We start from the raw sequence: 54,690 nt of genomic DNA, 5'->3' as shown, positions 1-54,690 counted from the left end.
GATAAATCGCGCTCATCTTCAGTACACGAACCAAAAATGATTAATACTAGTAATATCTTGACTATTTTCTTCATAATCCTTATTATTTTTTAATACCCCGGGTTTTGTGACCATCTATTACCTGATAACTCTATTTCTATCCTTGGTAATGGAAATAACTCATTCTTATTTGGTGTAAATCCAGGAATTGAAGATGTTTGACCTGTACGAACTTGATCGAAAAAACGATGCCCTTCACCAGCTAACTCTAATCTTCTTTCTTGTAAAATATTATTTAATGTGGCTGGTATACGATTGCTCGTATTACCAAATGCTCTGTCACGAATCATATCTAAGTAGTTTTGAGCTAAACCAGCACTTCCGCCTTGAACATGAGCTTCAGCGGCCATTAACAACACATCCGCATAACGAATAGCTCTATAATTATTACTATGAGTTAAACGTTGATCCAATGCGTTTCCTTCAGCATAAGGAATATATTTAAAGTTAAAATATCCATTATGATCATGGCCTTCGCTAAAGGTTACATCAGGTCGAGTTGCAACGAAATCATTAATATTAAAATAAGTCGCATCTCTTCTTAAATCTCCAGTTTCAAAAGCATTTACAATAGCTAACGAAGGAATATTAAAACTAAAACCATCTGCATAAGGAGTATAATTTCCTGTTCTAAATCTTGGTCCCATAAAACCAACAGCTATATTTCCCTCTACACATTGAAAGCAATCGAAGCTTGCACCTTCTTGTCCAAAATATTGAACCTCAAAAACAGATTCTGAGTTGTTCTCATTTTGATTTGAAAAAATGCTCGAGAAATTTGAAACTAAACTATATTGACCTGAATTAATGACTTGATCTAACGTTTGGGATGCTTCTGTAAATTTATTCTGGTATAAATATATTTTTCCTAATAACGCTAAAGCAGCACCTTTGGTTGCTCTTCCTTCTTGCCCTTGCTGCCATGGCAAAACATTTGCGGCATCTTCTAAATCTCTTTCTAACTGTGCATAAATCACCGCTGTGGTTGACTTATCTATACTTTGGGTTTCTTCAATGGTAATTCGCTTATCCAAATACATTGGAACACTTCCAAAGAATTTTACCAATTCAAAATAATAATAAGACCTTAAAAATTTAGTTTCCGCTATTACCTGCTCTTTTCTTGCAAATGGTGTTTTGTCTTTGAACTCCATGATATAGTTTGCACGACTTATTCCTGCATACATCCATTGAAAAATGTTTCGTAATGCACCATTATCTGGATTATGTGTCATGTCATCAATCTGTTGCCAATCTAATACATCGGTAGGATTCTCGCCTCCACACAAACTATTGTCCGAAGCTATCTCACCTAAAATCTGATTTAAATAGGTAGTTGATAATAAATCATATACACCTATTAAAGCATTTTCATAATCTTCTGCTGTATTGAAATAGTTCTCTGTATTTTCTTGTCCGTTTGGCAAAACCTCTAAATAATTATCACAACTAATAGTGATTGTAAATAGTAGTATTGCTATTATTTGTATACTTTTTTTCATCTTTCTATTAATTAAAATGATACTTTAACTCCTGTGATAAACATTCTTGCCTGTGGATATTGTCCTAAATCTACTCCAGCTCCTATAGCACTAGCATTGGAAATATCTGGATCATAACCTCGATACTTTGTAAACGTGTAAAGATTATTTACAGAAAAGTATAGTCGAAGAAAATCAATTCCTTTGATGTCTTGCGTATTTAAAGTGTAACCCAATTGAACATTTTGAATTCTTAAAAACGAACCGTCTTCAACATAAAAAGACGAGAACAATTGATTGTTAGCTGCATTTGTTGAAGCTCTTGGAACTTCATTGGAAGTTCCTGGACCTTTCCATCTACCATTATATAACGACAACTTATTACTATAAGTTAAAAAACGCTCGTAACTTCTAACAATTTCATTACCTATTGAAGCATAAAATGAAGCACCAAAATCGAAATTATGAACCTTTAAATTAAAACCTCCTCCCATGGTAAAATCTGGAATTGGACTTCCTAAAACAGTTAAATCGTTTTCACTACCAAACTCAATATAACCATTACCATCAACATCTACATATTTTAAATCTCCTGGAGCAGCTCCAGGCTGATATTCGTCTAAAGTACCATCGCCATCTCTATCAACAGCCAATGCATCAATCTCCGCTTGTGTTTGAAAAATTCCATCCGTTTGTAATCCGTAAAAAACACCTATTGGTAATCCGTTTTGCATTCTAGACGGTTGCTGATTCAAACTAAATAATCCCCCAGGAATAAATCCTGCTGCATTATTAACATCAATTACTTCATTGTCAATTGTGGTAAGATTGTAGTTTACAGCCAAAGAAACATCATCAGAAAAATAATGCGTATAGTTAATTCCAAATTCAATACCCTTATTTTCAATAATTCCTGCATTTACAAAAGGGGCTCCACTTCCAGGTGCTCCGACACCCAACAAAGCAGAAATTTCAGGAACTACTAATAAATTATCGGTACGTTTTTTATAATAATCGAATGTGAAATTTAAATTATTGTCGTAGAATCCTAAATCAAAACCAATATTTGTTTGTGTAGTTGTTTCCCATTGTAAATCTGGATTTGATAAAATTCCAACTGCATTACCAAAAGACAAAACATCACCGAAAGGATAGGTAGCATCTCCATTAATTCCTTGTAAGAAACCTAACCATCTGTAAGAACCTATTTTATCATTTCCTACTTGTCCCCAACTTCCTCTTATCTTAAAATTTGTAATTCCGGTTTCGCCCAAAAAATCTTCATTATGAAGTACCCAACCTGCTGAAAAGGAAGGTAAATACGCCACTCGATTATTAGGTCCAAAACGAGTTGAAGCATCACGACGTAAAATAGCAGAAAATAAATATTTTTCATTGTAATCGTATTGCAGTCTTCCGAAAACAGATGTGTAACGTTCTTCAACCGAAAAAGAATCAGAATTTATAGTTTCCCTGATATCATTAGTTCCGTTATCATCATCATCTATAATAAAAGACTGAGTATTAAATAGGAAAGCGTTATTCCAAGAATCATTACCCGTTAAAAATCCAGCACCAAATATTCCTTGACTTTGTTCTTTAGTAAGAGAGAAACCAAGTGTTGTTTGAAAATTATGAGACTCTCCTAGGGTAAAATTGTAATTGATAAAATTTTCTGTAATAAAAGTAAAATAGCTTTGTGTATTCTCATTTACTCTGCTAAAAACATCTCTGTCTCCGTCTCCGTTTCTATCCAAATCAAATTGCCCCGTAGAAGAATCTAATCGAACAGTATTTACAACTTTATTTTCTCCATAATACTGCAATGGAAAATAAGCTCTAGAATTTACATTAGAATAATTAAAACTATTTCTAGAAGTCACTTCAAAATTCTTTAGAATGTTGTAGATAAATTCAATCTTTCCTGTAAACCTATTAACTCTAGTTTCATTGTACGTATTGTTAATAACCGCAAAAGGGTTTACAATTTCATTTCCTTGTTCAATTCCGATATACGAAAATCCTCTGGAAGGACCTGTTCCGTCTGTTCCATCATAAATTGGAGTTAATGGAGAAGCATTGTTTGCGTAATATAAAATAGAACCTCTGCTACCTTCTGGAATAGTTCTTCTAACATTATTAGTGTATAAAACAAGCGTATTTAATTTTAACTTATCTGTAAGATCTAATCCTAAGCTACTTTTTAATGTTGCTCTAGCAAAGTTTGATCTCCCTGGAGCAATAATTCCTTTTTGATCTAATAAGCTTCCACTTACATTAAAATTATATTTTTCACCTCCACCTATAGCTCCAATATGATGAGTAATCATAGGAGTAGCTTCAAATAAAGCATCTTGCCAATCGGTATCTGTACTAATATTTTGTAATTGATATGGAGCAACACCGCCATCTGCAACTACCGTTTCATTTACTAATGCAGCATACTCAACACCTTTTAACAAATCAAGTTTTTTGGTTGTTTCTTGAACAGAAACTGATGTATTATAGGTAAATTTTGTTTTTGTATTCTTTTTACCAGACTTTGTAGTGATTAGTATTACACCGTTTGCTCCACGAACTCCATAAATTGCGGTACTTGCATCTTTAATTACGTCTATTTTTTCAATATCGTTAGGGTCAATAATACTTAAATCGGGTCCAATTTGTATTCCATCTACAAGAACCAAAGGCGAATTATCTCCATTTGTAGTAATCCCTCTGATTCTAATATTATATGCAGAACCTGGTGATCCTGAATTAGCACTTACTTGAACTCCCGCGGTTCTTCCCTGTAAAGCTTGTTCTATACGTTGAGGATTATTACGTTCAATCTCTTCAGGCTTAACAGTACTGTAAGATCCTGAAACAAGTTCTTTTCGTTGTGCCCCATATCCAATAATGATAACTTCATTTAAAAAGCTAGACTCATTATCTATATCTAGTTCAACATCAATTAATGCGCTAGTTACGATTACTACTTTTTTTGTATAACCTGGATAACTAAACTCTAAAATTTTTCCAATTCCGGCGTTAATAACATAGCTTCCATCGAATTCGGTTTCTGCTACTACAGATGTTTCTTTTAGTAAAATAAATGCACCTGGAATCGGTTCTTTTGTTACTGCATCTAACACTTTACCTTTTACCTCAATGTTTTGTGCAAAGGATAGAAATGAAAGACAGAATAGATTAAATAATATAATTATTCGTTTCATATAGAATGGTATAATTGGTTGTAAACTAAATTTTTGGTTTAGGGGTAGGTCTTATGACTCTAAATGGTATCAGAAAAGACACCATTTAGAGAAAAGTTTATTTTAATATGTTTATTAATTCAATGTAAAGTTGATAGGAAAAGAGTATGAAGTATTAACTGATTTACCTTCTATTTCACCTGCTTTAAGATTTGGTAATTTTTCTATAAATCGTATTGTCGCTAATTCAAGAATTTCTGAATTTTCAGGTCCTTTTGCTGTAATATCTACAACATCACCTTTTTTATCGATAATAAAATTTACCACAACTTCGCCTTCAATATTTTTCATTTTTGCTTCTTCAGGATAGGCAAAATAACTTTGAATGTGCTCTATTAAACTCGTATTGAAACAACTTATAGAATCGTCTTTCGATTTTTTACATGAATCAAATTGTGGAATTTTATCTAATGAAGAAAAACTGTAGATAGTTTCTTCTATTTTAGATGTATTTACTTTTTTGATATTTGTTGGTTTTCTACCAGGTATTTTAAAAGTAATTGGCAAACCATACTTAACATCTACAGGACTACCATTATGCTCTCCTGGTTTAAACTTTGGAAGTTCATTTATAATTCTTTTAGCTTCCTTTCCTAACAAATCTCCTTTGTAAGGTGATACAATTTTCAAATCTTTAATACTTCCATCTCTAGCTATAGAAAAATGTGCATATACCTTTCCTTGAATACCTCTGTCATAAGCACTAACAGGATATTTAAGATTTTTTCTAATGTGATTTCTTAAATTAATTTTAAAACAACGATTTTGTTCAAAAATCGGAACTGACTCGCAATTCTTAAAAAGAGGAATTTGATCTACATAGTCGAAAGGTAAAATATCTGGAATCTCTTCCTTTTTTACATCTACAATAGAGTTTACCATATCTACCTTCTTTTTTAATGAAGTTAGCTTATGAGAATAACCATCAGATGCTAATCCTGTTGCTTTATCTCTCTTCCTAACTATTCTTCTTCTAGAAGTAACTTGAACGGTAACTTTTTGTACTTTACTGTCTTCTGACTTTTTCTCAATAGAACATTTGGTAATACTATTAAGATCTAATACTGGGTCGTCTACAGAGTTAGAACAAGTGTTTGACGACTGAGAATTTACATTTGCTATTAAAAATAGAAATAGCAATGCTGAAAACCTTAGTTTTTTATTCATGATTCGGGGGGGTTAAAATGTTTAAATGAAACTAGTTTTTCTTGTGTATTTACAATAAATATTAAGAACGTTGATTTTTTATTACTTGAATGAAAAGTGACAAATAATCTTTACCAAGATACTGATAAACAAAATAATATAAAAGAGAAAAAATGAAAAATGTTAAAATTTATTTCAAAATAATAAATTTTTTCAAGCTTTTATAAAAACAAAAAACCGAGTATTTTACTCGGTTTTTGCTATTTAAATAGCTATATAAATTTGTTAAAAAAATTTACTGAAATTTAAGATATTCATCAGTAATTTAGACTAAAAACTCAAATAAGTTTGGTTTATCATTCAAATATTCACCAAAAAAATTAAGTGATTTCATTCGTTTAATTAACGGATTTAAATCTTCACTATTTTCTAATTCGATACCAACCACTGCTGGTCCATTTTCTCTCGTAGTTTTCTTAGAGTATTCAAAAAATGTAATATCATCATGCTCGCCTAATACATTCATTACAAACTCTTTCAAGGCTCCTGCTCTTTGAGGAAATCTAATAATAAAATAATGCTTCAATCCATTATATAACAGCGCTCTCTCTTTAATTTCAGCAGTTCTTGTAATATCATTATTACTTCCACTTATTACACAAACCACATTTTTACCCTTAATTTCGTCTTTATAGAAATCTAAAGCACTTACTGTTAATGCTCCTGCTGGCTCCACCACAATAGCCTCTTTATTATACATTTCTAGAATTGTTTGACACACTTTACCTTCTGGTACAGTAATCATAGTTTCTAGGTTCTCGGCGCAAATTTTATGAGTCAATTCACCAACCTTTTGAACTGCTGCTCCATCTACAAATTTATCTATTGAAGATAAGGTAACTGCTTTTTGATGTTCTATAGCCAGTTGCATTGAAGGTGCTCCCAAAGGTTCTACTCCAATAATTTTGGTTTTAGGTGAAATATATTTAAAAACAGAGGAAAGTCCAGATGCCAAACCTCCACCCCCTACAGGAACAAAAACATAGTCAATATCACAATTTGCTTGTTCCAAAATTTCTAATCCGACTGTAGCCTGACCTTCAATTACCTTTTCATCATCAAAAGGATGTACAAAAGTTTTATTTTCTAATTCTGCTGTTTTAATGGCTTCATTGTAAGAATCATCAAAAGTATCTCCAATTAATTTTATTGTAACATAAGTACCTCCAAACATTTTTACTTGTTCAACCTTTTGTTTAGGTGTTGGTGCTGGCATGTAAATCAACCCATTAATTTTTTTCTTATTACAAGCTAACGCTACACCTTGCGCATGATTACCAGCACTGGCACATACAATTCCGTTTTTTACTTCTGCTTCTGATAACGAATTAATTTTATTAAAAGCACCACGAATTTTATACGATCGCACTTGCTGTAAATCTTCTCTTTTTAAAAGAATATTTGCATGAAACTTATTAGATAAATTAAAGTTTTGTTGCAAAGGAGTTACAGCCGCAACATCTTTTAATGTTGCGGCTGCTTCCTTAACAGCTTTTAATTCTGGAAAATATATTTTACTTACAACTGATTCCATGGATTATGATAACACTAATTCTTCTGCTACTTTTTCTTCTTTTATGGCTTTCATTGAAGTCATAGCTTCTCTTAATCGCGCTCCTACTTTTTCAATTGGATGATTTCTAATCGATTTATTAACCTTAATCAATTGTGCATTATCTACATGGTTTGAACTTGAAAATTCTTTACCAACGACATCTGTAGTAACCGTTTTCATAAAATCGGTTAATAATGGTTTAGCCGCATGATCAAATAAATAACATCCATATTCTGCAGTATCAGAAATGATTCTATTCATTTCATATAACTTCTTTCTTGCTACTGTATTAGCAATTAAAGGCAATTCGTGTAAGGATTCGTAATATGCTGACTCTTCTATAATTCCTGAAGCAACCATAGTTTCAAAAGCTAATTCTACACCTGACTTTACAAATGCAACTAATAATGTTCCTTTATCAAAATATTCTTGTTCAGAAATTGCCACCTCAGTTGCTTCTGTTTTTTCAAAACCTGTTTCGGCTGTAGCAGCTCTCCAAGTAAGTAAATCTTTATCATCATTTGCCCAATCTGCCATCATTGTAGAAGAAAAATGCCCTGACATAATATCTGACATATGCTTATCAAATAAAGGTTCTAAAATCACTTTTAATTCTTCTGACAATTCATATGCTTTTAACTTTGCTGGATTTGAAAGACGATCCATCATGTTTGTAATTCCGCCATGCTTTAATGCTTCGGTAATGGTTTCCCAACCATATTGTACCAATTTACTTGCAAAATGAGGCTCAATTCCTTCTGCAACCATTTTATCAAAACACAAAATAGAAGCTGTTTGTAATACTCCACAAAGTATGGTTTGTTCTCCCATTAAATCTGACTTTACCTCAGCTACAAAAGAAGATTCCAAAACTCCCGCTCTATGTCCACCTGTTGCATATGCATATGCTTTCGCCTGAGCCAACCCTTTTCCTTCTGGATCGTTAGCAGGATGTACTGCAATTAACGTTGGAACTCCAAATCCTCTTTTGTACTCTTCTCTTACTTCACTTCCCGGACATTTTGGCGCCACCATAATTACCGTTAAATCTTCGCGAACTTGCGTTCCTTCCTCAACAATGTTAAACCCATGAGAATAAGATAAAGTGGCTCCTTTTTTCATTAGTGGCATAACCGCTTTTACTACATTACTATGTTGTTTATCTGGTGTTAGATTACATACTAAATCTGCATTTGGAATTAACTCTTCGTAAGTACCTACAACAAAATTATTTTCTGTTGCGTTTTTATATGATTGGCGTTGCTCTTGGATAGCAGATGCTCTTAGTGCATACGATACATCTAAACCAGAGTCTCTCATATTTAATCCTTGATTTAAACCTTGTGCACCACAACCTACAATTACTACTTTTTTATCTTTTAATGCTTCAATTCCATCAGAAAATTCCTCAGATTCCATAAATCTACATTTTCCTAATTGTGCTATTTTTTCTCTTAATGATAACTGGTTAAAATAATTTCCCATGATTTTGTTTTTATTAATTCTGTTTTTCCAACAGATAAAAATTTTCATTTAAAATATCTGTTGCGTTTGTATTTATTGTATTGTCTAACTCTTTAGAATAATCGAAATAATCCTTATTTTCTATTACTGAATAGGAGGTTCTGTTTTTATAAAAATCATTATTCAGTGTTAAATAATCACCCTTAGTTGTAGTAAGATTTTTACTTAAAAAGAAATTTTGCAGCCTAGCAAAAGCTTTTTTCTTTTGTATAGAATCGTCAAAAGAAACACTTCCAATGAAGTCTCCTTTCTTTTGAATTTTATTAAAAAAATCAAAAATTCTATTCGCTTGACTTTTATTTAAGAAAAAGAGAACTCCTTCTAATAAAATAAATGTGTGCCTCTTACTTTTAAAAGCTTTCAATTCAGATAAAATATATTCTTCATAATCTTTACTGAAATCAGCACCAATGAAATGTATATCTCTAAGAGGTAGTTTACCCTTACTTATCCAATCGGAAATTTTATCTTTTTTATAATCAATAACTTCAGGTTTATCAATTTCTATGTGCTGAATTGATTTGTTTAATAAAAAAGGATACATGCTAAAGCCCGAACCAAAATTAATCACTCTATCAACTTGTTTTTCGTGATATAGTTGACTTATTCTTTCTAAAAAAAATCTGTTCCTAACACAATGTGTTTTAGCTTCTTCTGAAGAAACCTCATTTAAATAAGCATCAACCCAAACTTTGGTTTTCTGATTATTCCATAGTTTAGAAAAAACATCCTTACTTAAGGTTTCATCCATTGCTCTAAACATTGATGTCATAAAAGCTGTTTCATGTACTTTCATAATTTCAATTGCCTTTTAATAATTCAGACACTCTCATTTCATCTCTAGTAATTGCAATTCTTCCTGATCTTATAAACTGTTTGATTCCATATTTATCTAGTAAATGATATAACTCTTCAACTTCTTCTTTTGTTCCGGACTTCTCTAGCACAAAAAAATCTTTATTTATATTGATTACTCTTGATTTACTACTATTAATCACTTTTTGTATTTCGTCATTTTCTGTAAGTAAATCTGTACTTAATTTAAACAAGCAAGATTCTTGATAAATAGTAGCTTCATCTGTGTGATAATAAGCTTTTATCACTTCCACTTGTTTTTCTAGTTGACCGATAATTTTTTTAATTTGATCTTCAGTAACCTGAACTAAAAGTGTAATTCGAGAAACACTTTTTATTTCAGATTTTGAAACATTGACACTCTCTAGGTTGATATGTCTACGTTGAAAAATTGCCGAGATTCTGTTTAAAACTCCGATGTTATTTTCAGTATAAATTGATACTGTGTATGTTTGTTTTTCGTCCATAACTTTTAACTTAATCTAACTTCTGAAACTGATGAACCTGTAGGAATCATAGGGAATACATTGTCTTCTTTCTCTACACATACTTCTAAGAAAAATGCTTCTTCAGACTGCATCATTTCCGAAACTGCACTTGCTAATTCTTCTCTTTTAGTAACTCTTTTAGCTGGAATATGATATCCTTGCGCAATAGTTACAAAATCTGGATTTGTCATTACTGTAGATGCATATCGCTTATCAAAAAACAGTTGTTGCCATTGACGAACCATTCCTAAGAACTCATTGTTTAACACCACTATTTTTACTGCTGCTTTTGTTTGTAAAATGGTTCCTAATTCTTGAATTGTCATTTGATAACCTCCGTCTCCAATTACCGCTACAACTTCTCTTTCTGGAGTACCCATTTTTGCGCCGATAGCAGCAGGCAAAGCAAACCCCATGGTTCCTAGACCTCCAGAAGTAATATTACTTTTTGACTGATTGAAATCTGCATAACGACAAGCGATCATTTGATGTTGACCAACATCTGTTACAACAATAGCTTTTCCTTTAGAAGCATTGTTTATTTCTTTAATAACTTCTCCCATTGTTAATCCTTCTTTCAGTGGATATAAATCTCTTTTTATAACCTTATCAAATTCAACAGCATCATGATTTCTAAATTCTTGTAACCAATCTGTGTGCTCTTTCTCATCTACAAATGGCAGTATCTCTTTCAAACTCTCTTTTACATCACCTAAAACTGGAACATCTGCAAAGACATTTTTATTTACCTCAGCAGGATCTATCTCAAAATGAACAACCTTAGCTTGTTTTGCATAACGACTTAAATCACCTGTAACACGATCATCAAAACGCATTCCTATAGCGATTAATACATCACATTCGTTTGTAAGTTTATTAGGACCGTAATTTCCATGCATTCCTACCAGACCTACATGTAATTTATGCTTTGTTGGTAATGCAGATAAGCCCAAAAGTGTGCTCGCAGAAGGAATTCCTGTTTTTTCGATAAAGGTTTTAAATTCCTCTTCCGCTTTACCAAGAATAACCCCTTGTCCCCAGATAATGAATGGTTTTTTAGCTTCATTAATAAGTTCAGCAGCTTTTTTTACCGCATCCAATTCTAATTTAGGAACTGCTTTATAACTTCTAACTGAAGTACAGGGTTCATATGAAAATTCAAACTTTTCAAACTGAGCATTTTTGGTTATGTCAATTAATACTGGCCCTGGTCTTCCAGAACGAGCAATGTAAAATGCCTTTGCTAATACTTCTGGTATTTCGGAAGCTTTTGTAATCTGATAATTCCATTTTGTTACGGGTGTAGAAATACCTACTATATCTGTTTCTTGAAACGCATCAGTTCCTAATAAATGTTCTGCAACCTGACCAGTGATACAAACCATTGGTGTTGAATCTATTTGAGCATCAGCAATTCCCGTAATTAAATTCGTTGCTCCAGGTCCAGAAGTAGCAATAGCAACTCCAACTTTTCCTGTAGCTCTAGCATAACCTTGTGCAGCATGTGTAGCACCTTGCTCATGACGTGTAAGTACGTGATGTAACTCTTTCTGATACTTATATAATTCATCATAAACAGGCATAATAGCACCGCCCGGATAACCATATAAAATATCGACTCCTTCTGCTAATAAACATTTAATGACTGCTTCAGCACCTGAAATTGTCACATTAGTTTTTACACCTTTAACTGTACTTGTTGTTGTTTTAGTTTCCATGATGTCGTAGTTTTAAAATTCATCGGTTACACATCCATTAGATGCAGATGCTACTGTTTTTGCATATTTATATAACACTCCTCTTTTTACTTTTAACGGTGGAGCTTTCCATTCTTTTTTTCTTTGAGCTAGTTCTTCTTCTGAAACCTCTAGGTTTATTGTGTTGGTTTGTGCATTAATAGAAATAATATCTCCATCTTTTACCAATGCAATTACACCTCCTTCTTGAGCTTCAGGCGTAATATGACCAACGACAAAACCATGAGTTCCACCAGAAAATCGACCATCTGTAATTAATGCTACTTCTTTTCCTAAACCAGCTCCCATTATCGCAGCTGTTGGTTTTAACATTTCCGGCATTCCTGGTCCTCCTTTTGGTCCTTCATAACGGATTACGACAACATCACCTTTTGCTACTTCTCCTTTTTTAATTCCATCATTAGCAGCATATTCACCTTCAAAAACCTTTGCTTTTCCGGAGAAGTACAATCCTTCTTTTCCTGTAATTTTCGCTACAGAACCTTCTTTAGCTAAGTTTCCGTACAACATTCTTAAATGTCCAGTTTCTTTTATTGGGTTATTAATTGGCTTGATAACTTCTTGTCCTTCTGTTAAACTTGGAACATCAGCTAAATTTTCAGCTAAAGTCTTTCCGGTAACTGTTAAGCAATCGCCGTGAACCAAACCTTTTTCTAGAAGATATTTAAGTACAGCCGGTGTTCCTCCAACTTTATGCACATCTTCCATTAAGTATTTTCCACTAGGTTTTAAATCGGCTAAAAATGGCGTTTCATCAGATATACGTTGAAAATCTTCCAGAGTAAACTGTACATCAGCAGCTTTCGCTATCGCTAAGAAATGTAACACTGCATTTGTAGAACCTCCCATTACAGTTACTAAACGAACTGCGTTCTCTAGAGATTTTTTCGTAACAATATCAGAAGGTTTAATATCCTTTTCTAATAATACACGTAATGCCTCTCCTGCTTTTACTGATTCGTTTTCTTTATCATCACTAATAGCTGGATTCGAAGAATTATAAGGTAAACTCATACCTAAAGCTTCTATAGCCGAAGCCATTGTATTTGCAGTATACATACCTCCGCAGGCACCTGCACCCGGACAAGCTTTTTCAATAACACTTTGATATTGTTGTTGCGTAATTGTTCCTGCAACTTTACTTCCCCAGGCTTCAAAAGCAGATACAACATCTAATTTTTGACCTTCATGACATCCGGAAGCGATTGTTCCTCCATACACCAAAACTGAAGGTCTATTTAATCGTAGCATTGCCATTAAAGCACCTGGCATGTTTTTATCGCAACCAACTACAGTAACCAAACCGTCATAAGACATGGCTTGAACTACAGTTTCCATAGAATCTGCAATTACATCTCGAGAAGGTAGCGAATAACGCATACCAGGTGTTCCCATTGAAATTCCGTCTGAAACTCCGATGGTATTAAATATTAATCCAACTAAATTGACATTTTCGGTTCCCTTTTTCACCAATTTTGCCAAATCATTTAAATGCATATTACAAGGATTTCCTTCGTATCCTGTACTTGCAATTCCTACAAATGGCTTTTGTAAATCTTCTTTTGATAACCCAATAGCATGCAACATTGCTTGTGCCGCAGGTTGTGTATCATCTTGTGTTACTTGTTTACTAAACTTATTCAGTTCCATTTTATAATGCGTTTTCTTTAACTCGTTGCCCTAAAACTTCTGCTTGGTATAATTTCATCAATTCAAATCCATGAGTTTCTTCCCATTTCATTGGAAATTCATACTCATCTAAGGATTGTAAACCAACCACTTCTGCAGCCGTACCTGTGAAAAAACAAGCATCTGCTGATTTTAATTCGTCAAGTGTAAAGAACTTCTCCTCTACAGGAATTCCTTCTTCTTGACAGATTTCTATAATTGTTGCTCTTGTAATCCCAGCCATTATATGCCCTCTTGGTGGTGTATATAACTTTCCATCTTTTTGCATAAAAACATTTGCTCCAGAACATTCGGCTACTTTACCATTCATGTCTAATAACAATGCCTCATCATAACCTTCGCTTTTTGCTTCATTAGTAGAAAGAATTGAGTTTACGTAATGACCTGTTACTTTTGCTTCTACAAAACAAGACTTAGGGTTTGGTCTTTGAAATTTTGATGTTTTTACTCTCAACAATTTATCTCCCATGTATTTTCCCCATTCCCAACATTGAATAATTACATTGGTTTCCTCTGAAGTAAGCAAACTCATATTTGCTCCTGTAGTAATTAACGGTCGGATATAAGCATCTTCTAAATTATTTAACTCTAATAATTTGTAAGTGATTTCTGTTAATTCATCCTCGGAATAATTGAGGTTAATATTCATTACTTCAGCTCCAAATTTTAATCTTTTGTAGTGCTCGTGAGACTTAAAAATTCTAGCACCATTATCTGTTTTATAAGATCTAATTCCTTCAAAGACACCATTTCCATAGTGTAAACTTTGGCTATACAAATCTGAAGAAGCTTCTTTAGCTTTTATAAATTTCCCGTTATAAAAAACTACACTTTGATCGTTGAAATACATTGTTAATTAATTAGTTATTCGAATTTATTTTATACTTTTTTTATACAATCTCTCTATTCTTTACATCTATGATTTTTAAGTTTAATTGTAAATTATTAAAAACCTTATTATCAGCTACTTAAATTAAATTACATATGATATTCATTGTAACAAAAAAAGCCTGTATCTAGAGTAGATACAGGCTTCTTTTAGAACAATAACCATCTGTATCAACTCGGTGGTGAGCTAATAATGACAATAATGATAATTACGATGTTCTGAATTAAGTTCATAAGTTTAAACTAAAAAAGGCTTCCTAAAATTTAGGAAGCCTTTTCGATTTTATGTTTTAAAATTTACATATACACTTCCGTTATCCTTGTGAAATAATAATCACAACGACAATAATAGAAATGATATTTAAAATCTGTTTATTCATCTGTTTGCACAAATATTGTTAATTATTTTTGATATATCCTAATCATTTTTTAAAAAATGTTACGCACTTAGCAAATCATTAGCATCTTTTAAAGGTAAACTAGAGCTTCCCATTAGGTAAGCATCAACATGATGTGCTACTTGTCTTCCTTCTGAAATTGCCCAGACAATTAACGACTGACCTCTTCTCATATCTCCCGCTGTAAAAATACCTTGAACATTCGTTTGATAATTATGAATACTGGCTTTAATATTAGAGCGAGCATCTTGAACTATTCCTAATTTTTGAGGTAAGTTTTTTTCAGGGCCTGTAAATCCTAATGCTAAAAACACCAAATCACAAGGCCACGTTTTTTCAGTTCCTTCTTTTTCAATTAACTGTGGGCGTTCTCCTGGAATTAACTTCCATTCTACCTCAACGATTTTTAATGCAACTAATTCACCTTTGTCATTTTTGATAAACTCTTTCGTATTAATCAGCCAATTACGATTACAACCTTCTTCATGAGAAGAACTAGTTTTTAAGTGTAAAGGCCAAAAAGGCCATGGTGTTTTTTCACTTCGAGCTTCAGGTGGTTTTGGCATAATTTCGAAATTTGTAACCGATGCAGCTCCATGCCTATTAGAAGTACCAATACAATCAGATCCTGTATCTCCACCACCAATAACAATAACATTTTTACCTTTTGCGCTAATAATTTCACTTTCTAACTTAGGATTCAACAATGCTTTTGTTTGACGTGTTAAGAAATCCATAGCTTGGTGTATTCCTTTAGCATCTGCACCTGGAATTGGTAAATGCCTTGCTTGAGTTGCGCCACCACAAAGAACAGTTGCGTCAAAATCTTTTAATTCTTCCTCAGAAACATTCACACCAATATTTGCATTTGTTTTGAAAATAATACCTTCCTCTTCCAATATATTGATACGGCGATCAATAATTTCTTTTTCTAATTTGAAATTTGGAATTCCATAACGCAGCAATCCTCCCAATTTATCTTCACGTTCAAAAACAGTAACCAAATGTCCGGCTCTATTTAATTGCTGAGCAGCAGCCAAACCAGCTGGTCCAGAACCTACAACGGCTACCGTTTTTCCTGAACGGTAACTCGGGCGTTTAGCTTTAATCCAGCCTTTTTCAAAACCTTTTTCAACGATATATTTTTCGATATTCTCTATAGCAACGGGTTCATCTATAATTCCTAAAACGCACGCTTTTTCGCAAGGTGCAGGACATAACCTACCTGTAAATTCAGGAAAATTATTGGTAGCATGTAAAATTTCCAATGCTTTTCTCCATTCACCTTTATGAACCATATCATTAAAATCTGGAATGAAATTTCCTAATGGACAACCACTATGACAAAAAGGAATACCACAATCCATACATCGAGAACCTTGCTTTTGTTGCTCTTCTTCAGATAATGGACTTGTAAATTCTTTGAAATTCTGAACTCTATCTTCTACAGCATTATTATACTCTTGCTTTCTTTCGTATTTTTTAAATCCGCCTAATTCTCCCATAATACTAAGCTGTTATTTTTGTTAATTCTTCTTTCGCTATTCTCTCTAAAGCCAATCTATAATCAGTTGGATACACTTTAATAAAATCCATTTTATTTATTTCCCAATCTTCTAAAATTGAAGTTCCTAAATCACTTTTAGTATAACTCACATGCTTAGAGATCAATTCCTTTAATTCATACTGATCTTCAGTTTCTAAATGAACAAGTTCAACCATTTCAAGGTTGCATAGTTCATTTCTGAATTGATGAGAAGGATCATACACATAAGCTATTCCTCCGCTCATTCCAGCAGCGAAATTTCTACCTGTTTTTCCTAAAACAACCACTGTACCACCTGTCATATACTCACAACCATGATCCCCGATTCCTTCTACAACAGCCGTGATTCCAGAATTACGAACACAAAAACGCTCTCCTGCAATTCCGTTTATATAAGCTTCCCCTTTTACGGCACCGTAAAAACAAACATTCCCAACAATGATATTATCTTTTGCGACAAAATCAGCCTCTTTAGGTTTCTTCACAATTACTTTTGCGCCAGATAATCCTTTCCCTAAATAATCATTGGTTTCACCATCGACAATCATTGTTAAACCATGTGTTGCAAACGCTCCGAAACTTTGTCCAGCAGAACCTTTAAATCGTAATGTTAATGTATCTTCAGGCAACCCTTTCTCACCATGAAGCTTCGAAATTTCATTACTCATTAAAGCGCCTACTGAACGATTTGTATTTTGAATTTCATAGGAAAACTCAGACTTAATTTTATTCTTGATGGCACCTTTAGCATCATCTACAATTTTAAAGTCCAATACTTTTTCTAAACTATGATCTTGCTTTTCTGTATTGAATAAAACCGGATCAACATCCGTTATTGGTTTATGAAGTATTGCTGATACATCAACTCCTTTTGCTTTGTAGTGATTAATCGCATTATTCACATTTAGTTTCTCAACTTGACCAACCATTTCTTTGATAGATCTAAAACCAAGAGATGCCATAATTTGACGAAGTTCTTCTGCAACGAAATACATAAAGTTAATTACATGCTCAGGTGTACCTTTAAAGTTTTTCCTTAACTCAGGATCTTGTGTTGCAATTCCAACTGGGCAGGTATTTAAATGACATTGACGCATCATTATACAACCTGAAGCCACCAAAGGAGCCGTAGCAAACCCGAACTCTTCCGCTCCTAACAAACAAGCAATAGCTACATCACGTCCCGTTTTTAATTGTCCGTCACATTCAAGTACAACTCTACCTCTTAAATTATTCATTACCAAAGTTTGTTGTGCTTCTGCAATTCCTAATTCCCATGGTAATCCAGCATGTCGTAAAGACGTTAAAGGAGAAGCTCCAGTTCCTCCGTCAAATCCTGAAATTAAAATGACATCGGCTTTCGCTTTTGCGACTCCAGCAGCAATGGTTCCAACCCCAACTTTAGAGACTAGTTTTACATTGATTCTTGCTTCTCTATTCGCATTCTTTAAATCGAAAATTAACTGAGCTAAATCCTCAATAGAATAAATATCATGATGAGGTGGTGGTGAAATTAACCCAACATAAGGAGTTGAATTTCTGACTTCTGCAATCCACGGCAATACTTTTTTTCCTGGAAGTTGACCACCTTCACCAGGTTTAGCTCCTTGAGCCATTTTTATTTGAATTTCTTTAGCGTTTGTTAAATAGTTACTAGTTACTCCGAATCTACCAGAAGCAACTTGTTTAATAGCACTATTTTTTGAATCACCATTAGATAATTTTTTAAACCGTTCTTTATTTTCTCCTCCTTCACCTGAGTTTGATTTCCCTCCAATTCTATTCATCGCAATGGCTAAGTTTTCATGTGCTTCTTGACTAATAGAACCGTACGACATAGCTCCTGTTTTGAAGCGTTTAACAATTTCTGTCCAAGGCTCTACTTCCTCTATCGGAATAGGATCTAAATTCACAAATTCAAACAGACCTCTAATAGTCATTAACTCTTCAGATTGTTTGTTGATTTTGTCTGCGTAAACTTTATAACTCTCTTTACTTTTAGAACGAACAGCTTGTTGTAATTTAGAAACAGTTGTTGGATTGAACATATGACGCTCTCCATTACGCCTCCAACGATAATCTCCACCTACTTCTAAATTCAGAAGTGCATCAATATTTTTATCTCTAAATGACTCTGTGCATCGTTTATAAATATCTTTCTGCAAAACATATAATCCTATTCCTCCTATTCTAGACGGAGTTCCAGGGAAATATTTATCGGTAAAAGCTTTTTTTAAACCAAGTATTTCAAAAATTTGAGAAGCACGATAGGAATGTAATGTTGAAATCCCGATTTTATTCATAATCTTCAACAATCCTTTACCAATAGCCTTATTGAAATTTTTCACCGCTTTGCCAACTTCAATATCTTTAATAACACCGCTATTTACTTGCTTGGCTATAATTTCATTTACCATATACGGATTGATAGCGCTTGCTCCGTAACCAAATAATGTTGCAAAATGATGCGGCTCTCTAGGCTCTGCACTTTCAATGATGATCCCGATTTTAGAACGTGTTTTCTTTCTGTACATTGAATTGTGTAAATACGAACACGCTAATAATGCTGGAATTGGAGCCCATTCCTTATTAACTCCTCTATCGGATAAAATAATAACATTAGCTCCTTCATCTTCAACAGCAACTGTAGCCTTATATAAGATACCCTCTAAAGCATTTTCAATTCCGTTTACACCTTTTTCTAAAGGAAATAACATTGGAATTGTTACCGCTTTAAAATCTTCATGATCTAAATTTTTGATCTTATCTAAATCTTCGTTGGAAATTACCGGATTTTGAATTCTAAGTTTTTTTGCCTGTTCTGGAACGATATCAAAAATATTTCTATCCGAACCAATTGCCAAACTGATATCGGTGATGATTTCCTCTCGAATTCCATCTAATGGTGGGTTTGTTACTTGAGCAAATAATTGCTTAAAATAATTATACAGTAACTGCGGTTTATCAGATAAAACAGCCAATGGAGTGTCAGTTCCCATAGAACCAATTCCTTCCTTACCTTCCGCAGCCATCGGCGCAATAATATGATCTATCTCTTCAGTGGTATAACCAAATAAACGTAAGCGTGTATAATAATCGGTTTTCTCTTGAACAATTTCATTTTGAGTATAAGGAATATCTGCCAACGGAAGTGTATGCTCTTTTACCCATTTTTTATACGGATATTTAGATACTATTTCTCTCTTAATTTCTTCATCCTCGATAATTCTACCAGCATTCATATCTACCAAAAACATTTTACCAGGCTCTAATCGTCCGTGTTTTACAACATTTTCTGGTTTTATATTTAACACTCCGATTTCAGAAGACATTACAACATTTCCTCTTTTTGTTACGGTATATCTCGAAGGACGTAAACCATTTCTATCTAGAACAGCTCCGATAAAATTACCATCGGTAAAAGGAACAGAAGCTGGACCATCCCATGGCTCCATAATACACGAGTTATACTCATAAAAAGCCTTTTTATCTTCATCCATGGTTTCATCTCTCTCCCAAGCTTCAGGAACTAACATCATCATTACTTCAGGTAAAGATCTACCTGTCATTAACAACAATTCCACAGCCATATCCATAGAAGCTGAATCAGATTTACCACTAGTGATAATAGGATACAGTTTATCAATATCATCACCGAATAAATCAGACTTCATTAATTCCTCTCTCGCCATCATTCTTTTTACGTTTCCTTTCAACGTGTTAATTTCTCCATTATGGCACATGAATCTGAATGGTTGCGCCAAATCCCAAGATGGAAATGTATTCGTTGAAAAACGTTGATGCACTAAAGCAAGTCGAGTAACTAAATCAGGTTGTTTTAAATCGGTATAAAATCGTCCGATATCTTCGGGCATTAGTAAGCCTTTGTATATTAAAGTTGTTGTAGATAAACTTGATAGATAGAAATAACTACTTTCAGATATTTTTGAGTTAGCAATGGTATGTTCACTAATTTTTCTTGCAGCAAAAAGCTTTGCATTAAATTGTAAATCGGTTAGTTCTTTTTCTCCTTTAGCTACAAAAATTTGTTTGATTTTAGGTTGCGTTTTAGCTGCAATTGCTCCTAAATTTGAAGTATCAACTGGAACATCTCTCCAGCCTAAAATATGTAATCCTTGTTTTTTTAATTCAGTTTCTAATACTTTTTCACAATAGCTACTTTGATTAAATTTCTTTGGAAGAAATACCTGTCCAACTGCATAATCTTTAGATTCAGGTAATGTAAAGTTACAGACACGGTTAAAAAAATCATGCGGAATATCAATTAAAATTCCTGCTCCGTCTCCAGTTCTACCATCAGAACTAACAGCACCTCTGTGTTCTAATTTTATTAAAATTTCAAGTGCGTCGTGAATTATTTGGTTTGATTTTTTTCCTTTTAGATTGCATATAAATCCAGCTCCACAATTATCTCTTTCAAATTCATTTAAATATAAGCCTTGATCTTCCATTGTAAGTTGATTGTTTATTAATGAGGTTATTTAAGAGTATGATGAGAAATGCGTATAAAACACATTTCTCATCTAAGTAAGCTTGCTTCAATTAAGTGTTAATTTCCTACATGTCGATTTATAAAATACTAAGCAATACTTACTTTATTGGTTATTAGAATTCTTCTTTTTAAAAAGTTAAACTCCACTACCAGCTAGTTCTAATTCTTCTTCTTTATACGTTTCAATTTCCTCTTGACTTCCTCTATTTCTTTTTCCTGGATATGCTAAAGCTCCATGCTCAGATAAATCCAATCCTTCTATTTCTTCTTCTTCTGTAACACGTAAACCTATTGTTTTCTTTAGTATATATAAGAAAATAAGTGAAGTTGATAACGCCCAAACAGCATACGCTACTGTTCCTGTAAGTTGCGTTAAAAATTGAGCAGCTCCGCCTCCGTTTAATAAACCGATAGCAGTTTCACCGTTAACTCCCCATAAACCAATTACTAAAGTTCCCCAAGCACCAACAACACCATGAACAGATACAGCTCCAACAGCATCATCAATTTTTAATTTTTGCTCGATAAACTCCATAGAGAACACAACGATAACACCTCCAATTAAACCTGCCAATACAGCTCCACCTTCAGACATATTTCCACAACCAGCAGTTATACTAACTAAACCAGCTAAAGCACCATTTAATGTCATATCTAAATTTGGTTTCTTGTATTTTATCCATGAAATGATAAGTGCTCCTAAGGTTCCTGCAGCAGCAGCTAGATTTGTTAACAACACCACTTTAGATGCTCCTACTGCATCATCTCCACCCCAAGCTAATTGAGATCCACCATTAAACCCGAACCATCCAAACCAAAGAATGAATACTCCTAAAGTTGCTAAAAGTTTATTATGACCTGGAATAGTAACTGCTTTACCATCTTCTGTATATTTCCCTAATCTAGGACCCACTAAAATAGCTGCAATTAACGCTGCCCATCCTCCAACAGAATGTACAATAGATGAACCAGCAAAATCAATAAATCCTTCTTTTGCTAACCAACCATCTCCATTCCATTGCCATCCTCCAGCGATTGGATATATAAAAGCCGTCATTACCACAGAAAAAACTATATAAGTTGTATATTTTGTTCTACCTGCAATAGCTCCTGAAACAATAGTAGCCGCAGTAGCACAGAAAACCGTTTGGAAAAATAAATCTGAAGGATCTAATTTATTGTAAAAAGCAAAACCGCTCCAACCAATCCAACCATTGGTATCTCCGTACATTAAAGAATATCCTACAAACCAAAACACTAATGATCCTACCGCAATATCCAATGCATTCTTCATAGCAATATTAACCACGTTTTTAGACCTTGTCATTCCTGATTCTACCAATGTAAATCCAGCCTGCATTAAAAACACTAGAATACCCGAAATTAAAATCCACAACATTGTCATGTCTCCTTTAATAGCCTCTACTTGTTTTGCTAAATCTTCAGCCACTTGAGGCTCTGTAATAGTTAATAAAAAATTAGTTATCATATTCTTGTAAATTATTGTTGATTCTTTTTTGATTAAAAGCTATAGATTGCTCCGATTGTAAATGCTGCTAAGCTCTTTGTTGGTGTTCCATCATTGTCTAGAAAAACTTCTTCAGAGTTGCTATCTAATCGTAACTCAGGTTTAATTGTGAAATTTTCAACCTTATAACTTCCTGTAAGCGTTACTCCAAAAACACTATCATCATCAGATGCAGCAAACAACCCATTATTTCCTAGTTCTGCGAAATACTCTCCTCTTAACCCTAATGTAAAATCATCTGTTATTCCTAATTGTGGATATAAAGCTGCTCCATAAAATCCGTTACCTTCGTTATCGGCATATGCAGCATTGATTCCTAAGTAAAGCTTTTCAATTAGGTCAAAACCTCCTGTGTAATCAATTTCGAAACCTAAACCAGCTCCTCCATCATAATAAAAATTAAGATACTGACTTGCATATCCTAACTGAGCACCAACAGAATAAACACCTGTTAAATTTGTATTCACATCAGTAACATTCATTACTGCTACCATTAAACTAACATCATCCGAAAGAGAGAAATCAGCTTTTACTCCTACATGAGAAAAAGGTCCATTTGAAAATAAATGAGAAGTACTGTAGTTAAAATTACCAGTCGGTGAAATTACTTCATACCCTAAATAGGTATTAAAGCGACCAAAAGTTAGTGTAGTTTTTTCTGAAACATTCCAATACACATACAATTGGTTTACGAAAAAGTTATTATCGCCAATTGTTCCATCTCCACCAACAGCTCCTACACCTCTGTCTCCAAAAGCTAAATCTGCAACTGCTCCCGTTTTCCCCATATTGTAACTCGCAATTACATTTGCCATACCCAAAGCAAATCCAGAGTTTTCAGCAAAGGATGAACCAAAAGACTGTCCTGATGTATCTGAAGTTGTTAGATACGTTTGGTAGTAAGCATCTACACTACCTGTGAATGAAATTTTGCTCTTTTTTGCTTCTTCTTGAGCAAACGCCATGATTTGCAATAAACATGCTAAAATCGTTAGTCTAAGTTTTCTTGAGTTTGACATAAATTATAAGATTTTATATTAGTTAACTGCTTCCCAAATCTATAGTGTTCAAACTAAAAAACAAAACCTAAACCCCTGTGAAACAAGCGAAAACGATGTAAATAAAAATCAAGTCGTCAAAAAAAAGGTGCTTAAAATTATAATATGTTAATTTGCTATTTCAAAAACATATGAGATTTATTATATGCTTAATTATTGACCGAGAAATTACGATTTAAATAAAAATACATTATTTTGAAAAAAAATCACATTTTAACATTTTTATTTAAATTAAAAGTGTTTTAAATGTTCTTTTTGTTGAATTATTTTTAATAATTAAGTGTTTTTATTGAATATAATTCAAAATAAAAAACACCCTAAAAAGGGTGTTTTTACTTCAAATACAAAATCAACTAAATTATTGTACTTTGTCCCATATGGACATTCATAAAATTAATATTACTATCCTCTTGATTATGGATATAATCCACAATAAAATCTCCAACTTTTGAGGTGCTGAAACTATTCTCATAGTTGATATCTTGTGTAGTAATACCTAATTCTAATGATTTTTGAACCGCTTTTTCTATTACAAACGATTCTTTATGCAAACCTAAATGTTTTAATAGCATAGCCGCAGAAAGAATTGATGCTAACGGATTGGCTATATCTTTTCCTTTTGCTTGTGGGTACGAACCATGAATTGGTTCAAATAGTGCATTTCTATCTCCAATAGATGCAGACGCCAATAAACCTATTGAGCCTCCAATTACACTTGCTTCATCTGATAAAATATCTCCAAACAAGTTTTCAGTAAGTATAACATCAAATTGTTTTGGATTTAAAATTAACTGCATTGCAGCATTATCAACAAACATAGTATCTACCTCTACATCTTTATATTGCTCGGCGAGTTTGGTAATTGTTTTCCTCCATAATCTAGAAGTTTCCAATACATTAGCTTTATCCACCAACGTTAACTTCTTTCTTCTATTTTGAGCTGCTTTAAATGCTAAATGTCCCATTCGTTCAATTTCTTCCACTGAATATGAGCATCCATCAAAAGCTATTTGTCCATCATCACTTAACTCTTTTATTCCGAAATAAATTCCTCCAGTTAGTTCTCTGTAAATAGTGATATCAGTATCTTTAATAATCTCCTCTTTTAACGGAGAATTTTTCAATAATGAATTATAAGCGGTAACTGGCCTTACATTGCAGAACAACCCTAACTCTTTTCGTAATTTTAAAAGACCTTGTTCTGGTCTTACTTTGGCTGTTGGATCATTATCGTATTTAGGATCACCAATAGCTCCAAAAAGTATAGCATCGCTTTTTTTACAAGACGCTAAAGTTTCATTTGGCAATGGATTTCCTGTTTTATCAATTGCACAGGCTCCCATCATAACTTTTTCATAAACAAATGTGTGATCATACATTTCTGAAATGGCTTCTAACACTTTGATAGATTGCTCCGTTACTTCTGGTCCAATTCCATCTCCGGGAATTACAGTTATATTAAATTTCATAATTTATATTATAAAGAGGCTTCGTACTTTTTTATTTTATCTTTTTTACTTAATAAGAAGTCGATATCGTCATAACCATTTAATAAGCATACTTTTTTATAAGGATCTATTTCAAATTTTTCTGAACAATGACTTCCTTGAACTCTGATTTCTTGTTCTTCTAAGCAAATTTCAATTGCTGTATGCGGATTCTCTTCTACCTCTTTCAACAAGAAGTTTAAATACTTTTCCGAAACTTGCACAGGAAGTAATCCATTGTTTAAGGCATTTCCTTTAAAAATATCAGCAAAAAAACTACTGATTACTACTTTAAAACCATATCCAACTAACGCCCAAGCGGCATGCTCTCTACTAGATCCACAACCAAAATTATCTCCCGCAATTAAAATTGTGCCTTTATACTCTGGATGGTTCAGAACAAATTTTTGATTTACAGAGCCATCTTTTTCAAAACGCCAATCTCTGAATAAGTTCTCTCCAAATCCTTTTTTATCTGTTGCTTTTAAAAAACGTGCTGGTATAATTTGGTCTGTATCTACATTTGAAATAGATAAGGGAATTGCTGTATCTATTAATCTTACAAACTTTTCCATTAGCTTACATATTTAGTTACATCAATAATTTGCCCTTCGATTGCGGTTGCTGCCGCCACAAGTGGACTTGCTAAAATTGTTCTCGCACCTTGTCCTTGTCTTCCTTCAAAATTTCTGTTTGAAGTAGAAACACAATATTCGCCTTCCGGAATTTTATCATCATTCATTGCTAAACAAGCTGAACAACCTGGTTGGCGTAATTCAAAACCAGCACTTTCAAATATTTCTTGTAGACCTTCTTCTTTAATTTGCTTTGCTACTTGTTGTGATCCTGGAACTAACCAAGCATTTACATTAGAAGCCTTTTGTTTTCCTTTTACAAAATTCGCAGCTACTTTAAAATCTTCAATTCGTGAGTTGGTGCAACTTCCAATAAATACATAATTAATTGGTTTTCCTATTAAGCTTTCACCTTTAGAAAAATTCATGTATGCTAATGATTTTTCAAACGATTTATCGTTACTCTCAGGAATTTTTTCAGTTATTTTTATTCCCATCCCTGGATTTGTTCCGTAAGTAACCATTGGTTCTATATCTTCAGCGTCAAAAGAATACTCTTGATCAAAAACAGCATCTTCATCTGTTGCTAAGGTTTTCCAGTAAGCAATCTTCTCTTGTAACTTTTCGCCTGTTGGTGAAAATTTTCTTCCTTTTACGTACTCAAAAGTTGTCTGATCTGGTGCAATCATTCCTCCTCTTGCTCCCATTTCAATACTCATATTACAAACGGTCATTCTACCTTCCATCGACATTTCTTCAAAAACATTTCCGGCATATTCACAGAAATAACCTGTTCCTGAATTTGTACCCAACTTCGAGATGATGTATAAAATCACATCTTTAGGAAGTACACCTTTTTTCAATTTTCCATTTACATTTACACGCAAACTTTTTGGTTTTTGCATCAATAAACATTGACTCGCAAATACCTGTGCTACTTGACTTGTACCTATTCCAAAGGCAATTGCTCCAAATGCTCCATGAGTTGATGTATGACTATCTCCGCAAACCATTGTCATGCCTGGCTGTGTAATTCCCAATTCAGGAGCCATTACGTGCACAATTCCGTTGTATTTATGTCCTAAACCATATAAGGTTATATTATTTTCTTTACAGTTTCTTTCTAATTGTTTAAGTTGATTTCTAGACAACTCATCTTTTACAGGTAAATGTTGATTTACCGTTGGTGTATTATGATCTGCAGTTGCCACAATTTTATCAGGACGAGCAATTGGTATCCCTCTTTCTTTAAGCTCGTTAAAAGCTTGAGGGCTTGTTACCTCGTGAATTAAATGCTTGTCGATATATAAAACATCTGGTCCATTTTCTATAGTGTCAACCACATGCGCATCCCAAACTTTATCAAATAATGTTTTTCCCATTATGCGATCGCTATTTTTGAAATTTTATTGATTTGTTTCATAATCACATGAATATCTTCATCGATTACCTCTTTTTGTCGATCAGCAAACTGTAAAAAAGTTTGATATGCTTTGTCTAGTTGAACCTTAGTCAACTCATAACCAATTTTCTTTGCTCTGTATGCTAACGCTGCTCTACCACTTCTTGCTGTTAAAACAATAGCACTTTCTGTAACACCAACCTCTTCTGGATTGATAATCTCATAAGTACTTCTATTTTTAATTACTCCATCTTGATGAATTCCAGAACTATGTGCAAAAGCATTAGCACCTACAATGGCTTTGTTTGGTTGAACTGGCATACCCATTTTTTCACGAACCATTAAACTTGTATCGTATAATAATTGTGTGTTGATATTGGTATGTAAATCTAAATACGGATGTTGTTTTAAAATCATGACGACTTCCTCTAAAGCAGTATTTCCAGCACGTTCTCCAATTCCGTTAATAGTACATTCTATTTGTCTTGCACCATTTACAACACCAGCAATTGAATTCGCAGTAGCCAATCCTAAATCGTTATGACAATGACAAGAAAGAATTACGTTTTCTATTCCTCTTACATTATCTTTTAAATATTTAATTTTTTCACCATACTCACTAGGTAAACAATACCCAGTTGTATCAGGAATGTTTAAAACCGTTGCTCCAGATTTTATAACTTCTTCACATACTTTAGCCAAAAAAGCGTTATCGGTTCTTCCAGCATCTTCGGCATAAAACTCTACATCATCAACATAGTTTTTAGCATAAGCTACAGCTTGTTTTGCTCTTTCAATTACTTCATCTCTTGAACTATTGAATTTATATTTGATATGAGAATCACTGGTACCTATACCCGTGTGAATTCTTGGTTTTACTGCATGTTTTAAAGCATCAGCAGCAACTTCAATATCTTTTTGAACTGCACGAGTTAGTCCACAAACAGTGGCGTTTTTTACTAGTTTCGCAATTTCAGATACTGAAGTAAAATCACCAGGACTTGAAACAGGAAAACCAGCTTCAATTATATCTACACCTAATGTATCTAATCGAGCAGCTATTTCTAGCTTTTGTTGAGTATCTAATTTACAACCTGGCACCTGTTCACCATCTCTTAAAGTTGTATCAAAAATTTGGACTTTATTGTCTTTCATTTTTTAAATAGTTGTTGTTATCTCTATCAAATGTATATATTGGGGCTGTAGAAGTCTTAAATCTAAACTTTGTATTTACGATATCTAAACCCGATAAAACTATTTTTAACAAACTGTTTTACAAGTACTTAAAATGAATAATTTTACAAGAGCTAATCAATATCAAGATACTTTATTCGAACTCATCCAGTCCTTAACTAAATCTGAAAAGAGACAATTTAACTTGTATGTTGGCCGCCTAGTTGGAAATAATGAAGCTAAATTTTATGCGCTTTTTAAATTCTTAGAGAAACAGAAAAAATATGATGAAAAAGCAATTATTGATAGTGGAATTGTTAGCAAGCAACAATTATCAAATTTAAAGGCTCATTTGTACAAGCAAATTCTAACAAGTCTTAGAATGAATCCGGCACATAAAAACATAAGAGTTCAAATACGTGAGCAATTGGATTTTGCGACTGTTTTATATCAAAAAGGACTTTATAAGCAAAGTCTAAAGTTATTAGACAAAGCCAAAACTATGGCTATTGAAAATGAAGAAAAGAATATTGCTTATGAAATAGTTGAACTGGAAAAAATAATTGAAAGTCAATACATCACTAGAAGTATAGATACTAGAGCAGATGAATTAACAGTACAAGCAAAGGAGTTAAGTCAGCAAAACGTTATTACCAGTAAGTTGTCTAATCTATCATTACAACTGTACGGAATCCTATTAAAAACTGGATACTCAAGAAACGATGATGAACTACAGAAAATTAACGATTACTTTAATGCCAGACTCCCTGAATTTGACTACAATACTTTAGGATTTAGAGAAAAATTATGGCTTTACAAGGCACATTTATGGCGTTGTTTTTTAACACAAGACTTTTTAAACGGATATAAATATGCTAAGAAGTGGACTATGCTATTCTATGAATATCCAAAAATGATTCAACTGAATCCTGTGTTTTATTTAAAAGGAAAAAACTACTTCTTGGAATCGCTCTTTTTTACTCGACAAAAAGAAGAATTTATAAAAGAGCTAGATTTCTTCGAATCAGAAATTTTAAATAGTGAAATTACTTTAAATAGTAACACTGAAATTTTGATGTTTCAGTACCTATATACCAATAAATTGCACAAGCATTTTATTGAAGGATCTTTTAAAGATGGTGAATATTTAATTGATGAAATCAATGAAAAAATAGTGGAATATCAGAGTAGAATTGATCAACATCATATTGTTCAGTTTTATTACAAAATTGCTTGTTTGTACTTTGGTATGGGGAAAAATAAAGAATGTATACAGTATCTTACAAAGATAATTGAAGCTAAGAAACTTCATGTTGGTGAAGATTTACAGTGCTTTGCCAGAGTACTGAATTTAATAGCACATTATGAGTGTGGATTGGATTATCATTTAGAAAGACAATTTAAAGAGACGTATAAATTCTTATTAAAAATGGAAAGCCTCCAAGAAGTACAAAAAATCTTCATAGAATCCATTCGATCTTTAGGAGATTTATATCCACATGAATTTAAAAAGGAATTCCAAAATATTCATAGAAAACTACAAGCATTTGAGCATCATCCTTACGAAAAAAGAGCCTTTCTTTATTTAGATATTCTATCGTGGTTAGAAAGTAAAATAGCGAATAAAACGGTTGCGCAAATCATCAAAGAAAAGTCAAAAAACCTTAATTAGTTTTTACTGAATTTAATTTCTTGGTGTAATGCTTAACAATTTCCTTTATTGAAATTATGTTAACAGGAAACTCTAAAAACACGTGCATAAAACTCAAGAATAATAGTAAAATTAACCCTAATTTAAAGTTATAAGCATACAAAGCCACTGATACAACCCAAATAGTTAACAGTGCAAATAACTTTGTTTTATTGATATTTTTATGCCAACCAATAATGGTAGTTTTGGAAAACCAATTTAAATAATGATAGGTATAAGCGAAGGAAATAAAAAGTTGAATTTTTCCTGTAATTATATCCGAAAAATTAAAATTACTTCCGTCTGAAGCTCCTATTGTTTTTGATGTATAAACGTTTAATAAATAAAATTTACTTTCTACATAGACATTTTTTACATATTCTGACAATACTCGCCAGCTATCATATAAAGGAAGAAAATAGACTATTATTGGAACAGCAGCTAAAAGTATTACATTAAAACTTCCAACTTTAGTACTTTGTTTTAATGTCCCATACCACATAAACAACATTGTAAATACATAAACGTGTATTAAGGTTGGTAAGAAAATTCCAATAATTAAATTAAAGTTAGATACTTTAATTAAGAAAAAACTTAAGATTCCCATACCAAAAAACACGATTACTTTTAGGTAATTTCTCTTTATAAATATTGCTGTAAAAGCAGCTACTAAACATAAAAAGATAGCCATATTTGTATACGGTTTTACTGAATCAACTATTGAAATTATGCTTTTTGATAAGCTATTTTTAATAAAATCTAGACCAATCAGGGCTGGAATTGCAATTAGTAAAGCCATCACTACACACAGTTGAAGCCAGTACTTTTCTTTAACAAAATACGATTTGTCTTTTATCCAATTAATTTCTGTTAGGTAGTGTAATGGACCTAATAATGCATACGATATGAGAAACAGTTCAAAAGGCATTAAATAAGCTATAAAAAGAGCTATTAGAATTAAAAAAGTATTGAGTAAATCTACAGTAAGCTTCATAAGTCCACAAAAAAATAAAGCTCCACCAATAATAAATTGATGAAGCTTTGTATCTTATTTATAATTGAAATTATTCAATTACCATTTTCTTAGTATCTACTTTGTGTCCTCTAATGTATAAAGTATAATAGTAAACACCTACAGGTAAAGAAGAACTATTAAAATAGATTTCTTGTTCTCCTAATTTGTTTAAATGAACAGTATCAATAACCTGTCCTGATGTATTACTGAATACAATAGCGGCCTTATCCATAGTCTCAGGAACATAATACTTAATAGATGTAGTTCCGTTGAATGGGTTTGGTATGTTTTGATATAAAATTGGTTGATTTCTACCAGCCGTTAAACCTCCACCAGAACTTAAAGTTCCGCCACAAGCACAACTTTCAATACTTTCAACTCTACTAATTAAATCATTAATTTGAGCTTGTTGAGCTGTTAAAAGCGGAGATAAGTCAACATTTACAGAAGCACCATTTTCAATAGCTACTGTTAAAGTAGTTCCTGATAAAGTAGCAGAAGTTAAATTCTGACTATCTGTATTTGTATATGCTGATAAATCAACTGTGTTACCATTAGCAATTGTTAAATTATTTCCAGATAACGTTAATGTTTGTGCATCTGTATTATCTAAGTATCCAGATAAATCAACTGAAGTAGCATCGTTAGTTAAACTTAACGTATTTCCAGATAATGTTAAATCTTGATTATCAGTATTAGTACCTCCAATTCCAGATAAATCAACTGTGTTACCATTAGCAATCGTTAAGTTGTTACCAGATAATGTTAATGTTTGCGCATCTGTATTATCTAAGAATCCAGATAAATCTACTGAAGTAGCATCATTTGTTAAGCTTAATGTATTTCCAGATAATGTTAAATCTTGATTATCAGTATTAGTACCTCCAATTCCAGATAAATCAACTGTGTTACCATTAGCAATAGTTAAGTTGCTACCAGATAATGTTAATGTTTGCGCATCTGTGTTATCTAAATAAGTAGATAAATCAACTGTAGAAGCGTTTCCTGAGATACTTAAAGTGTTTGTTGACAATGAAATTGCTTGCGCATCCGTGTTATCTAAATATCCCGATAAATCAACTGTAGATGCATTTCCTGAAATACTTAATGTATTTGTTGATAACGAGATTGATTGTGCATCTGTGTTATCTAAGAAACTTGATAAATCAACAGATGTAGCATCGTTTGTTAAACTTAATGTGTTCCCTGATAAATCTAAATCTTGGTTATCTGTTCCTGTACCATCTTGTAAACTAGATAAATCAACTGAGTTACCATTTGCAATTGTTAAACTAGTACCTGAAAAAGATAATGTTTGTGCATCTGTGTTATCTAAAAAGCTTGATAAATCTACAGAGGTTGCATCGTTTGTTAAGCTTAATGTACTTCCTGATAATGTTAAATCTTGACTATCTGTATTATCTAAATATCCTGATAAATCTACAGTTTTAGCAGCTTCTGCATCTCCTTCTAACGATAAACTTAATGTGTTACTTGATAAAGTAAACTCATCAACTTTTTGATCATCTGTATTATCAACCCAAGATAACGTACCTGAACCATTTGTTGCTAATACTTGTGTACTTGTACCATCTATAGTTGGGAATTGGTATGCTCCTGCAATATTTAAATATCCTGCAATTTGGAAGTTACCATTTGAACTTAAAGCGGCAGTTGGAGCCAACCCTTCAGGCCCCCATGTAAAACCATGAACTCCTAAATCTGGCGAATTAAAACGTAAACTTCCTCCAGCTGATGTTATTGGACCATAAGCATTCTCAGTTTCAGTTGTATAAACTTCCTTTAATTGGTAACGGTTAGAACCGAAACCTCCACCATCAAAAGTTAATGTTTTATTATCATTTATTTCAAAATTTCCTGAATTATTAACATCATTATTAGCTAAATTAACGGTAGTTGTTGCTGTATGGTTTCCTAAATTGTCACCCGTATCTGTATCGACCGCTGCCCAAGCACTACCACTCCAAGTATATAGTGCATTGTCCTCATTATCATACACCATCATACCTTCTTCAGTAACTGTTAAATTACTTGCTAAAGCCGTACGCTGTGCATTAGTTAAGCTATTTATTTTAAAACCTTTATCTGTATCAGCTAATTCTAATGAAGCTTTTTTATTTGGTGTATTGGTACCAATACCTACACTTAGTGGATGCACTGTACCTCCTAAAACCATTGTACTATCAACAGCTGCAGTAGCCTGATATCCAATAGCAACAGAGTATGTACCATCTACTGTGGTTTGGAATCCTAATCCCATACCGTGTTCACTGTTAATGGTAGCTTGTTGTCCTATTGCAATTGCATTATTCTCGTTAACATCTACTTGATAACCGATTCCTACAGAATAGTTTGAATTGGCATTTAGATTTGACTCATACCCTAAACCTATGGCTCCAGTACCTCTCATGTCATGGTGTTGACCTATAGAAATAGAATATTGTGCATTGTTGTAACCACTATATCCTATCATTGTAACATCATTATTATCCACATCCATAGCTGCTCCAATAAAGGTAGTTCTACTTCTAACAGTATTGTTATAATCAGAAAACGCTCCCATACCTACGTTGTCTTCTCCTTCACGGTTAGAAAAACCTGTTTGAAAACCTACATAGGTGTTTCTGTTTGCGTTGGTTGTACTATTAGTACGGTTGTTATCCCAACCAGACATTCCTCCTACAAAAGTGTTGTAATCTGCATGTTCTGTAGCTACACCTGAAGCTGCTCCAATAAATGTATTCCAACGACCTGCATTTACATCAATACCAGCTGAATCTCCTAAAGCAGTATTATGGTCTCCAGTAGTAACATCACTCAGAGCTTCGTCTCCAATACCAGTGTTTCGAAATCCAGTTCCTGAAGATATTCCTGCCTCGTTACCTACAAATGTATTTTTATAACCTGTAGTATTCGAAAAACCTGCATCCTCTCCAATAAACGTATTTTCATAACCAGTTGTATTATTTGCTCCTGATTCCTCACCAACAAAAGTATTATCATATCCCGTTGTGTTAAGCTCTCCTGATTCTGCACCAAAGAACGTGTTATCTCCACCAGTTGTAGTTAATCTACCGGCTTGCCAACCAACAAATGTGTTGTCAAAACCTGTAGTGTTTGAATATCCAGCTTGGTAACCTATAAATACAGACTCAGAAGTTGTATTTGATCTACCTGCTTGATATCCAATAAAAACTGTTTGGCTACCAGATGTTAAAAAAGACCCTGTACTATCTCCATACATAGTATTAAAATCTCCTGAAGTAATGTTTACTCCTGAACCTGTTCCTGAAGTTTCATTTAGGGTTTGGGAATACGAAAAAGTAGTACATAGCATAGCCATTACCACAAATAGTTGTAGGGTTATTCTCATCTTCACTCGTTTAGTTGGGCACAAGTTACATATTTTTTTAAACAGTTTAACAAAATTTTAAGTTTTTAATAAAACTTAATAACTTATTGTATAACTACTTATCTACCAAAAAAGACTTTAATTATTATGCTTGCATAACAACTTTATTAGGCTATTTAGTTACTGTATTATTTTTATCTTTTCTTTGTTGAAAAAAATCAATTATAGATTTATCATATATTTGATACCAGTGAAACGAATCAACAATATTATTTCTTGGACTCTTTTTTGCATCACATTCTTAGTGTATGTATTATGTATTCCCGACAGTATAACTTTTTGGGACAGTCCTGAATTTATAGCTTCCAACTATAAGTTGCAAATTTCGCATCCTGCAGGTGCTCCATTCTACACTTTACTTTCAAATGTGTTGCTTGGAATATTTTTCTTTTTGAAGCCTGCTTTGGTTTCAAACTTAATTTCTGCTTTTTTTGGAGCATTAACTATTCCTATTATTTATAAGATTACATTTCACTTTAGTAGTAAACTCCTACAAGAAGAACATGTAAAGATTTCAATTACAGCTGGTATCATTGCCGCTTTGTCCTTTGCTTTTTGTAATAGTTTTTGGACTGCCTCTACTGAAACCGAAGTATATACATTTTCCTTTTTTCTACTGACTTTAATTGTTTGGTTAGGATTTAAATGGGAAGCAACCTCTGAAAAAACTGAAGAAATAAAATACATCCTTCTTGTTTTTTTGCTTTTAGGAATTTCTGTAGGTGTACACCTAATTAATATTGCTGTTATAATTCCTTTAGCATTAGTTTTTACTTACAAAAAGTATGGTTTTACCCTAAAGAATATTTTCATTGCTTTATTTTCGGGGTTATTCCTTTTCTTCTTTTTATTAAATATCGTATTTCAAGGAATCATTAAGCTTTGTGCTTCCATAGATTTATGGACAGTTAATTCTCTTGGAGCTACTGTTAACAAAGGTGCTTTGTATACTTTACTCCTACTAATCATTGGAATTTTAGCTGTTGTTGCAATTACTTACAAAAAAGAAAAAGCGGTTTTACATTACATAAGTTTAAACGTATTAATGTTTATTATTGGTTGTAGTAGCTTCTTATTTCCAATCATAAGATCTCAAGTTAACACCCCTATTTCTAACAGTGCTAAAACTCCTAATGAATTATTAACTTACATTCAAGCAAAACAATTTGGCGTTGATAAAATACCGTTATTAAGAGGAACTGCTTTTAACGCTCCTCTTGATCTAAGAGAACCTTATGTGAATGGAAAACCTGAATACAAATTCAGTAAATCGGAAAAGAAGTACGTAGTTACCAATGACCCTTTATATGAAGTTCCAAATTACGATGATCGTTTTAATTTATTTTTTCCAAGAGTTTTTCATAAAAGCCCGATAAATCAAGAAGCTTACAGAACCTGGACTACAATAAAAGGAACGCCTATTCAGACAACTATAAATAATAAAGAAGTTACTATTTCTAAACCTAAGTTTTCTGAAAACATAGCTTTCTTTTATAATTATCAGGCAAACTGGCTTTATTTACGATATTTATATCACAACTTTATTGGCAAGCAAAATGATTTAAAAGGTACTGGAGCTATCAAAAAAGGAAATTGGATTTCTGGTTTTAATTTTTTTGATAAATCATATGTAGGAGACCAAAAATTTATCCCTCAATATTATAAAGATAAAAACAGTAGAAACGCTTTTTACTTTTTGCCTTTTTTAATGGGATTATGGGGACTTTTTCTACTTAGAAAAAACAAGCTATTCTTCTCTGTTTCTGTGTTATTATTTTTGACTTTCGGAATTGGAATCACGTTGTACGTAAATCCTGTTCCTCAGAGCTTAATGATTCGTGAGCGTGATTATATTTTTGCAGCTTCTTTTATATTTTTTTCAATCTGGATAGGGCTTTCTGTTATTGGAATTTTTAACGCTCTAAAATTCATAAAAAAAGATGCTACGAAACTAATAGTAACTGCTTTAATTGCTGCATTAGCATCACCTATTCAACTCTTTGCAAAAGGATTGGATAATCAAAATAGAAGTAACGATACATTTGCATATCAATTAGCTAAAATCTATTTAGATTCTTGTCCTGAGCAAGCAATTTTAATCACAAACGGAGACAATATTACATTTCCACTTTGGTATTTACAAGAAGTTGAAAACTACAGAACAGATATCAGAGTTATCAACTATGATCAGTTATTATTAGACTGGTATATTGAAAAGCTAAGGTTAAAAATGAACACTTCTGAACCTCTAAAGTTGTCGTTGTCTGAGAAATTCATTGCTAAACCTCATAGTACAGATATCACTTACAATAAAATTACTAATCAGTTTTTCAACATAAAAAATATTTCTGTTTTTTTTGAAAATCCTAAAAACAGAATTAAATATCTTGAAAAAGACTTGAGCTTCTTCCCTACTGAAAAGTTGATTTTACCTTTAAATAGTTTACCATACTTAACCACTGAAAAAAACAACATTAGTAGAGTATTAATACCAAAAGATACGCTGAGATGGGAATATAAAAAAGCTGTATATAGAAAAAATGATATTGCCGTTTTAGATATTATCGCTCAAAACATCGAATCTAGACCAATATGTTTTACGGAAATGGGAACCAATGTTCATACCGTAGGTTTAGATGGGTATTTAGTTCAAAAAGGATTAGTTAACCAACTTATTCCAGTTAGAGCTATTGCAAATGAAAATCCTAAAATTGTAAACACTTCTAAATCCTATAATCAGTTAGTAGAAAAAACTAACTTTTTAAAATTAAACAATAAAGACGTTAAAGTTACCGACGAAGCTATTAGTTTCTCCAAATCAGTTTTAAGAAGAAATTATTATTTCCTTGCACAAGCTTTAATTGAAGAAGGAAAAACTGAAAAAGCACTTCAAACGTTAGATTTTTGTAAAACTAATTTTCCTAATATTCAAGTTCCTTATGGTGAATTTGCTTTTGCTCTGGGTAAATTATATTACCGATTACAAAAAATAGAAGATGGTAGTACAGTCTGTAAAACAGCTATTGATAATATTGAAAAGGAACTTGCTTGGATGACCTCATTCAACCCTCCTAACCCTATTATTAATGTTAGGCACGCTAACTATCTCTTTAAAGTATACAGTCAAATGATTATGCAAATTAAACCTCTTGATGGTAAGTATTTTGAAGATAAATCTATTGATTTAAAAGCTATTGAAAAGCGATTAAATGAATGGAAAAAGAAAAACTGGCCTTACTAATTTTTAATTATGTTCTTTTACTCAACTGAGGTTACCTCTTCTCATATTTCGTCTGACAGTCCGCTTTTTCAAAGAACTAAAACGGCATATGAACTAATTAAAGATCAAGTGCATGGAAACATTCTTGAAATTGGTCCAGGAGAAGGATATGGTTTAGAAATTTTATCAAAAACCAATGATAGTCTTATTATTTCAGCTGTTGATAAATCAAAATATGCCATTCAGAGACTGAAAAATAGATTTCCTAATGCTAATGTAATTCAACAAAGAGTTCCACCACTATCAAAAATCGCATCTAATAGTCAGGATTTTGTGATTGCATTTCAAGTTATTGAACACATCAAAAACGATAATTATTTTCTAGAAGAAATCCATAGAGTTTTAAAACCTTCAGGAACATTATTTTTAACAACTCCAAATGCAAATCGTTCGGTAAGTAGAAATCCTTGGCATTACAGAGAATACACGTTTGAAGAGTTACAAAAACTTAGTCAAAATATTTTTAAAGAATCTAAAGTTAAAGGAATTACTGGTTCAGATGTTGCTATGGACTATTATGAAGAAAATAAAAAATCGGTAGCAAAAATTTTACGTTGGGATATTTTTAAATTAGAAAAAAGAGCTCCACGTTTTATACTGAAGCTTCCTTATGAAATATTGAATCGATTTAATAGAACTTCCTTGTTTAAAAAACATTCTAATATTATTACTAACATTACTGATAAAAGTTACTTTCTAACAGATAAATGTGATGAGAATACCTTAGATTTTTTCTGTGAGTTAAAGAAATAAAATATAGTGCACCAACCTGAAATAGTTCAGATAAAAAAAGCGTTCCTAATTAATTAGGAACGCTTTTTTAAAACTGTTTATATATTTTTACTCTACTGTAAACTAGCTAAACTTGCCTTTAATGTTTCAATTTTAGCTACAGCATCTGCTTCTTTCTTACGTTCAACAGCAACAACTTGTTCTGGAGCATTGTTTACAAAACGCTCGTTAGACAGTTTCTTTTGAACCGATTTTAAGAAACCTTCAGTATAGTTTAATTCTTCTGTGATTTTCTTAATTTCTTCCTCTACATCAATACTATCAACAGCAATAGGAATAAAATATTCATTCGATTTTACTCTAAATGAAGCTCCATCAATTTTTTCTGTTACATAGTTGATTTCAGAGGCGTTTACTAACTTTTTAATTACTTCATCTAAATTATCAGAAGACTTTTCATTGTTGATTACAGAAATCGCTACAGCATCTTTATGTGCAATATTTTTCTCTTTACGAACTGTACGAATTCCTGAAATAACTTCAGAAGCAAAATCCATTTCAGTAATTAATTCCTCATTAAATGAAGTTTGTGTTGGATATTTAGCTATAACCAATGCTTCCTCTACTGATCTTTCAGAAATAGATTGCCAAATCTCCTCTGTTATAAACGGCATAAAAGGATGTAAGATTCGTAAGTTATCTTCAAAAATGGCAATTACTTCATCATACGTTTTCTTATCTATTGGTTGCTGATAAGCTGGTTTTACAACTTCTAAAAAGAATCCACAAAAATCATCATAAATTAACTTATACATTGCCATCAATGCATCACTTAATCTATATTTACTGTAATGATCTTCAACCTCAACTAAAGTCTTTTGAAATTTAGACTTATACCATTCAATTGCTAATTTGCTATGCGCTGGTTGTGCAATTTCCTCAGAAACTTCCCATAATGTTGTTAAATAAAATGCACTCCAAACTTTGTTTCCAAACTTTTTACCTTGATCACAAAGTGTTTCATCAAATAATAAATCGTTTCCTGCAGCTGAACTTAATAACAACCCTACACGAACACCATCAGCTCCAAACTCTTCAATTAATTTCAATGCATCTGGGGAATTTCCCAATTGCTTACTCATTTTACGGCGCTGCTTGTCACGTACTAAACCAGTTAAATACACATTTTCAAACGGACGAGCATCTTTATATTCATATCCAGCTATAATCATACGAGCAACCCAGAAAAATAAAATATCTGGACCTGTTACTAAATCATTTGTTGGATAATAATATTTGATTTCTTCGTTTTCAGGGTTTCTAATTCCATCAAAAACCGACATTGGCCATAACCATGAAGAGAACCATGTATCTAACACATCTGGATCTTGTTGTAAATCCTCTAATGTGATTTCATAATCATTGGTTTTCTTCCAAGCTAATTTTAAAGCTTCTTCTTTTGTTTCTGCAACTACAAAATCCTCTTTACCATCTCCATAGTAATACGCAGGAATTTGTTGTCCCCACCATAATTGACGAGAAATATTCCAATCACGAATATTCTCCATCCAATGACGATAAGTGTTTTCAAACTTACGTGGAAACAACTTCACCTCTCTATCTTCACCTAAAACTGCCTCTAAAGCAGGTTTAGCCAACTCTTCCATTTTTAAGAACCATTGATCTGATAATCTAGGTTCGATTACAGCTTTGGTTCTTTCAGAAGTACCAACTTTATTAGTGTGTTGTTCTGTTTTTACTAAATATCCTTTCTCTTCTAATTCTTTTGTAATCTCTTTACGAACAACAAAACGATCTTTTCCTTGATAATGTAAACCAAATGAATTTAATGAAGCATCTTCGTTAAAAATATCAATTACTTCTAAACCGTGTTTATCACCTAATACTTTATCATTTTCATCATGTGCAGGAGTTACTTTCAAACAACCTGTACCAAATTCTAAATCAACATACTCATCTTCTATAATAGGAATTTCACGATTACATAATGGTACAATCGCTTTCTTTCCTTTTAGATGTGTGTAACGTTCATCATTTGGATTGATACAGATAGCAGTATCTCCTAAAATTGTTTCAGGACGAGTTGTTGCAATAGTTACCTTCTCTTCAGAATCAACAATATCATATTGCAAATAGTATAAATTACCTTGGCGTTCTTCATAAATTACCTCTTCATCTGAAAGTGTAGTTTTTGCTTCAGGATCCCAATTCACCATTCTAAATCCACGATAAATCATTCCTTTGTTGTATAAATCAACAAAAACTTTGATTACCGCTTCACTCATATCATCATCCATCGTAAACTTAGTACGATCCCAATCACAAGAAGCTCCTAATTTCTTTAATTGTTCAAGAATAATTCCTCCATACTTTTCTTTCCATTCAAAAGCATGTTTTAAGAACTCTTCTCTACTTAACTCATTTTTATTGATGCCTTCCTCCTTCAATTTTGCTACTACCTTAGCTTCTGTAGCTATCGAGGCATGATCTGTACCAGGTACCCAACAAGCATTTTTTCCAAGTAAACGAGCTCTTCTAATCAATACATCTTGAATAGTATTGTTTAACATGTGTCCCATATGCAACACACCCGTGACGTTTGGTGGTGGGATTACAATTGTGTATGGTTCTCTTTCATCTACTTCTGAATGAAAATAGTTATGCTTCATCCAGTAATCGTACCATTTACTTTCTACTTCGTTTGCATTGTATTTAGATGGAATACCCATTTGATATACTTAATATTTTGATTGTTATTAGTTTTAGTACATTCGAAAAAAATGATTTTGGCATCATTTTTGGAATATAGTTCACAAAAATACAACTATCTATGACGTTATAAAATTAGTAGTTGATTTTTTATAACTAAAAATTTATATTAGATTTGTAACACAAGTAGGAAATCCCTAAAACAATTATTAGAATTATGAAAACAATTTTATCATTCATCGCAGTTTGTTTTTTAACTTTATCTGTAAATGCTCAAGAATTTAAGTTTGATAGCGAACTAATTAATTACGGAAAAATTACTCAAGGTTCTGAAGGAAAGAGAGTTTTTAAGTTTACAAACGTTGGAGATGCACCTTTAATTATAAGTGACATTAAATCAACTTGTGGTTGTACTGTACCTAGTAAACCAGAGAAACCAATTATGCCAGGAGAAAAAGGACAAATCGAAGTTTCTTATGACACTAAAAGATTAGGAGGTTTCTCTAAAGCTATAACTATTTACTCTAATGCTAAGCAAGAGAGAATGATGTTAAAGATCAAAGGATATATTACTAAAGCTGGTACTGAAGAAAAGAAAGAAGAGAAAGAAGAAGATCAAAAATCTTAATACTAGCTTGTAATTACAAAAAACAAAAAAAGAGTCTTATTAAAGACTCTTTTTTTTGTTTATATCCTTTCTTTTAATCTAAACTTAAACTTATATTTTTGACCTGCTCTTTCTATTTCTAAGCTAATCCTTTTATTAGGTTTATCATGAAAAAGAGCATTAATTTGTGATAGTGTATAGGTATAAGCTGGATTACCATTTATACGTTTAATAACATCATCTTTTTCTAATCCTACTAAATCTGCAGGAGAATTTTTAAGCACATTACTAATTTTATAAGCTGGCTTAAAACGATAGAAATAACTAGTTACAAACGATATTGTTTTGTTATCTGAAACTTTGTTTCCTGAATTAAAATTATCCGTAATAATATTATCTTGTCTTTCTTTAATTAGTTCTTGACCATCATAAATAACAGATAAACCACTCATATTATAATAAAACCCACTCTTTAAAGATGCATTTTTCTTAAAAATCGCTTTTCTACTACCATAATCTAACCAAACAATAAATCGTTTTAAAATATTACCTCCAATGCTACCATTTCTTAATTTAAATTGTCTCGCATTAGCCGTAGAAGTTGTGTCCAAAAAAGATACTGTTGGTTCTTCTATTTTAAACTTTCCTAGTTCAAATAATGGAACTTTACTTCTATTCCCGTAAATAGTACCACTTAATCCCTCCCCTAATATATCTCTAAAATATTTTTTCGGGGTTTTAATATCTTTGTGAGTTCCTTCAAAAAACCATAAAGCATCACTACCTCCTGAATCAATCAACAACTTTGTCTTAATTTTCTTTTCACCAATAGTGTCTAGTTGTGCATAGGTATTTATATAAGGTTTGTTTCTATAAAACTCTAATGGGAACTCCTCACATCTTCTGCATTTCTTTAATCTATACTTTTTCGGATTATAAAAAGTTAGGTATTTAGATTTGTAATCTATCTTAAGAATTATATTTTTAAGTAAATCAAATCCTATTATTCCGTGTATTGTCATACCCATTCTAGCAGACATATTAAAATTATCTCTAAGTATTACATAAAGATCTTCATTGGGATTTACTAAGTTTTTAATTCTAAAGCGATTATTTTTAGACAATAAAGCATCAACAGGTTCACCACTTCCTAAACCTTTTAATTGAATTTTTTCTACATTATTTAATCCAAGGCTATCATTTTTTGTTAAATTAAATAAAATAGTTTTATTGACCCCTGTATCTAAAATGAAGTTTAAATCTTTTCCATTAATCTGTAATGGAATAATTATAAGGTTGTTAATTAAGGTGAACTTTACCTTTTGACTCACATCTTCATTCCCATAAAACTGAAACTTTGATTGGCCATAACCTTTAAGAATAAAAACAAAAAATAATAGGGATAGTAATAGTCTTCTCAAATTACACACTTTAACTTTACATTCATAACAATATACAATCTTATTAGTCAACTTATTTTTTTTTAAGATAGTTTTAACCATTTCATTAGATGTAGGGTTAGTTTTTGTAGGTAAAAAATACTCCAAATCAATATAATTTTGCAAATTTGCCTACTTAAAACAACTAAAAAAATAAAGCAATGCCTGCTATTTCATCTAAAGGTAATTTAATGCCTCAATCACCAATACGTAAATTGGTTCCTTATGCTGAAAACGCTAAAAAAAATGGAATTAACGTTTTTCATTTAAATATTGGTCAGCCTGATATTAAAACCCCTCAAGTAGCATTAGATGCTGTTAAAAACAACGACATAGAAGTATTATCTTATGCGCGTTCTGAAGGATCAGAAGTATACAGAGACAAGTTAACAAATTACTATTCGCAAAATAACATTCATGTTAATGCAAATGATATAGTAGTTACTACCGGAGGATCAGAAGCTTTATTATTTACTATTGGAAGTATAACGGATCCAGGAGATGAAATCATTATCCCTGAACCTTTTTATGCTAATTATAACGGATTTTCAATAGCTTCTGGAGTAAAAGTTGTACCGGTTATCTCTTCTATTGATGATAACTTTGCATTACCTAAAATTGAAGATTTTGAAAAGTTAATTACGCCTAAAACAAAAGCTATATTAATTTGTAATCCAGGAAATCCAACAGGATATTTATACAGCAAAGAAGAAATTGAAAAATTAAAGCAAATTGTTCTAAAACATGATTTATTCTTAATTGCTGATGAAGTATACCGTGAATTTGCTTATGATGGTGCTGAGCATCATTCTGTAATGAAAGAAAACGGTTTAGAACAACATGCTATTATGATTGATTCTGTTTCTAAACGTTACAGTATGTGTGGGGCAAGAATTGGATGTATAGTCTCTAAAAATCAAGAATTTATTCAGACAGCCATAAAGTTTGCACAAGCACGCTTAAGTCCACCAACATATGCATTAATAGCTAGCGAAGCTGCTTTAGATACTCCTCAAAGCTATTTTGAAGATGTTATTGAAGAATATGTAGAGCGAAGAAACACACTAATTACCGAGTTAAAAAAGATTGATGGTGTTAAAGTTGCCAATCCAAAAGGAGCTTTTTACTGTGTAGCTGAACTACCTGTGAAAGATTCTGATGATTTTGCACAATGGATTTTAGAAAAATTCCATCATAATAACGAAACTGTAATGGTTGCTCCTGCAAGTGGTTTCTATTCTACAGAAGGAGAAGGTAAAAATCAAGTTCGTATTGCGTATGTTTTAAATAAAGAAGATTTAAAACGTTCTGTTGAAATTTTAAAGTTAGCATTAGAGCAATACAATCAATAATTATAGATAGTTGAATTTTCAAGAAAACATATCATTAAAAAAATACAATACGTTTGGCATTGATGTTAATGCCAAACGTTTTATTTCTATTAGTTCTGTTTACGAGTTACAGCAGCTTTTAAAAAAGGAAAAAAAGTTGTTTCTTCTTTCTGGCGGAAGTAATATGTTACTCACAAAAAACATAGAACAGCTAGTAGTACATCTTAATATCAAAGGAATTTCAATTGATAGAGAAGATGATAATGCTGTGTATTTGACTGTAAATGCTGGAGAAAATTGGCATGAATTTGTTTTATGGGCTATTGAGCAAGGATATGGAGGAATTGAAAATTTATCTTTAATACCTGGTAAAGTAGGCACTTGTCCTATTCAAAATATTGGCGCTTACGGTGTAGAAGTTAAAGACGTTATTACTAAGGTAGAAGCTATAGAAATCGAAACAAACAAACTAGTTTCTTTTTCTAACACAGAATGTAATTTTGGTTATAGAAATTCTATATTTAAAAATGAAGCTAAAGGAAAATACATTATAACCTCTGTTTGTTTTAAGCTTTCTAAAAGCAACCATAAACTAACTACATCCTATGGTGCTATTGAAAAGGAATTGACAGATAGACAAATTACTAATCCTACAATTAAAGATATTTCGGAAGCTGTTATCGCCATTCGACAATCTAAATTGCCCGATCCTAATGAGATTGGTAATAGCGGTAGTTTTTTCAAAAACCCAGTTATTTCAATTTCTCTTTTTGAAGAATTAAAAAATAAGTACCCAACTATACCAAGCTACCCTGTTTCTGAGACAGAAATTAAAGTTCCTGCTGGTTGGCTAATCGAACAATCTGGTTTTAAAGGAAAACGATATGGTGATTACGGAGTTCATGAAAATCAAGCCTTAGTACTTGTTAATTATGGTAATGCATCAGGAAAAGATATCTTTGAATTAGCACAAAAAATCCAAGCAACTATAAAAGAGACTTATAAAATAGATTTAGAAATTGAAGTAAATATTATTTAATTAAAAAATCATTTATTTCTCTTTACTACCCTCAATTTTAGTAAAAATTATTTTTATAAATAAGCTAAAATATATCTAAATTTTAGCTCTAAAAATTTATATATATTTATTTTTTAACTTTTTATTAGCAATTCACTATTTTCCATATCATTACGGCATTATTAACAATCAAAAAAACCTTCGTAATGAAAAATTTGACAAAATTTTTAATGCTTTTAACAATTTTAGCTGTATTTCAAAATTGTACTTCAGATGAAAATCAAGAATCAAGTTTAGATTTTCCTCAAGATTCTCCCTCTAACTTAAACATGCATGATGCTGATCATGCTACAGTACAAGGCTTTGGACCTAATTCTTATTGGGCTAGTTACATTGTAAGTCAATCTGTAACTAATTTTTTAAAAGGACAACATGACAATGCTGCTAGTTTATTCGGCATGGGAAATGTTCCTTTATACTATGCTGCTGGACCAGGAACTTTTAACGCTCTTTCTTTTAGTGGAGGTTATGTTGTTTGGGGAGAGGAGCTTTTACAAAACGCAAACGGCTATGGTAATACTGCTATAGCTTATGTGGCTGCTCATGAAATTGCACATCAAGTCCAATTTAGAACATCTGGAATCCCTAGTAGAAATCACGTTAGCGCTACAGAATTAGAAGCTGATGGATTTGGAGGATATTATATCAGAAAGAGATATACTAGTAATTGGACTACAGCAGCACAAGGTTATAACTTTGCACAAACTTTAGCTGGACCTGTAAATTCAAGTCATGGTTCTGCTGCTCAAAGAAGATCTGCTTACAGATTAGGTTATCTTATCGCTGAGAATGGTAACTATTCTAATAGAAACTTTGACAATGTGTTCTTTTATTATTACGATCAGTATGTTTTAGGCGGACAACTTAGATCAGAAATTCAAAAACCAGAAGGAGTATCTTTTGAAGCTCATCAATACATTTCTTCTTTTAGAGAAGAACTTAGCAAAATTGCTTCTGGGGAAATTTCGGAAGAAGAGTATGTTAATTTAAACTAATTCCCTTTAAATTAAAATTATAGTAAATAGCAAAAAACTGCTTCTTTTAGAAGCAGTTTTTCTATTTTTAAACCTATTGTTTAATATTGGGAATCTACAAATGTTATTATCTATTATATCTTTTAATTTTATTGTGAGTTTTAATGTAAACTGGCAATAATTGATTTTCAGTCTTTTTCATTGAAAAACCAATGAACTTATAAAAAGTGATTAAGAATTCTAATACTGATTTCATTTTATACTGTTTTAAAGTTTAGTTACACTATTAAGACACCATATTATTTAAAAAGTCACCTACTCTAAAAAAATAGTTTCATTATCTTTGAACTATTAAAATTTTATTCATGAAATTAGTTATATTAACAGCAGGATTATTAGCTATAGCTTTTGCAGGAATTGCTATTAAAATTTGGGCAAAAAAAGATGGTGAATTTGCAGGAACATGTGCTAGTCAAAATCCAATGTTAAATAAATCAGGTGAAGCGTGTGGTTTTTGTGGAAAAACTCCAGATCAATTTGATTCATGTAATGAACCTCAACACCAATAAAACTCTCTTCTCATAAAAGACGAAATTCTTCAACATATAGAAAAAGCGAAAAAAGGCAATCAAATGTCTTTTAACTTTCTTTTAGATGCTTTCTGGGCTATTGTTTATGGGTATCAATTAAAGAATGTAGCAAATGAAAATGATGCTGAAGACATTACTATTCAGACTTTTGCTAAGGCATTTAACAAAATTCATACTTTTAATGAAGAGTATCAATTTAGCACATGGTTAATTGCTATTTCTAAGAATATTCACCAAGATATTTTAAGGAAAAGTAAATCCTCTCCTGTTATAAAATCTTCAAAAGCAGATGATGAAGCTTATAAAGTTATTGATGATGCACCATCTCCAGAAGACACTATCATAACAGAGCAAAATCTAGCGAAGCTTCTAAAGGACATTAAGCAATTAAAGCCAAAGTATCAGGAAGTAATTAATCTACGATTTTTTCAAGAATTAAGTTATAAAGAAATTTCTGAACAACTTGATGAACCAATGAATAATGTTAAAGTTAAACTTCTAAGAGCTAAAAAATTACTAGCTGAAATTATTGAGAAGAATAAATCATGAAAAGAAACATTTTTAGCGCCTTTGGCCCAGGGTTATTATTTGCTGGTGCTGCAATTGGTGTTTCGCATTTAGTTCAATCTACTAGAGCTGGTGCAGAATATGGATACGGATTAATTTGGGCTTTATTTCTTGTTCATTTCTTTAAATATCCTTTCTTTAAATTCGGACCAAAGTATGCTTCTGCGACTGGTGAAAGCTTACTAGATGGCTATAAAAAATTAGGAAGAGGTTATTTGAATCTTTACTTTATTGTAAACATAGCCACTATGTTTACTATTCAAGCAGGAGTTACGATAGTTACAGCCAGTTTAGCTTCTTACTTATTCGGGATTACAAACAATTTGGTGTATTGGGCTACTATTATTTTGATAGTAAGTTTTTTAATCCTTTCAATAGGGAAGTATGAATTGTTAGATAAATTAATGAAGTATATTATTTTATTTTTAACAATTAGTACGCTATTATCGTTAATTATTGCAATTACTAAAAATGAAAGAACCTTTTCATATGCTCAAGTTCTTCCTACAGATGCTGTTGGAATCAGTTTTTTAATTGCTTTTTTAGGTTGGATGCCAGCTCCTTTAGATATTTCTATTTGGCATTCTCTTTGGTCGATACAAAAACAAAAAAACACTCATGAAAAAGTAAGTGTAAAAAAATCTATTTTCGATTTCAATGTGGGTTACTTTGGTACAATGTTTTTAGGTTTATGCTTTATTTTATTAGGTGCATTAGTAATGTTTTCCTCTGATGAAAAATTTGCTAGTAATGGAGGTCAATTTGCTTTACAACTTATTAATTTATACACCAATAATTTAGGGGAGTATGCAAAACCCATTATTGGAATAGCTGCTTTTACCACCATGTTTAGCACAACAATTACTACGCTAGATGCTTCACCTAGAGCAATGGAAAAAGCGTCTTTTTTGTTATTCAGTAAAGAAAAATTAAATTATAAGTTTTGGAGTTATCTTTTAATTACAGGAACATTATTAATTCTGTTTGTATTACTGAATAGCATGTTGTTAATGGTTAAAATTGCTACCATATTTTCGTTTCTAACTGCTCCTGTTTTTGCTATCTTAAATTATAAGCTTATTACTAGTAAATATACACCAAAAGAACATCATCCTTCAACTATTATTAAGATTATAAGTATGACAGGAATTTTATTTCTTATTTGTTTCAGCCTATGGTATGTAAGTATCTTTTTTAAATAGACACCTGTGATACAACACACTAATAAAATATATTTAAAAAAATCTGAAAAAAAAGAGAAAAAAAATTAAATTAGCACGCTTTTTGGTATAATCCACAAAGTATAATAAAATCCCAATATTACGAATGCAAACAAAAAGATTTTTCTTACAGTTGGTATGTGTGTTATCCCTTACACTTTTTTCATTACAAAATACTTTTGCTCAAGTAGAAAAACTTCAAACAGCTATTTCTGATACTTCAGTTCCTTTTCAAGGAAAATTACAACAAGAAAATGGCAAATATAGGTATGATTATCATGATGTTTATCAATCAGATTCTCTTGCAAAAGATCTTCAAGCTAGTGGTTATCACGGAGGTGGTCCGTCTTGGTTAGGTATTATTTACGGTGCTTTTAAGCTTTGTGACAACAATTTAATCGATGAGATTGAGATGAAAGTTGATGTTACTGGTGTTACTTTTTGGAGCGCTAACAAAGAAGACCTAGACAAAATCGGTAGAATTGTTAGTACAATTAAGACAAATGACGAGTTATTACAACTTGCAATTGATAAAGCTAACGAATTAGGTATTATGCAATAAAACATTCTTCGTAAATTTGTACATCAAATTTATAGTGAATGTCAGAAAAGATTCTTATCCCATCGGAAACTAAAATTACTAAAGACGCAACTTCGGAACGTGTACAAAAACCGAAGTGGTTACGTGTAAAGCTTCCTGTAGGAAAAAAATATACCGAATTAAGAGGATTAGTAGATAAGTACAAACTAAATACTATTTGTACTAGTGGTAGTTGTCCTAACATGGGTGAATGTTGGGGCGAAGGTACTGCTACATTCATGATTTTAGGTAATATTTGTACGCGTTCTTGTGGGTTTTGCGGTGTTAAAACAGGAAGACCTGAAACTGTAGAATGGGACGAACCTGAAAAAGTAGCTCGATCTATAAAAATCATGAATATTAAACATGCGGTTATTACTTCTGTTGATAGAGATGATTTAAAAGATGGAGGTTCTATTATATGGGCTGAAACGGTTGAAGCGATTAGAAGAGCTAACCCTAACACAACTTTAGAAACACTAATTCCAGATTTTCAAGGTAATACGAAGCTTATAGATCGAATTATTGAAGTGCATCCTGAAGTTGTTTCTCATAATATGGAAACCGTTAGAAGGTTAACAAGAGAAGTAAGAATTCAAGCAAAATATGATAGAAGTTTAGGTGTTTTAAAATACCTAAAAGAGAACGGGATGAGAACTAAATCTGGTATTATGCTTGGTTTAGGTGAAACTGAAGAAGAGGTTATCGAAACAATGAAAGACCTTAGAAATGTTGGTTTAGATATTATCACTATTGGTCAGTATTTACAACCTACCAAAAAACATTTACCTGTTAAAGAATTTATTACTCCAGAACAGTTTAAGAAATACGAAACTTTAGGAAAAGAAATGGGATTCATGTATGTGGAAAGTGGAGCTTTAGTAAGGTCTTCTTACAAAGCACACAAACATGCTAGCTAACATTCTATTATTAATTTCTTAACAATAAAGGTTTTAAAAGTTAAAAAAATGTAAATAATAAAATAAATACACATTTATGTGGTAAATATTATTAATTTTGGCACGTAAATTGAAAACATATAATTGTTAACAATAATAATTGTTTTCATTGTGTAAATTATTTGAATTAGTTGATTAACGAAAAGCCACCTCAATGAGGTGGCTTTTTGATTATATTAATAATTTATATTTTCTTGATTTCGAATTAAAGTCCGATTGTGAAGATTATACAAATTAGAATTGCTATAAAAATTAAAAAAATAAAATATAAAAATTTTCTAAAACTATTGGTTATTAGTTTTTTATAGAATTCAGTTGTTTTTAAGATAATATTTGCAATGATTACCATTATAGCTACTGGCAAAGCAAATATGAACAAAACAAAGAGTAAACCCAAAAAACCCTCTGGACTTCCACAAAATAGTTTAAACATGGATTCTAGTTTATTCTAAATATCCCATTTTTCTCATCCAGTCATCGTTAAACATTTTTCCAACATAACGACTTCCGTGATCATGAAATAATACTACTACAACATCATCTTCATTAAAATGCTCTTTTAACTGTAACAAACCTTTCATAGCTGCTCCGGCAGAGTTCCCTAAGAACATTCCTTCTTTCTTAGCTAATAACTGTGTATACACTGCTGCATCTTTATCAGTAACCTTAGTAAACCCATCAATAATACTAAAATCAACGTTCTTCGGTAAAATATCTTCCCCAATACCTTCTGTTACATAAGGATAAATCTCATTTTCATCAAATACACCCGTTTCATGGTATTTTTTAAAAACAGAACCGTAAGTATCAATTCCCCAAACCTTTACATTTGGATTTTTCTCTTTTAAATATTTTCCAACTCCCGAAATAGTTCCTCCAGTTCCTACTCCAACAACAAAATGAGTAATTTTTCCTTCGGTTTGTTCCCAAATTTCTGGCCCAGTACTCTCATAATGACCTTTTGCATTACTTGGGTTATCATATTGGTTTACATACCAAGCATTCTCTGTTTCCTCTGCTAATCTTCTTGAAACTGAATAGTAACTTCTAGGATCATCTGGTTCTACATTCGTAGGACAAACTACAACCTCTGCTCCAACAGCTTTTAAAATATCAACTTTTTCTTTACTTTGCTTATCTGCCATTACAAAAACACACTTGTATCCTTTAACAATTGCAGCTAAAGCTAATCCCATTCCTGTGTTTCCTGAAGTTCCTTCAATGATTGTTCCTCCTGGCTTTAATCTTCCATCAGCCTCAGCATCTTCTATCATTTTTAGAGCCATTCTGTCTTTTACTGAATTACCTGGGTTAAAAGTTTCGTACTTAGCTAATACTAAACAAGGTAATTCTTCGGCTAGTTTATTAATTTTAACTAAAGGAGTGTTTCCAATAGTCTCAAGAATATTCTTTGCGTAATTCATGTTCTTTGATTTGTTGTGCAAATATATAAGTTTGGAAATTTGTTTTGTATGCGTCTATAAAAAAATCCGCCTAAGCGGATTTTATATTTTTAATTGAACCAAATAATGAACGATTTCATTTTTGCTAAATCGGGAATTTGTTCAATAGACACTTTTTTCATGTTATAATCACTTAAACCTAGACCTTCTTTATCTATGGCAATAGTGGCATTTAAATCATCTATAAAAACCGTAACCGAAGAAAATGAAGGCTCTATTTTACTTATAGCATTGTTTGAATTAATTTCATTGAATGTAGAATTAATATTCAATCCTTTTTCTGTTTTAAAGCGTTCATCAAAAATTTCAACACTTTTTATAACAGAAGTCGAATCTAATTGCTCTTTTGGTATAATACTCAGTAAAAGTTTTCCTCCTTTTTCATATACCTCATATACATCATCATCTTGAAAATAATTATTTCCTTTAGCTCCTTCGCTTAATATTTTTACTAAAGAATCTTTAGCAAAAATTTTATCTAATTCTTGTACAGTAGTTTTTGTAGTTAATTGCCCAACCTTTCCTTTCGCAATCGTAAATTTATCTTTTCCACATTGAACAAATAAAAATGAAATACAAAGTATTGATACAATTTTAGTTAATTTTTTCATGTAAGTTTAATTTCAAAATATAACGTTTCTTTTTGCTATTTAGTTTATAGTACTTTCTTTAAAATCCCAAAAACAGCTCTAATAAAAGTAGCACTTGTTAGTACTTTTACAACTGGATTTTGTCGAGTGCTTCTTGATGAAGAACTTGTACTTCTTTTCTTTCTAATTTTTTCTTCTTCTCTTCTTCTATCTTCTTCTGTTTTTTCTTTGTTGATGCGCTCAATTTTTTCTTCTAACAATTCATAAGCACTTTCTCTATCAATACTCTTATTGTACTTATCAACTAGTTTAGAATTATCTAGCACCTCTTGGATTTCTCTATCAGTAAGAACATCCATTCTACTCATTGGTGCTCTAAGCATAGTTCTTGCTAAAGGAGTTGGAATTCCTTTTTCATTTAAGGCCGTAATAAATGCTTCTCCAATACCTAGTTGTGTTAATGCTTCACTAGTATTATAAAACTCAGAATCTGGATAATTTTCAGCAGCTAACTTTAATGCTTTTCTATCTTTAGCTGTAAATGCACGTAAAGCATGTTGAACTTTCATTCCTAATTGTGCTAAAACATCTTCAGGAACATCTTTAGGGTTTTGAGTTACAAAATACAACCCAATTCCTTTTGATCGTATTAACTTTACAATGCTTTCAATTTGGCTTAATAATGCTTTTGATGCTTCATCAAAAACTAAATGTGCCTCATCTATAAAAATAATTAACTCTGGTCTACCACTATCTCCTTGTTCTGGAAAAGTTTCATATACTTCTGCTAATAATTGAAGCATAAATGTTGAAAATAACTTTGGTTTGTCTTGAATATCGGTTAATCTTAAAACAGATATTACTCCTCTTCCATTTTCATCTACTCTAGTTAAGTCATCAACTTCAAAAGATTTTTCACCAAAAAACAATTCACCTCCTTGCTGCTCTAACTCGACAATTTTTCTAAGAATAGCACCTGTACTAGAAGTTGAAATCCTACCGTATTCTGTTGCAATTTCATCTTTTCCTTCTGCTGTTACGAATTGTAACATCTTTTTAAAATCTTTTAAATCAAGTAATGGTAAATGATTATCATCACAATATTTAAAAATAATTGCTACAATTCCAGATTGTGCTTCTGTTAAATCTAATATTCTAGAGAGCAATACTGGACCAAATTCAGAAACTGTAGCTCTAAGACGAACTCCATCTTGTTCTGAAATTGATAAAATTTCAATTGGAAATTTTTTTGCATCAAAAGGAATTCCGATTTTCTCATGTCTTTCGTCTATTTTAGCATGCCCCGGACTTGGTTGTCCTAGACCACTTAAATCTCCTTTGACATCCATTAATAATACGGGAATTCCTTTTTCAGACATATTTTCTGCTAGTACTTGTAATGTTTTAGTTTTACCTGTACCTGTAGCTCCAGCTATTAATCCATGCCTGTTTAACGTTTTTAGAGGAATATTTACCAGTGCATTTGTGACTGTTTCTTCTCCTAACATTCCTGCTCCCAGAGTAATAAAATCTCCTTTACACTTATATCCTTCAGAGATATAATTAAAAAACGCCTCCGTCTGACTCATCTTATATTTTTTGATAAAAATACTATTAAAATCAGCATTTCAAAATTAATTTTTAGTAACAATACAACAGTTTATGGAACTACAATATGTAATATCATTAAATATTTTTATTATGAAACACTCAATTTTAAATCTCAAAGGAGTTAAAAAACTAAACAAAAACGAATTACAACACATTAAAGGAGAATTAAATGTTGGTAATTTCTGTCCTGAAGGCAGCTTTAGATGTACCTGTCCATCTGGATGGAGTTTCTGTGCAACTTCTGTAAGTTTCTGTATGAGTCGCTGTGATTGGGATCCTAGTCCAAGTTTTTAAACTAAATCACTCTGTACTGAAAGTACAGAGGTTTTATTATACTGGGGACTAAAAGTCCCCTTTTTCATTCTAATATAAAATTAGAATTATC

Annotated in this window: 39 protein-coding genes; 13 read left to right on the top strand and 26 right to left on the bottom strand. The window is 32.0% G+C overall.

Features of this window, described 5'->3' with window-relative positions; translation table 11 throughout:
- Nucleotides 1–89 precede the first annotated feature (89 nt).
- The 18 genes from EV195_RS15870 to EV195_RS15785 form a co-directional block, all read right to left on the bottom strand.
- Nucleotides 90–1,541: a RagB/SusD family nutrient uptake outer membrane protein gene (locus tag EV195_RS15870; protein WP_132795959.1), complete on the bottom strand. Its 1,452-nt coding sequence runs from the start codon at nt 1,539–1,541 to the stop codon at nt 90–92.
- Nucleotides 1,542–1,552: 11 nt separating this feature from the next.
- Nucleotides 1,553–4,735 carry a SusC/RagA family TonB-linked outer membrane protein gene (locus EV195_RS15865; protein WP_132795958.1) on the bottom strand — a complete coding sequence of 1,061 codons (3,183 nt, stop codon included), beginning with the start codon at nt 4,733–4,735 and terminating at the stop codon, nt 1,553–1,555.
- Nucleotides 4,736–4,849: 114 nt separating this feature from the next.
- Nucleotides 4,850–5,941 (bottom strand): energy transducer TonB, encoded by a 1,092-nt coding sequence (locus EV195_RS15860; protein ID WP_132795957.1) that lies wholly within the window; start codon nt 5,939–5,941, stop codon nt 4,850–4,852.
- 304 nt (nt 5,942–6,245) lie between these two features.
- The gene (gene ilvA, locus EV195_RS15855; RefSeq protein ID WP_132795956.1) at nt 6,246–7,514 is read right to left on the bottom strand and encodes a threonine ammonia-lyase IlvA; all 1,269 of its coding nucleotides are present in this window, start codon (nt 7,512–7,514) and stop codon (nt 6,246–6,248) included.
- A 3-nt stretch (nt 7,515–7,517) separates the two neighbouring features.
- The gene (gene ilvC, locus EV195_RS15850; protein WP_132795955.1) at nt 7,518–9,020 is read right to left on the bottom strand and encodes a ketol-acid reductoisomerase; all 1,503 of its coding nucleotides are present in this window, start codon (nt 9,018–9,020) and stop codon (nt 7,518–7,520) included.
- A 13-nt stretch (nt 9,021–9,033) separates the two neighbouring features.
- Entirely contained in the window at nt 9,034–9,855 is an 822-nt protein-coding gene (locus tag EV195_RS15845) for a class I SAM-dependent methyltransferase (protein WP_132795954.1), read from the bottom strand.
- 4 nt (nt 9,856–9,859) lie between these two features.
- Complete coding sequence (gene ilvN / locus EV195_RS15840; protein WP_132795953.1) at nt 9,860–10,381, bottom strand: acetolactate synthase small subunit; 522 nt, start codon at nt 10,379–10,381, stop codon at nt 9,860–9,862.
- 5 nt (nt 10,382–10,386) lie between these two features.
- Nucleotides 10,387–12,120: a biosynthetic-type acetolactate synthase large subunit gene (ilvB, locus tag EV195_RS15835; protein ID WP_132795952.1), complete on the bottom strand. Its 1,734-nt coding sequence runs from the start codon at nt 12,118–12,120 to the stop codon at nt 10,387–10,389.
- A gap of 12 nt (nt 12,121–12,132) precedes the next feature.
- Nucleotides 12,133–13,809, bottom strand: a complete 1,677-nt coding sequence (gene ilvD, locus EV195_RS15830; RefSeq protein WP_132795951.1) for a dihydroxy-acid dehydratase — start codon at nt 13,807–13,809, stop codon at nt 12,133–12,135.
- Nucleotide 13,810: 1 nt separating this feature from the next.
- Entirely contained in the window at nt 13,811–14,698 is an 888-nt protein-coding gene (locus EV195_RS15825; protein ID WP_132795950.1) for a branched-chain amino acid transaminase, read from the bottom strand.
- A gap of 477 nt (nt 14,699–15,175) precedes the next feature.
- Nucleotides 15,176–16,639, bottom strand: coding sequence for a glutamate synthase subunit beta (locus EV195_RS15820; RefSeq protein WP_132795949.1), 1,464 nt, complete (start codon nt 16,637–16,639; stop codon nt 15,176–15,178).
- A 4-nt stretch (nt 16,640–16,643) separates the two neighbouring features.
- Nucleotides 16,644–21,152, bottom strand: coding sequence for a glutamate synthase large subunit (gene gltB, locus EV195_RS15815; RefSeq protein WP_132795948.1), 4,509 nt, complete (start codon nt 21,150–21,152; stop codon nt 16,644–16,646).
- Between the two features lie 177 nt (nt 21,153–21,329).
- Nucleotides 21,330–22,682: an ammonium transporter gene (locus EV195_RS15810; RefSeq protein ID WP_132795947.1), complete on the bottom strand. Its 1,353-nt coding sequence runs from the start codon at nt 22,680–22,682 to the stop codon at nt 21,330–21,332.
- A gap of 32 nt (nt 22,683–22,714) precedes the next feature.
- Entirely contained in the window at nt 22,715–23,740 is a 1,026-nt protein-coding gene (locus tag EV195_RS15805) for an outer membrane beta-barrel protein (protein WP_132795946.1), read from the bottom strand.
- 392 nt (nt 23,741–24,132) lie between these two features.
- Nucleotides 24,133–25,248 carry a 3-isopropylmalate dehydrogenase gene (leuB, locus tag EV195_RS15800; RefSeq protein ID WP_132795945.1) on the bottom strand — a complete coding sequence of 372 codons (1,116 nt, stop codon included), beginning with the start codon at nt 25,246–25,248 and terminating at the stop codon, nt 24,133–24,135.
- An 8-nt stretch (nt 25,249–25,256) separates the two neighbouring features.
- Nucleotides 25,257–25,841, bottom strand: coding sequence for a 3-isopropylmalate dehydratase small subunit (gene leuD, locus EV195_RS15795; RefSeq protein WP_132795944.1), 585 nt, complete (start codon nt 25,839–25,841; stop codon nt 25,257–25,259).
- Nucleotides 25,841–27,223, bottom strand: a complete 1,383-nt coding sequence (gene leuC, locus EV195_RS15790; RefSeq protein WP_132795943.1) for a 3-isopropylmalate dehydratase large subunit — start codon at nt 27,221–27,223, stop codon at nt 25,841–25,843. Before leuC ends, leuD begins: the two co-directional genes overlap by 1 nt.
- The gene (locus tag EV195_RS15785; protein ID WP_132795942.1) at nt 27,223–28,398 is read right to left on the bottom strand and encodes a 2-isopropylmalate synthase; all 1,176 of its coding nucleotides are present in this window, start codon (nt 28,396–28,398) and stop codon (nt 27,223–27,225) included. Before EV195_RS15785 ends, leuC begins: the two co-directional genes overlap by 1 nt.
- Nucleotides 28,399–28,531: 133 nt before the next feature.
- Between EV195_RS15785 and EV195_RS15780 the strand changes: the two genes are divergently transcribed.
- Nucleotides 28,532–30,088 (top strand): hypothetical protein, encoded by a 1,557-nt coding sequence (locus tag EV195_RS15780; RefSeq protein WP_132795941.1) that lies wholly within the window; start codon nt 28,532–28,534, stop codon nt 30,086–30,088.
- On the opposite strand, the gene EV195_RS15775 is transcribed toward EV195_RS15780, so the two are convergent.
- Together EV195_RS15775 and EV195_RS15770 are read right to left on the bottom strand one after the other, a co-directional pair.
- Nucleotides 30,081–31,100: a hypothetical protein gene (locus EV195_RS15775; protein WP_132795940.1), complete on the bottom strand. Its 1,020-nt coding sequence runs from the start codon at nt 31,098–31,100 to the stop codon at nt 30,081–30,083. The two genes, EV195_RS15780 and EV195_RS15775, sit on opposite strands and share 8 nt — an antisense overlap.
- 70 nt (nt 31,101–31,170) lie before the next feature.
- A complete protein-coding gene (locus EV195_RS15770; protein WP_132795939.1) occupies nt 31,171–34,515 on the bottom strand; it encodes a hypothetical protein in 3,345 nt (1,114 codons plus the stop codon).
- Between the two features lie 229 nt (nt 34,516–34,744).
- Between EV195_RS15770 and EV195_RS15765 the strand changes: the two genes are divergently transcribed.
- Together EV195_RS15765 and EV195_RS15760 are read left to right on the top strand one after the other, a co-directional pair.
- Nucleotides 34,745–37,795: a glycosyltransferase family 117 protein gene (locus EV195_RS15765; RefSeq protein ID WP_165915757.1), complete on the top strand. Its 3,051-nt coding sequence runs from the start codon at nt 34,745–34,747 to the stop codon at nt 37,793–37,795.
- 9 nt (nt 37,796–37,804) lie between these two features.
- A complete protein-coding gene (locus tag EV195_RS15760; protein WP_132795937.1) occupies nt 37,805–38,587 on the top strand; it encodes a class I SAM-dependent methyltransferase in 783 nt (260 codons plus the stop codon).
- 92 nt (nt 38,588–38,679) lie between these two features.
- Here EV195_RS15760 and EV195_RS15755 read toward each other — a convergent pair whose 3' ends face one another.
- Nucleotides 38,680–41,316, bottom strand: a complete 2,637-nt coding sequence (locus EV195_RS15755; RefSeq protein ID WP_132795936.1) for a valine--tRNA ligase — start codon at nt 41,314–41,316, stop codon at nt 38,680–38,682.
- Nucleotides 41,317–41,513: 197 nt separating this feature from the next.
- On the opposite strand from EV195_RS15755, the gene EV195_RS15750 reads away from it, so the two are divergent.
- Nucleotides 41,514–41,924, top strand: a complete 411-nt coding sequence (locus tag EV195_RS15750) for a DUF1573 domain-containing protein (protein ID WP_132795935.1) — start codon at nt 41,514–41,516, stop codon at nt 41,922–41,924.
- Between the two features lie 59 nt (nt 41,925–41,983).
- On the opposite strand, the gene EV195_RS15745 is transcribed toward EV195_RS15750, so the two are convergent.
- Nucleotides 41,984–43,333: a retropepsin-like aspartic protease gene (locus EV195_RS15745; RefSeq protein WP_394851314.1), complete on the bottom strand. Its 1,350-nt coding sequence runs from the start codon at nt 43,331–43,333 to the stop codon at nt 41,984–41,986.
- A 170-nt stretch (nt 43,334–43,503) separates the two neighbouring features.
- Here EV195_RS15745 and EV195_RS15740 point away from each other — a divergent pair, with 170 nt between their 5' ends.
- The 3 genes from EV195_RS15740 to EV195_RS15730 all read left to right on the top strand — a co-directional run bounded on the left by EV195_RS15740 (nt 43,504) and on the right by EV195_RS15730 (nt 46,746).
- Nucleotides 43,504–44,694: a pyridoxal phosphate-dependent aminotransferase gene (locus EV195_RS15740; protein ID WP_132795933.1), complete on the top strand. Its 1,191-nt coding sequence runs from the start codon at nt 43,504–43,506 to the stop codon at nt 44,692–44,694.
- Nucleotides 44,695–44,704: 10 nt separating this feature from the next.
- A complete protein-coding gene (gene murB / locus EV195_RS15735; RefSeq protein WP_132795932.1) occupies nt 44,705–45,712 on the top strand; it encodes a UDP-N-acetylmuramate dehydrogenase in 1,008 nt (335 codons plus the stop codon).
- Between the two features lie 185 nt (nt 45,713–45,897).
- Nucleotides 45,898–46,746 carry a neutral zinc metallopeptidase gene (locus tag EV195_RS15730; RefSeq protein ID WP_132795931.1) on the top strand — a complete coding sequence of 283 codons (849 nt, stop codon included), beginning with the start codon at nt 45,898–45,900 and terminating at the stop codon, nt 46,744–46,746.
- A gap of 106 nt (nt 46,747–46,852) precedes the next feature.
- Here the strand turns inward: EV195_RS15730 and EV195_RS16915 are convergent, their stop codons facing one another.
- Nucleotides 46,853–46,981, bottom strand: coding sequence for a hypothetical protein (locus tag EV195_RS16915; protein WP_262708545.1), 129 nt, complete (start codon nt 46,979–46,981; stop codon nt 46,853–46,855).
- Nucleotides 46,982–47,090: 109 nt separating this feature from the next.
- Here EV195_RS16915 and EV195_RS15725 point away from each other — a divergent pair, with 109 nt between their 5' ends.
- The 5 genes from EV195_RS15725 to lipA all read left to right on the top strand — a co-directional run bounded on the left by EV195_RS15725 (nt 47,091) and on the right by lipA (nt 50,602).
- Nucleotides 47,091–47,294 carry a membrane or secreted protein gene (locus EV195_RS15725; protein WP_132795930.1) on the top strand — a complete coding sequence of 68 codons (204 nt, stop codon included), beginning with the start codon at nt 47,091–47,093 and terminating at the stop codon, nt 47,292–47,294.
- Between the two features lie 63 nt (nt 47,295–47,357).
- A complete protein-coding gene (locus tag EV195_RS15720) occupies nt 47,358–47,864 on the top strand; it encodes an RNA polymerase sigma factor (protein ID WP_132795929.1) in 507 nt (168 codons plus the stop codon).
- Nucleotides 47,861–49,084, top strand: coding sequence for an NRAMP family divalent metal transporter (locus tag EV195_RS15715; protein WP_132795928.1), 1,224 nt, complete (start codon nt 47,861–47,863; stop codon nt 49,082–49,084). Before EV195_RS15720 ends, EV195_RS15715 begins: the two co-directional genes overlap by 4 nt.
- 124 nt (nt 49,085–49,208) lie before the next feature.
- Entirely contained in the window at nt 49,209–49,664 is a 456-nt protein-coding gene (locus EV195_RS15710; protein ID WP_132795927.1) for a hypothetical protein, read from the top strand.
- A 38-nt stretch (nt 49,665–49,702) separates the two neighbouring features.
- A complete protein-coding gene (lipA, locus tag EV195_RS15705) occupies nt 49,703–50,602 on the top strand; it encodes a lipoyl synthase (RefSeq protein WP_165915755.1) in 900 nt (299 codons plus the stop codon).
- 482 nt (nt 50,603–51,084) lie between these two features.
- Here lipA and EV195_RS15700 read toward each other — a convergent pair whose 3' ends face one another.
- The 3 genes from EV195_RS15700 to EV195_RS15690 form a co-directional block, all read right to left on the bottom strand.
- Entirely contained in the window at nt 51,085–52,065 is a 981-nt protein-coding gene (locus EV195_RS15700; protein ID WP_132795926.1) for a PLP-dependent cysteine synthase family protein, read from the bottom strand.
- Between the two features lie 89 nt (nt 52,066–52,154).
- Nucleotides 52,155–52,715, bottom strand: coding sequence for a hypothetical protein (locus tag EV195_RS15695; RefSeq protein WP_243693135.1), 561 nt, complete (start codon nt 52,713–52,715; stop codon nt 52,155–52,157).
- A 44-nt stretch (nt 52,716–52,759) separates the two neighbouring features.
- Nucleotides 52,760–54,283, bottom strand: a complete 1,524-nt coding sequence (locus EV195_RS15690; protein WP_132795925.1) for a helicase HerA-like domain-containing protein — start codon at nt 54,281–54,283, stop codon at nt 52,760–52,762.
- A gap of 112 nt (nt 54,284–54,395) precedes the next feature.
- On the opposite strand from EV195_RS15690, the gene EV195_RS15685 reads away from it, so the two are divergent.
- Nucleotides 54,396–54,599, top strand: coding sequence for a hypothetical protein (locus EV195_RS15685; protein ID WP_132795924.1), 204 nt, complete (start codon nt 54,396–54,398; stop codon nt 54,597–54,599).
- Nucleotides 54,600–54,690: the final 91 nt, after the last annotated feature.

Source organism: Tenacibaculum skagerrakense, assembly GCF_004345825.1.
In the GTDB taxonomy this organism is placed as follows: Bacteria; Bacteroidota; Bacteroidia; order Flavobacteriales; family Flavobacteriaceae; genus Polaribacter; species Polaribacter skagerrakensis.
This window is presented reverse-complemented; position numbering and strand designations above follow the sequence as displayed.

What these genes read in the sequence shown, in the direction of transcription:
- EV195_RS15870 (WP_132795959.1), bottom strand. Translation starts at nt 1,541, where the DNA reads ATGAAAAAAAGTATACAAATAATAGCAATACTACTATTTACAATCACT.
- EV195_RS15865 (WP_132795958.1), bottom strand. Translation starts at nt 4,735, where the DNA reads ATGAAACGAATAATTATATTATTTAATCTATTCTGTCTTTCATTTCTA.
- EV195_RS15860 (WP_132795957.1), bottom strand. Translation starts at nt 5,941, where the DNA reads ATGAATAAAAAACTAAGGTTTTCAGCATTGCTATTTCTATTTTTAATA.
- ilvA (WP_132795956.1), bottom strand. Translation starts at nt 7,514, where the DNA reads ATGGAATCAGTTGTAAGTAAAATATATTTTCCAGAATTAAAAGCTGTT.
- ilvC (WP_132795955.1), bottom strand. Translation starts at nt 9,020, where the DNA reads ATGGGAAATTATTTTAACCAGTTATCATTAAGAGAAAAAATAGCACAA.
- EV195_RS15845 (WP_132795954.1), bottom strand. Translation starts at nt 9,855, where the DNA reads ATGAAAGTACATGAAACAGCTTTTATGACATCAATGTTTAGAGCAATG.
- ilvN (WP_132795953.1), bottom strand. Translation starts at nt 10,381, where the DNA reads ATGGACGAAAAACAAACATACACAGTATCAATTTATACTGAAAATAAC.
- ilvB (WP_132795952.1), bottom strand. Translation starts at nt 12,120, where the DNA reads ATGGAAACTAAAACAACAACAAGTACAGTTAAAGGTGTAAAAACTAAT.
- ilvD (WP_132795951.1), bottom strand. Translation starts at nt 13,809, where the DNA reads ATGGAACTGAATAAGTTTAGTAAACAAGTAACACAAGATGATACACAA.
- EV195_RS15825 (WP_132795950.1), bottom strand. Translation starts at nt 14,698, where the DNA reads ATGTATTTCAACGATCAAAGTGTAGTTTTTTATAACGGGAAATTTATA.
- EV195_RS15820 (WP_132795949.1), bottom strand. Translation starts at nt 16,639, where the DNA reads ATGGGAGAATTAGGCGGATTTAAAAAATACGAAAGAAAGCAAGAGTAT.
- gltB (WP_132795948.1), bottom strand. Translation starts at nt 21,152, where the DNA reads ATGGAAGATCAAGGCTTATATTTAAATGAATTTGAAAGAGATAATTGT.
- EV195_RS15810 (WP_132795947.1), bottom strand. Translation starts at nt 22,682, where the DNA reads ATGATAACTAATTTTTTATTAACTATTACAGAGCCTCAAGTGGCTGAA.
- EV195_RS15805 (WP_132795946.1), bottom strand. Translation starts at nt 23,740, where the DNA reads ATGTCAAACTCAAGAAAACTTAGACTAACGATTTTAGCATGTTTATTG.
- leuB (WP_132795945.1), bottom strand. Translation starts at nt 25,248, where the DNA reads ATGAAATTTAATATAACTGTAATTCCCGGAGATGGAATTGGACCAGAA.
- leuD (WP_132795944.1), bottom strand. Translation starts at nt 25,841, where the DNA reads ATGGAAAAGTTTGTAAGATTAATAGATACAGCAATTCCCTTATCTATT.
- leuC (WP_132795943.1), bottom strand. Translation starts at nt 27,223, where the DNA reads ATGGGAAAAACATTATTTGATAAAGTTTGGGATGCGCATGTGGTTGAC.
- EV195_RS15785 (WP_132795942.1), bottom strand. Translation starts at nt 28,398, where the DNA reads ATGAAAGACAATAAAGTCCAAATTTTTGATACAACTTTAAGAGATGGT.
- EV195_RS15780 (WP_132795941.1), top strand. Translation starts at nt 28,532, where the DNA reads ATGAATAATTTTACAAGAGCTAATCAATATCAAGATACTTTATTCGAA.
- EV195_RS15775 (WP_132795940.1), bottom strand. Translation starts at nt 31,100, where the DNA reads ATGAAGCTTACTGTAGATTTACTCAATACTTTTTTAATTCTAATAGCT.
- EV195_RS15770 (WP_132795939.1), bottom strand. Translation starts at nt 34,515, where the DNA reads ATGAGAATAACCCTACAACTATTTGTGGTAATGGCTATGCTATGTACT.
- EV195_RS15760 (WP_132795937.1), top strand. Translation starts at nt 37,805, where the DNA reads ATGTTCTTTTACTCAACTGAGGTTACCTCTTCTCATATTTCGTCTGAC.
- EV195_RS15755 (WP_132795936.1), bottom strand. Translation starts at nt 41,316, where the DNA reads ATGGGTATTCCATCTAAATACAATGCAAACGAAGTAGAAAGTAAATGG.
- EV195_RS15750 (WP_132795935.1), top strand. Translation starts at nt 41,514, where the DNA reads ATGAAAACAATTTTATCATTCATCGCAGTTTGTTTTTTAACTTTATCT.
- EV195_RS15740 (WP_132795933.1), top strand. Translation starts at nt 43,504, where the DNA reads ATGCCTGCTATTTCATCTAAAGGTAATTTAATGCCTCAATCACCAATA.
- EV195_RS15730 (WP_132795931.1), top strand. Translation starts at nt 45,898, where the DNA reads ATGAAAAATTTGACAAAATTTTTAATGCTTTTAACAATTTTAGCTGTA.
- EV195_RS16915 (WP_262708545.1), bottom strand. Translation starts at nt 46,981, where the DNA reads ATGAAATCAGTATTAGAATTCTTAATCACTTTTTATAAGTTCATTGGT.
- EV195_RS15725 (WP_132795930.1), top strand. Translation starts at nt 47,091, where the DNA reads ATGAAATTAGTTATATTAACAGCAGGATTATTAGCTATAGCTTTTGCA.
- EV195_RS15720 (WP_132795929.1), top strand. Translation starts at nt 47,358, where the DNA reads ATGTCTTTTAACTTTCTTTTAGATGCTTTCTGGGCTATTGTTTATGGG.
- EV195_RS15715 (WP_132795928.1), top strand. Translation starts at nt 47,861, where the DNA reads ATGAAAAGAAACATTTTTAGCGCCTTTGGCCCAGGGTTATTATTTGCT.
- EV195_RS15710 (WP_132795927.1), top strand. Translation starts at nt 49,209, where the DNA reads ATGCAAACAAAAAGATTTTTCTTACAGTTGGTATGTGTGTTATCCCTT.
- lipA (WP_165915755.1), top strand. Translation starts at nt 49,703, where the DNA reads ATGTCAGAAAAGATTCTTATCCCATCGGAAACTAAAATTACTAAAGAC.
- EV195_RS15700 (WP_132795926.1), bottom strand. Translation starts at nt 52,065, where the DNA reads ATGAATTACGCAAAGAATATTCTTGAGACTATTGGAAACACTCCTTTA.
- EV195_RS15695 (WP_243693135.1), bottom strand. Translation starts at nt 52,715, where the DNA reads ATGAAAAAATTAACTAAAATTGTATCAATACTTTGTATTTCATTTTTA.
- EV195_RS15690 (WP_132795925.1), bottom strand. Translation starts at nt 54,283, where the DNA reads ATGAGTCAGACGGAGGCGTTTTTTAATTATATCTCTGAAGGATATAAG.
- EV195_RS15685 (WP_132795924.1), top strand. Translation starts at nt 54,396, where the DNA reads ATGAAACACTCAATTTTAAATCTCAAAGGAGTTAAAAAACTAAACAAA.